The organism is Dokdonella sp., assembly GCF_019634845.1.
Lineage (GTDB): Bacteria > Pseudomonadota > Gammaproteobacteria > Xanthomonadales > Rhodanobacteraceae > Dokdonella_A.
Genome location: NZ_JAHCAQ010000020.1, coordinates 1 through 57,671, shown reverse-complemented (window position 1 = coordinate 57,671; position 57,671 = coordinate 1). Strand labels below are relative to the sequence as shown.

The following is a 57,671-nucleotide window of genomic DNA, read 5'->3' as shown; positions in this document are numbered from 1 at the left end:
CGGTGGCGCTGAAAGCGGCAAACCCGGCGATCAGGTAGCGCCCTTGCTGGTCGAGTGTGATCATCGAAGGCCGCGCGTTGCGCTCGAAACTGGCAGAATTGGCGCCGGGGAACGTGATGTCCTGGCGCTGAGGGATTGGACCGGTCGAGAATTGCGTATCGGCCGATAGCGTGTTGCTGCTGGTATTGGCGTCGAACCGGTACACGACGAACTTCGATTGCTCGGCGGCGCCATCGGGGTAGTTATAGTTGGCGACGACGACCTGGCCATCCGTGCCCGCCGGGCCGGCATGGAAGACCATCGATTCGGGGATGGTATGGGTGCCGGCAGCCGGGTACATGGTGGCTTCATTGCAATAGGACACGCATCCGCCGGTGGCGTCCATGCGGGTCAACCGTCCCAGCGTGGCATTTGTGCCGAGATCCCGCCAGCGCGCGACGTACAGGCCGCCGCCAAAGGTCGGGGCCAACGCCCTGACCCTCGATGCCGCATCGTCGTTGCTCCAGGCGCGAATGCCGCCTCGATGCGTTGCGGGCGATTCGCAAGTGCTGACGCTGGCCGCGCAGAAGCCGGAGTCTATGGCTCCTGCGCTGGTAAACTGCGCAGCCACCGCTCGCAGATTGGCGCCGGCTCCGACGCCGCCCCCCACGATCACCTTGCCATCCGCGCGCCGGGCAACGGCGTACGCGGACGCGACCCAGTTCCCACCGCCGACCACCGGTGCGATACCCCGCATGAGTCGTCCGGTCGTGTTGAAGGTGGTGTCCAGGTCGCCGTTCATGTCCACGCGGAGCACGGCAAAGTCCGTGTCGCCGCAGTTGTTGAACTGACGTTCCGCGCTACCGGCCAGATAGAACCGGCGCGAAGAGGGCGCGCTGTCGTCCAGAAACATGTCCTGGGGAACGTCGTGGTTGGAATCGCAGCCCGACGCGCCCGCGAAATTGTAGTAGCGGATGATGTTGCCCGCTGTGGAACCGAACCCTGGACAGACCTCGAAGGGCTGGTTGCCACCGACTGTCGGCGTGCGCAGGCAGATCAGGGCGAAGTCGTGGTTATTGGTGAGTTCCCTGTCCTGGGCCACGATGTAGAAGCGTTCGTAGTTGTCGCGCATCACGCCAATGGCCTTGACCAGGGTGAGTTGTGGATTGACCACCGTGACGATCTGGACGCCGTTGGCCCCAAAGTCGGGGTCGCGCTGGCCATGCGAGGTCAGGCGGGCGATGGCAATGCGTGCGTTTGCGCCGGGGCCACCCGACTGACCAACCAGGTAGATCTTGCCGTCTCTGCGCTGCGCGACGCCGACCGCTCGATCATGCGCGGTATTGCCACCGTCGATCGCCACGCGGTGGATGCCCGGCTCGCCGGGATGGTGGGCGACGTTGATGGTGGGATCCAGATCACCCTCGCGTTTGCCCAGGTTGCCGGCCTTGACCGCTGTGTCGGTTTCGTCGGTTTCCTTAGCCTTGCCGGTTTCGATGCGTTTGATTTGGTCATCGACCCAGCGCTTGGCTTCCGTCTCCTCCATCGACTCGGAATACCACGCCGTGTGGCGGGTCTCGTCGGAGGCGCCAGGGCTGCGCACCAGGTCGGCGCCCTCGGGACCACCGATGACGATGGTTGTGGGCGTGAATGCGGACGGGGCGACATGGCTGTCCGACAGCGGAGAGTCGTCGGCAAGCACGGCGGTGGTGGCCAGGCTCAGGCTGGTCAGGACCAACAGCGCCAGCGAGCCAACGCCGCCAAGCGCACGATGCCCAGGATGGGCAGGCAACAGGTATTTCATGGCAGAACTCCCTTCGTCGAATCGGCGGGAACAGCATCCCACGTGAAGTGGGTACGCAAAAAGCAGGGAAAAGCCGCCATGAATCGGGGAAACGTCAACCTGCCCTACACCCTCGTTCGCCCTCTTCTCTTTCGCATGGACCCCCGCGCCATTTGCGAACTCTGGTGACGCAGACGCGCCGTCGTAGCCGGCGGGCCAGAAATTCCTTGCGCGGTCAGCGGTTGCGGGCGAAAAAAACGAGGACGGTTCTCCGGCTCCGGGAAAAAACCTCGATGTGCGGTTTCGGCCGTCGAGGACAGCGCAGCCAGGAGCGGCCGCGGAACCGGCGCTCGCCCGCGCGCACTCCCCACGCCCAATCCCGGCGTGGCCGGCGGAACCGCCGCGGCAGCGCCCGACACCGTCGCCTCATGACCTGGGCGCAACGTCCCGAGCATGCATCGGTTACCGGCGTGCGGGCCTGCCGCGCCGCGGCAGCGCGGTTTTCGCCCGCTGACGATCAATTTGCACCTGCCATGTCTGGTTTCGGCGCTGCTTTGCGCTTTTCTCCGCAGCAACGACGCAACGCGCCTCCGGGCGCGCGTCGCACCGCCGCAAACCACTGATGTGAGGCCGAAATGCCACAAGCAACGATGTCCCGTCCGTCCCGATCCAACCGCCACGCGCGCGCACTCATGAGCCGCGCATGCGTGTCGCTCGCCCTGCTCGCAGGCGCTGCTGGCAGCGCCTGCGCTACCGACTGGAAGGAAGCGATCGACGCCACCACGCACCATGACGAACCGCTGGCGCCAGACGGCAGCGTGCTGCCGAGCGACCTCAACTTCAATCCGGCCTTCGGCAACAGCGGCATGGCCGCGTTCTCGCCGGACACCACCAACGACTACGAACAAGGCGGCTTGCGCGTGTTTCCGTTCAAGACCCTGGACGTCACGGGTGGCACCTTTCCGATCTTCTACGTGAAAGAGCGCGGCTACTACGTCGCGGGCAGGCGCAAGCATTACGACACCGGCCTCTACGACGCGCTGATCGGCAAGGTCAAACTCGATGGCACGCTGGACACCACGTTCGGCGCCGGCGGCTGGCAGGCGATCACGACACCGCCGATCACCTCGATCAACGATGCCGCTTTCGACGCGGCGACCGGCAGCATGTATTTCGTCGGCTCGTGGGCTCTGGGCAGCAACGCCGAAGACTTTGCCGTGCGCTGCCGCAACATCACCACCGGCAATCCCTGCGACGGCGTCGGCAGTCTCACCAGCATCGCGTTCAACCTCGGCGGCTCCAACCGCGATGTCGCGCAACGCGTGATCTTCGAGCCGGGCAGCGGCTCGACGCCGCCCTATCTGTACGTAGCCGGCTTTGCCGACAGTGCCAACGGCTGGCGCATCGCGGTCGTCAAGCTCAACGCCACCACCGGAGAACGCGTGACTGCGTTCGGACCCAATGGCCAACGCGTCTACATGCCGCCGGCTGGCGCCCAGACCGGCAGCGATGTCAATGTGTTCAGCATGGCATTGGCGCCGGCAACGGCTCCGGGCGGCTCGCGGCTGTACCTGGCCGGCAACGTGAAAATCAGCAGCGATGGCGTCGACTACAACGGCTATGTGCTCGCACTCGATCCGACCACCGGCAATGGCATCACCGCCTTCGGTTCCTGGCAGTACATCACCTACGAGCTGGACAATCCCGGCTACCGCAAGGATGCAGTCACCGCGATCACCGTGCAGCGCAACGGCAAGCTCGCACTCGCCGGCTGGTCCGATGGCCTCATTGCGCCCGACCAGCGCATGATCCTCGGACGGCTCAATACGGATGGCAGCAAGGATCTTGGCTTTTGCGACAACAAGGGCGTGTGTCGCCGCAACGATGCGACCGGCAGCCCAGTCGATGAGCCGACGGCGATCCTCGAGCGTCCAGACAATGGCGATCTGGTGGTCGCGCTGAAACGCAACCAGACCTCCGGCGATTACCATCCCGCACAATTTGTGCTTCAGTACGGCGCGAGCGGCAATGTGCTGCACGCGCAGCAAGTCATCGACTTCCCCGCATCGAGCGGGCAAGCCTGGTGGTCACGCCCGGCCGGCATCGCGCTAGACACCACGCCGATGGTGTTCGACACCATCCCCAACGCCAAGCGCAACCTCGTCGTGGCCGGCACACGCAAGTGGGCCATCGTCGACATCCTGCGCAACTTCGACGTGACTCTGAGTCACCTGCTCGAAAACGACAGCATTTTTGCCGACACCTTCGGCGGTGCCCACGGCGACTGAGCCGACGCGCGATGTCAGGTCGGCGCGCCGACTTGCGCTTTTCTCTTCCGACCGTGGCGCTCAGGCGCCACGGCCCCTGAACGGAGAACTCACGCCATGCTCAAAACCTTCGCCTTCGCCTTCGCCGCCCTCGCCATCGGCAGCGCCCACGCCGCCGACGACTTCGCCAAGCGCGCCACCGACGCCACGCAGCCGTTGCAACTGAACCTCGCGCCCGACGGCTCGCCGACGCCGAGCGACCTCACGCTTGATACGAACTTCAGCGCCACTGGCATGCGAGCGCTGTGGGCGCCGAATCAGGACGGCTGGTCCAACACCGAGGACGGCGTGGGCGTGTTCCCGTGGGACGGCGTGGGCACCCTGCCCGGCCCGCCGCCGGTCACGACCAATGTGCACAAGGGCTACTACGTCGTCGGCAAGCAGAAAAACACTGCTGGCGATGCGTGGCGCGTGTGGATCACGCGCGTGGACCTCGGCGGCATCACCGACACCACGTTCGGCACCAACGGCTGGATCTACGGCGGGGCGCAGGGCGAAATCGTCGACGTGATCGTCAGCAGGCCTTATGCCTTCATCCTCAGCAACATGTCTGCGGGCGCGGCCACGCGCGTGGCCTGCATCGACCTGAGCACGCCGACCGGCAACAGCTGTTTCACGGGCTTCGCCGGCTTGCTCACCTGGGGCGTCAGCGCGAGCGGTCCGCGCACCGCCGCCTATGGCCAGCGCCTGATCTACGACGCCCGCTACGGCCTGTTCGTCGCCGCGCGCATCATGAACACCACGCGCGGCCAGGAAGTAGGCGTCGCGCGCATCAGCGCCGGCAGCGGCGCGCTCATCCCTCAGTTCAACGGCGATGGCTACTACTTTGGCCTGCCCGCCTGGGCGCCGGCCAGCGGCGCGGAAGTGAAGGTGAACGCGCTGGCCGTCACGCCCTACGGCTACGCCGGCACCCCGCACCTGTACGTAGGCGGACAGATGAAGCGCGATGTGGCCGGCGATCACGACGGCTTCATTCTCGGCCTCGCGCCAGCCACTGGCGTCGTCTCCCCGGACTGGGACTGGCGCGCCTTCTACTACGAGAACGACAACACCGGCTACAAGAAGGATGCCATCACCGCGCTGGCGCCGCTGCGCAACGGCAAGGTCGCCTTCGCCGGCTGGTCGGAAACGGACGACGCCAATCTCAGGCCGATGATCATGGGCCGCGTCAACAGCAACGGTGGCTTCGACGCGAACTTCTGCAAGGGCAACTCGAACCGCGGCCCATACGGCTGCATGGTCGAACACAACATCGACGAATTCTACAAACCCGATTCGCAACCCGTCGCGCTTGCCGAGCGCGCGCAGAACCGCGACCTGGTCGTCGCGATGCGCTCGAAGAACAACGGCAGCATGCCGCCGACCAACGTAATCACGCGCATGGAGCAATACAGCGCCGACGGCAACCGCGTGCACGCGGCGCTGGACGTGGACTACGCCGGCGGTGCCGGCGTGACGCGCTGGTCGCGCCCGTTCGGCATGTGGATGGGCCATACCGGCCAATGGATCGGCGGCGTGGACGGTACCGGCGAGGAAGTGATCGCCGTGGTCGGCACGCGCCTGTATTCGGGCACCGACTTCGACGCCACGCTCATCCACCTCAAGGCCACCGACAGCATCTTCGCCGACGCGTTCGGCGGCGGCGGCGGCGATTGATCGCGGCCACGGCCGCAAGAAACTCCTGCGCCACCCCACGGAATAACAACGCGGCCATGGACGGCCTCCTTGCCGCCAGCGCATGCGCGGCGCTTTGATCAAAGTCGTATCCGTTCGCGCATCAACCGACCCGAATCGATGGCACACGCTTCATTGGCCCATCCGCCGTTGGAGCCCGTCCCTGAATTCCGCCGTTGCCGGCCATCCGCCCGGCCCCGTCTCGAAACTCGTCTGGGCCGCGGTCGCGGTCGCCGGCGCGATCTGCCTCGGCGTCGTCGCCTTGCGGCGCGGCGAGCCCGTCGACGCGATCTGGCTGCTCGCCGCGGCGCTGTCGGTGTTCGCCATCGGCTAACGCACCCGCTCCTGCGGTGAGATCGTGGGCGTGTCAGTCGCGGGTCAGCGCACGACGGTTGGCGGCGAGGCCGATGTTTCGCCTGCAGACGTGGTTTGCGGCGATACTGCGGCCATGGATGAACTTTCCGACCAAGCCCTGTACCGCAGCCTCTATGAGCAGCTGCGCACGCTCGCCCACCGCGAGCGTCGACGCAACGGGGCCTCGCCCACGCTCAACACCACTGCCTTGGTGCATGAGACGTATCTGAACCTGCGTCAGCATGGCCACGCCGCGCCGCGCGATTTCCATGCCTATGCGGCGCGGGCGATGCGCAACCTGCTGGTGGACGAGGCTCGCAAGCGCGCCCGCCCGAAACATGGCGGGGATTGGCAGCGCGACGAATTCGAATCGGCGATGGATGAGGCGCTGGCGCGCGAAACCCAGCGCACGCTCGATCTGGACGAGGCCCTCGCTGCGCTGGCGAAAGTCGATCCGCGCGCGGCGCGCGTGGTCGAGTTGCACTATTTTGCGGGAATGGAACTCGTTGATATCGCACGGCAGTTGTCACTTTCCGATCGCACCGTGCAGCGCGACTGGCGTGCGGCGAAAGCGTGGCTGAAGCGGGAACTGGAGAGCGACTGACGCCATCTTTCCGCGCCCATGTCGGGTCTGCTCACGGTTCCTCGTCAAACCCTGCAACCCCATCCAGGAGGTTGCAAGCATGTTCTTCTCCACCCGGCGCGCTTTCGCCTGCGCCATCTGCCTTTTCGCCAGCGCCGCCGCCCACGCGTTCAGCGTCGGCAACGATGCCGCCTGTACCCACACCACCATCCAGGCCGCGATCGATGCCGCCAAGGCATTGGGCGACACGGCTATCCACACCATCATCGTGGCGAACAATGCCAGCTACACCGGACAGGCCTTGGTGGCCGATGGCGTGAGCCTTTCCATCGAAGGCGGCTTTGCCAATTGCAGCGCCCCGGCGCCGAACGCGCCACCCACGGAAATCCTGGGTGCGGGCAACGGCGGATTGCCGGTCCTGGTGGTACAGAACTTCTCCACCGACCCGCCCCGCGTGGTGAAGCTCAGCAATCTGGTGCTCGCCTTCGGCGGCAGCCACGACTCCACGGGTGGCGGAATGCGGGTGCAGGGCCATGTGCAGGTCGAGTTGGCGGGGGTGCGAGTCCGCCAGAATCAGGCCGCCCAGGGCGGCGGAATTTCCGTGTTCGGGCACGACTCGACCCATCCGGCGCTGTTGCGCGTGGGCGCGAGCGCGAATCGCATCAGCGTCATCGATCAGAACCGTGCGCCGACTGGCGCAGGCGGCGGCGTGTTCGTTGGCGGCAACGCCCAGGCGCTGTTCGGTAGCAATGCGGTCGCGATTGCCGACAACCAGGCCAATTCCGGCGGTGGACTCTACGTCGCCGGTTCGGGACAGGCACAGCTGAACGTGAGCACGGGCACCGTCTTGCCGCCGGCGCCAGGGCTGGAACGCAATCAGGCCGTTGTGGGCGGCGGCGTTTTCGTGGACAACGATGGATTTCTGTCCGTGGATCCGGGTTACACCATCGCCGACAATCAGGCGTCGGCCGATGGCGGCGGCATCGCGGCCTATGGCGGTACGGCACAGGTGTACCTGTTCGCGACGAAGGTGCACGGCAATCGCGCCGACAGCGATGGCAACACGGTCGGCTGTGGTGGAGGCATCTACGCCGACAGCGGAGCGGCCATCACGATGTTCGGTGATCTCCCCGCGCCCGTCTGCTCGCCGACGGAAGCCTGCTCGCGGCTCGACGAAAACGATGCCACGCAGGGCGGCGGCATCTGCGCGACATTCGGTGCCAAGGTGCTGCTGCTAGGAACCCAGGCCAAAGGCAATGCCGCACAGGTCGGCGCGGCCGTGTATGGCAATGCGGCGGAGCGGGTGGAACTGGACTCGGTGCTGATTGCAGATTCGTATGACCGAGGCAATCTTGGTACGGTCTTCCTGGGTTCCGGCTCGCATTTCTTCGCCAACGGCCTCACCCTGGCTGCCAGCATTGGCGGCAGTTCACTGATGCGGATGGATGGGGGCAGCAGCGCCAGCCTGCTTTATTCCATTCTCCATCAGCCCGGTTATTCGGTACTGTTCAAGGATGCAGCCTCGACCGTCTCGGCGGCCTGCGTGCTTGCGCATGAGGTGTTTCCCATGAGCGGCGAGGTGCGCGTGGGCGACCCGGCCTTTGTCAATCCCGGCGCAGGCGACTTCACCCTGCAATCCATCAGCCCCGCCGTGGATGCCTGCGCGGACATCGTGGAACGGGAAACCGATGCCAGCGCCCAGCCACGCGGCATAGACTTGCCCGACGTTCCCGACTTGGATGGACCGTACGATCTGGGTGCGTTCGAGCTGCAGCTGCCTCCTTCGGAGATTTTTGCCAATGGCTTCGAATAGCGGTGATGCCTTTTCCACACGTCAACACACAGGCCACGCTGCGAACTACGCCCAATTGCGGATGCTGTTCGATGAGTGTGTTGATCTGCCGGAAGGCGAGCGCCTTGCATTCATTGAACAGCATGTCCCGGATGAAGCGATGCGGATGGAGCTGACGCTGATGCTGGCGCAGGATGAAAGCTCAACCGATCCCTTCGAAGCTGCGCCGCTGCAAAAGCTGGGTGATCTCCTGGCCGACGACTTTGCGGCCCTGCCCGATCTCATCGGCAGTCATTGCGGGTCGTTCAAGCTCGTGCGTCTCCTTGGCAGCGGCGGTCAGGGTGCGGTGTACCTGGGTGAACGCGACGATGGCGAATTCGTGCAACAGGCGGCGGTGAAACTGCTGCGCGAGGCGATCCTGGATGCAGCCGACCTGCGCCGCTTCCGGCGCGAACGCGACATCCTGGCGCGCTTCAGCCACGCAGGCGTCGCGCGACTGATCGATGCCGGGCTGGGTGAGTTCGGCCTGCCGTACCTCGCGATGGAATACGTCAATGGACAGCCGCTGGATCATTGGTGCGCACAGCGCAATGCGAGTCGTGCCGTGCGCCTCGAGCTTTTTGCGCAACTGTGCGAGGTGGCTGCCGCCGCGCACCGTCAGTTGATCGTTCATCGGGACCTCAAGCCTTCCAACGTGATGGTGGATGGGGATGGTCAGGTGAAAGTTCTGGATTTCGGCATCGCGCGCCTCATCGATGAGGACGCCGCGAACCGCACCGATGCATTGATGCTCACGCCGGGCTATGGCGCGCCGGAGCAGCGCAGCGGCGACACCCCCACGCCCGCAAGCGACGTGTTTGCGCTTGGCGTACTCCTGCGTGAACTCATCGCCGGGCAATCCCCGCCCAGCAAACCCGGTGACTCCTGGCCAGCCTGGCCCCTCGACGTTTCGCACGAACTGCGCTGGGTGTTCGAGCGATGCTGCGAAGAGGAGCCTGCACGACGCTACCGCGATGCTGCCGAACTGCTGGAAGACATCGAGAACTTCCGCGCCCAGCGTCCGCTGCGCGCGCATCCGCCATCAAACTGGTATCGCGCGCGCAAGTTCGTGGCGCGGCATCGGGGCGGCGTCAGCCTCACCGCGTTGCTGCTGCTCACAACACTCATCGGCTTCGGCATGGCGCTGTGGCAGACGCGCGTGGCGCAGCTTGAAAGCGCCCGCGCCATGAATGAGGCCCAGCGTGCACGCGCCGCGCTGGCGCGAACCAAGGCGGTACGCGATTTCGTAGTTGAAGTGTTCGAGACCGGCGGTGCAGGCCTGCCGGCCGACCAGATTCCAGACACCGCAACCTTGCTCGAAAGTGGTCGCCGCACGGCGCTGGCGGCAAGTACGAAATCGCCTGAAATCCGCGCCGACATGCTGACCTTGCTCGGCCGCATCTACCTTGGCCTGCAGCGCGAAAAACAGGCGCTGGAACTGCAGGATGAAGCCGTGACCCTGCTGGAGAGCCAAGCGCCGCGCAACGACATAGCGTATGCGAGCGCCTTGAGCCGGCGCGGCGAGTTGCAGTCGCGCCTGGGAAATCCTGAGCGTGCGTTCGCCGACTTCGATGCAGCCCTGGCCTTGCAGCAGCAACACGACCCTGACGGTCTGGGTCGGCTGGAAACCCTGCGCGCTCGCGGCGAAGCACTTGCCTTCGTCGGCCGCATCGAGCCGGCGCTCGCGGACTTCGAGCAGGCTCTGGCTCTGGTCGAACCACGTCACGACACACCGAAATCGCTGCTCGCCGAGATCCACAATAGCTTTGGCGTGGCGTTGTGGCGTAGCGACGACTGCGCGCGTGGCGAGCCTCACCTGCGTCAATCGGTGGCAATGGCGCGACAAGCCTGGGGCAACGAACACGCCGCCACGGCCGGCGCCTTGTCGGCACTGTCGCTGTGCCTGACCCATAGCGCGCAATTGCAGGAATCCGAAACGGTGTCGCGCGAGAGCCTGTCCATCCTTGAGCGGGTGTACGGCAAAAACCATCCTGCATTGGGGCAATCCAAGAACAATCTCGCCAATCTGCTGATCAAGCGTGGTCGGTTCGCCGAAGCGTTGCCCCTGCTACGCGAAAAGCTCGACGCCGACCGAGCTAGCGGCGTCGATCAGGCCGGCAGCGGACTCAACACCTGGATCAACCTCAGCAATGTCCTGCGTAATCTGGGCGATCTGGGCGGTGCGGAAGGCGCCGCCAAAACGGCACTGGGCATTAGTCGCCGTGTCGCACCCGAATCGCCGGTTGGGCGCGAGCCGGAATTGTTGTTGGCACGCGTCGCGCTGGATCGCGCCGATCCGGCGTTGGCGCAGCAGTGGGTGGATTCCTACCGTGGCTGGATGAAAACCCCGGAGGGTGCGCACGCGCTCATGCCCGGGCGCGTGGATTTTCTTGAAGCACGGATCGCCATCGCGAAGGGCGACGGGGATCGTGCCGAACGTCTGACGGCAGTCGCGTTGGAGCAATTCGACAAACTCCGATGCAACGAGGTTTCGCCATTCGCCGCCAGCGTTGCTTTGTGGTTGCAAGCTCGTGGGCGCGAAGGCGAGGCGATGGTGCTGCTTGATCGCGCCATCGCGCACTGCGAGAAGCTGGGCGAGTTGCAGCATTTCGCTGCCGGCGGGGCGTTGCTGGCACGCGCCACGCTGCGTCTTGCCGCTGGCGACCGCTCTGGTGCCAACGCAGACATGGAACAAGCCGAGTCGGTGCTGGCAAGCGCACTGCCAGCCAACCATCCGCAACGGCTCAAGCTTGCCAGCCTGCGTCAACGCTTCAACATGCAACGCTGAACAACGGATACGGACGCCATTTGACGTTTCCGGCGCTGGACCAGCGCTTCCGCCACACACGGCCTTGACGATCAAAACCGGCAAAGTTGCCGGTGCAGCCGCCACTCAGTCTGGGCCGAGCTGGCTCATGCACAACACCACGTCGGGTCTGCGCACGAAAACTCGTCAATTCCAGCGAAGGCCAGTCTTTCGCTGGTCATTGCCACGGGCCGCGCCATGCTCTCCCGCCTTGTCTGTCTTCTTGCCCCGCTGTTTCTGGCAGCGACTCCGGCACTTCACGGCGCCGAGTTCACCCTGCGCGTCGGTCCGGTCGGACCGATCGGCAGCTGCACCCATTCGACCGTGCAAGCCGCCATCAATGCCGCGTCGTCGTCGCCGGGCGACTTCACCACCATCCTGATCTCAGGCAATGCCACCTACAACGAAAATCTGGACATATCCAACAAGTTCATCCGGCTCGTGGGTGCGCAGCCCTGCGACAGCGTTGGCATTCCATGGACGCGCCCGGTGCTGAGCGGTACAGGTGGCGCGCGTCGAAGCATTCTCAATGTCAATGGCGGCTCCACGGATATTCGTCTCGAGAACCTGGAGTTCCGCAATGGCGATGAACTGCTCGATGACGAAAGCTACGGCGGAGCGCTGGATGTCACCGCGGGCCCGCATCTGATCGTGATCCAGAACGTTCTTTTCAGCGGCAATTCCGCAGGCTACGGCGGGGCTGTCAGCGTGCGTGGCCCGAACTTGCCCGATGGCAGTGGTGGAGCCACCAGTTCGCTGTACCTGCTTGACAATGTGGTCATGAGCAACAACCGCGGCGCGTACGGCGGCGGAGGTTTTTACTGCTCTCAGGCACTCGTGACGGTGCAGGGCATGTACACCACGTTCTGGCAGAACGTGGCAGGCGGTGCGGTGGAAACCGGCAGCACACCACCATCAGGTGGTGCCTATGGCGGCGGCGTACTCGGGCGGCATTGCGACCTCAAACTGGCGGCAGGCCCACTGCCCGCAATCTTTGGCAACACCGCCAGCGGCCCGGGCGGCGGTCTTGCCATGATCTACTACACCTCGCGCCTTGCCGTGGGCAATCTCACGCCCACCATGCCCACGCGCATCACGGGCAACAGCTCGGATCGCTTCGGCGGCGGCATGACGCTGGAGAAGGCCGCGCAAGCAACGCTCTACGACAGCATCGTTGCGGACAACTCCGCCAGACAGGGCGGCGGTGCGGTGGCCCTGTACGTGGAGGGCGATGAAGGCCGTTTCACCGCCACCTCCGACTTTGCCGAACAGGAAGGACGCAAACGCTGCTCGCGCACGATCGAATGCAACCTCATTGCCAACAACCTTGCCTACGACGGCAGCCAGGCCAAGCCCGGCGCCGCGATCCGCGCGTCGCGCGACGACGATGGCGGCGATCTTTCCGTTTTCCTGCGCGGCACGCGCCTGACGGGCAATGCCGGTGCCACGCTGTTCCAGTTTGTCGACGATATAACTCCGGGTTCTTCGTATTTCCTGTCGGAGGGCGCCCTCTTTGATCACAACGACGTCACCGGCATGTTGTTTGATGGCTGCCACTTCCGTTCGACCTGCCACTTCGCCGCCGTCACCATTGCCGACAACCTCATCGGAGCCACTGCCGTCATGTTTGGCAGTAACGGAACCTTGGGGAGTTTCTCGCTCCAGCGCAGCCTCGTGCATCAGCCCGGCAAGCGTGTGGTGCTGGGAAGCACCCTGGGCGATGTGGTGCGCTACAGCGTCGTCAACGATCTCAGCGGCATCAACACAGTGACCGTGGGCGGCCTGCCGGTGAACATCGTCGGCACGCCGGTGTTCGCCGATGCGAACAATGGCAAGTACTACCTTGCCGGCGGTGCAGGCCGCGATTTTGCGCCCTACACCGCAAGCGACCCGACCCGCGATCGCGGCAACCGCAACATCGACATCCCCGCCGTGCCCAACACCTTCGGCATCCAGGACGCCGGCGCCCTGGAAACCCCCGTCGCCGCACCCGTGCTTTACGACGTGAACCCGCCGGATGGCCATGTCGGCGTGCCTTACGAAAACTACACCCTGCAATCCAACGGCCAGGGCGGCGCAGTGATCTTCACCGCCACCGGCCTTCCACCCGGATTGAGCCTGAACCCGGATACTGCCGTCCTATCCGGCACGCCTCCATTGGGCAGCGAAGGAACCTATGGCGTGACCTTCCGTATCACCAATGGCCTTGGCCAGTTCAACGAAGTCATTGTCGCCATTCCAATCCACGTGAACGAGGCACCCCTGTTCGCCGACGGGTTTGATGGGTCGTGATTCCTCCCGGCCCGGAGCGGCGCGGAGGTGCCACAGTCCCGAGGAGGGGCAAGGGCGCTCTGCGCGGGAGGAAGAGATCTACGCCGGCCTGGCGCGGGCCTGAGGCGGCTTCCGGCGCAAAGCTGCGGCCCATCGTTGCCCGATCTGGTTTTCGTGAAGCCCATCACATCGACCTGTCTCCTTCCGGTGCCGAGTTGCGCTTGGATAGGGGCGATGCGGTGTGCACGCGGAACGATTGGGAGCGATGCCGTGCGGTTCATGAGCGCCTTGTTTGTGGTGGTGGGTTTGCTGGGCGGGATGTCTTGCGGTTTGCCGTTGGGGGCGCAGCCTTTGCCGAGTTTCCCAGGGGCGGAGGGATTCGGCGCCGTCGCCTCGGGTGGACGCGGTGGGCAGGTGTTGATCGTCGATACCTTGGCGGTCGATCCGGGAGGGACGCAAGGTTCGGGCAATCGCGGTTCGCTCAGCTGGGCGCTGCGGCAGCCCGGTGCACGCACGATCGTGTTCGAGGTCAGCGGGGTCATCGACGGTCCCGTGCAAGTGCGATCGGGCAACGTCACCATCGCGGGACAGACCTCACCGGGTGGGGTGATCGTGCGCGGCCTGTCCTGCGGCGTCCACTACGGCGGGGAATCCTGCGACAACCTCATCGTGCGCCACCTGCGCCTGCGTCCGGCTTGCCAGGTTACGCCGGGGCATTGCCCGCACGACGACGCATTGCGACTGGACGGCGTCAAGCGCGTGATGATCGACCACGTTTCCATGGCCAACGCCAACGACGAGGCGGTGCAGCTGAGCTGGGCCTCGGAGGTCACGATCCAGAACTCGATCCTGGCCGAAACCGAGGGCGGACACGCGATCTACGGCGGCATCCTGCTCAATTATGCCAACACCGCCTGGCCGCAGGACGGCATCAGCCTCGTGCGCAACCTGTTCTACCGCATCATGGGCCGCCTGCCCGAGATCAACTGCGAATCAAGCTCGCAGGACGATATACCGCCGCGCCTCATCGATGCCTGCCAGAGCGTGCCGCTGCGGCTGGAGGTTTCCAACAACTACTACTTCGATCCGTACTACTACGTCACCTATGCGCAATGGGTCGATGGCGATGCCGCCAACGGGCCCTATCGGGTGCAGTACAACATGGTCGGCAACCTGTTCCACGTGCGCCCGGCGTTTCCCTACGGCATGGTCGAGATCGCGATGTTGCACAACAGCCAGAACAGCCTCTACGTGAGCGACAACCGCGTCGACCGGTATCCCTCCCTGCAGGACTACGCGCTGTTCTACTGCTGCAACGACTTTGCAGCGACGCTGCCGACCGGCAATACCGACATGGGCAGCGCGACCCGGCGCAGTACGCGGCACCCGTTCCCGGCGATCGGCTATGTCCCAACGGCCAACCTGCTGTCTATCGTCGTACCGTCGGCGGGCGCCCGACCGCACGATCCGATGGATCGGCGCATCACCGCTTCCGCGCTCGGCGGCACGATTCCGAACGTTCCGCACGAGCAGCCCGTCGCCAACGACGCCCTGAACCTTGATTTCCCTCCGGCCAATCCGCCCGTACCACCGTCCGACAGCGACGAGGACGGTATGCCCGATGCCTTCGAGCTGGCCCACGGCCTCAACCCGAACGCCGCCGACAACAACGGTTCCACGCTGTCGCTGCCGCTTCTGGGCGTGGCCGGCTACACCAACCTGGAGGTTTATCTGGAACTGCTCTCGCGTGGCCGGAATACCGATCGCGTGTTCATGAATGGATTCGAGGGAGGTTGAGCCTCAATCCGGAGGTTGCTGCCGTGCGGTCCGCAGCGTCCGGCGGCTCAGTCTGCAGGGCTGGCTGCGCGGGGCGAGCGCAGGGGTTCCACCAGCGAATGAAGGATGCGGGCGTCTTCGGCATCGCGCGGTGCGTCGCTTCCTTCCATGGCGCGGAAGCGTCGGCGGAACGCGCGCAGCGCGGCGTCGGGATCATCCAGCGCGTAGCCGAAGGCCGTCATTGCCAGCCAGAAGTCAGTCTGATCTTGCTCGCGCTCGACGGACACCCGGTTAAGCGATTCACTATCGCAAACCGAGGTGCATGGCATGGGAACAAAGAAGACGGCAGGACAGAAGGCGCGGCGCGCCCGCTTCAGCGCGGAGTTCAAGCAGCAAGCGCTGCTGAGGGCGGTGAAGGACGGGGTGCCGGCGGCGGCGCAGTCCCTGGGCGCACGACCAACGCATGACGCGACCGCCGCGACCGCCGCGACCGCAGGGCCGGGCCTTGGACGTTGCGCCTGCCGACGCGGCGGATTATCGTCGGCCACTCACGCCGCGCCGAGCGCCCGCCGCAATCGGGCAGCCGGCGTTCCATCGCGGCGCCCCCGGGCCTGCCCTCGGCATCGGCACCGCGCCGGCAGCGCGATCCGGGGTCAGGTCATTACCGTCACCAGTTTCGGAGGTCATTCATCATGCGCACATATTGGATCGCGGTCCTCGCCGCGCTGGCACTGCTGGGCGGTTGCGATTCCGGCCAGCAGAATGCCGCCACGGCGGCCAACGGCAAGCCCGCGATCGCGCCCGGCTCGACGATCTCGGCCTCGGTGCTGCTGCATGATCCGGCGGTGCTCGGCCCGGGTGCCAAGCTGCGTACCAAGCTCATCGATTCGGCCTTGCCGGACGCGCCGCTGGCCGAGAAGACCATCGACGTGAGCGGCAACCCGCCGTACAACTTCAGCCTCGACTTCGATCCGGCGCGCGTCGAAGCAGGGCGCAGCTATGAGGTCAGGGCGCTGCTCATCGACGGCGACCGCGTGTACAAGGCAGGGCTCGCCACGCCCGTGCTCACCCACGGCGCCGGCACCAATGTACAGATCATGCTGACCGCCGAGGCGACGCCGGCCGAAGCGCTCAAGGCCGAGTTCGCCAAGCTGCAGGGCCGCATCGGCGGCATGAAGTCGGTCAATGGCAACTACACCACCGACGCGGCCTCGATTGCCTGGGATGCGTTTGCCGAGACCAACGTGGTGCGCTTCGTGCGCGTCAATACGCTGTTCGACGCGGGTGGTCGCGAGGCCGTCCACTACGCGTTCAGCAAGGATGGCAAGCTCATGTTCGTCCAGCAGAAGGGCGGTGCCTCACTGGGCTGGAACGACGCCGGCGAGCTCATCGTCAACGAGAAGCGCGGCGGCGGCCAACTGGCGCAGGGTGAAATCGATGCGCTGCGCGACGCCGGCCAGCGCGCACTGCACATGGCGCAGGAACGCTACGACGCCAGCCGCAAAAAGTAAGCCGCGCCACGTCAGGCGAGCTTGTCCGCCGCGCGGCGATTCATCCGCACGAGGCGAAAAAAGGGGCGCGCCACCACGATGGCGGCGCGCCCCGGCATGGGACCGCAAGCCGGCTGTGCCAGCGTGTCAGCCGGCGGTCACGGCGTGTAGGTGCCCTTGAGACTCACGCCCGAGTAGGCCTTGTAGGCGCGCACGTTCACGTAGTACGTGCCCGAGGTCGGGGCATTGAACGTGCACGTTTCGCTGTTGCCACTGAGGTACGGACGGCAGTTGTAGGTCGACGTGGTCGGGGCCGCGCCGAGCCGCACGTACATGTCGGCATCGCCGGTACCGCCCGAGATCGTGAACACGAGCTTGGTCTTGCCCGCCGGCACCACCAGCGTGTAGTTCGCCGACACGCCGCCGGCCGCCACGCTCGGCAGGCTCACCGCCACGCCGTTGCTGAGCGTGGTGCCGCCGCCACCACCACCACCGCTGCCCGGGCAGGCCACGCCAACGGCCGAGAACGCCGCGGTCACGTCGGCCTTGGTCAGGCCCAGGTCGGTCGCCGCCGTTTCCACGCCGCAGGCGCCGCTGTTGAACGTGCTGCTCGGGGTCCAGTACAGCGCGTTGGCACGCGCAAACGCCTTGAACGCCGACACCGTGTTCCAGCCGCTCTTCTTGGCCAGCGTGCAGAAGGCCTTGTTGTAGACGCCCGAGGAGTAGTGCACGTCGAGCGAGCTCGTGTACTGCGAGGCATTGTCGATCGAGCCGCCATCCTGCGGCGGGTTGCACATGTAGCGCAGCGCCCCGGTCGCCTTGAAGATCTCGGGGCCGACGAGGAAGTCGTTGCTGCCCTTCCAGTAGTACTCGGTGGCCTCGCCGCCCATGTCGGAGAAGGCCTCGTTCATGCCGCCGGACTGGCCCGAGTAGGTCAGGTTGGAGTGTTGCTCGGTGAAGCCGTGCGAAACCTCGTGGCCGGCCACGTCGGCGCTGACCAGCGGATAGAACGTCGAGGCGCCGTCGCCGAAGTTCATCGTGGTGCCGTTCCAGAACGCGTTCTCGTAGTTCTTGCTGTAGTGCGTGCGCATCACGAGCTGGAAGGTCAGCGCCTTCATGCCCATGTACGACTGGTACATGTTCTGGATCACGCCGCCGAGGTAGTGGGCATCGTTGAGCGGCGAGTAGGCGCCGTTGATCGACTTCACTGTGTTGCGCGGGCAGGTGTAGGAGAACGCGGTGGTGGTGCTGCCGGTGCCGCCATTGAGGTTCACCGTCTTGACGTTGGTATTGTTCATCGTGCAAGTGGTGCCACTCTGGGTGACGTCGAGGTAGCCATAGCGACCGCCCGAGCCCCACTCGTACTGACCCGTCTTGGCATTGCCGCCGGGGCCGGTGCCGACCGCCGAGGTGGTGAGGCCATCCCACTGCCTGAGCACGTTGCCGGTGTCCGCGTCGAGGATCACGAAGGGCCGCGTCGGTGCACCACCGTCGATGCGGTCGGCGAACAACGACACCACGTAGACGAGGCGCGCCGTGCCGGCGTCATCGACGAAGATCATCTGCCGCGCTTCCTCGCGCTCGGTGACCATGCGCTTGCCGCCCAAGGTCAGCGCCTTGGCGCTGGCCAGCGCCTTGCCGGCGCTGAGTCGACCCTGCAGCGAACCGACGTCGGCAGTCAGGCCATCGACCTGGCGACCAAACAGCGAGCGCACTTGGCCGTCCTTGCCCTCGGACACGACGACGTGCTCACCCCACACCGGGATCCCACGGAAGGTCTGCTGGTAACGGTAGTGGCGCACGCCGTCGGCTTCATCGACGCGGTCGAGCTCGACCAGCGCGTTGCCGGCATCGAGGCCGAGCATTTCGGCGTGGCGCTCGGCGGGCTGCGCGGCAACGCCCAGCGTGCGGGTGGCGGCGGCATAGGCGCGGTTGACCGCTTGCACATCGAGCTCGTGCAGGTCGTGCACCGAGGCCGCCGAAGCGGTGGCAGCACATACAGCAAGGTACAGCGCAGACACGACAACGCAAACGCGCGCCGACGCAGGGCGACGGATCGTGATCATCGAACAAGCTCCCCGAATGATGGATGGTGGCGACAATTCGCAACATCGGGCAGCAGTCGCGCGCAGCACAGGTATCGCGCCGCAAGCCCTCCACTTGCGCGCCATCGACACCGCGCGCTCCCCCCGATTGCACGCTGCCGGAGCTCTCCCAAGACGGCAGCTGCGGCGCGCACGCTAGCACCGGCATCGAGACAAGTAATGACGCGTTGCGACACGCCGGCGACACGCCGGGCGCACGAAAAAAAGGCGACCCGTCCTGGGGAAACGGGTCGCCTTCGGGCGAGCTGGCTGGCGGGCTCCCTGGGGTGGAGACCGCCCGCATCTGTCGCACGCGGACCTTAGCGCCGACAGGCTGTCGGCAAGCTGACAGGCCAACCCCAAGGCCGCCTTGGCCAGTTGATGCCGACGCCGCAAATGGCCCGCTGCCGGCGCTGCGCGCCACGCCGCCTCAGCGATCAGCGAACGTGATGCGGGCGCGCGTGCCGCGACCGTCGCCGCCGGCTTCGAGCACGAAGCGCGCATCGTGCACGCGCGCGATTTCGTCGACGATCGCCAGGCCCAGGCCACAGCCGTCACCGGGCGAGCCCGGCAGGCGCGCAAAGCGCGCGCGCACCTCGTCGCGGCGGTGCGGGGCGATGCCGGGACCATCGTCCTCGACCTCGAGCCAGCGGCCGCTGGCGTCAGCGCCGCTGCGCACGGTGGCGTGACCGCCGCGCGGGGTGTAGGCGAGCGCGTTGTCGACGAGATTGGCGAGCAGCTCGCGCAACAGCCACGGGTTGCCGCGCACGATCGCCGGGGCCACCTCGGCGCCGAGGTCGATGCCGCGGCCGAGCGAACGATCCAGCTCGTGCGCAACCACCTCCTGCGCCAGCTGCGCGAGATCGACGCGGGTGAAGTCTTCGCCCGTGATCGCGGTGCGCTCGGAGCGCGCCAGCGCCAGCAACTGGTTGGCCGTGTGCGCCAGCCGCACGCAGGCATCGTGCAGGCTGCGCAGGCGCAGCCGCAACGACTCCGCCATCGGCTCGCGCTCGAGCGTGTCGAGCTGGGCGATGATGCCCGCCAGCGGCGTGCGCACCTGATGTGCGGCATCGGCGATGAACTGCTGCTGCGCGCGCGCCGCCTCGCGCACGGTTGCGAACAGCGCATTGAGCGTGTGCACGAGCGGGCGCACTTCGGCTGGCACCGGCGCGGCCCGCAGCGGTGCCAGATCGAGCGCCGAACGCTGTGCGATCTGTTCGCCGAGTGCGCGCAGCGGGCGCACGCCATAACGCACGCCGAGCCATACCAGCAACAAGGTGCCGAGCAGTTGCACCAGATCGGTGATCACGCTGCTGGCGAGCAGGTGGCGCAAGGCGGCGCTGCGCTTGTGGAGGGTCTCGGCCACCGCGATCGTGACTCGGGCCCGCCCCACCGGCAACGCCAGTTCGACGATCCGGATCGGTTCGCCGCCGAGCCGGGCGTCACGAAACACCGTATCGCCGCTGGTGGGCGGCAGTACCGCGAGGTCGGCGTCACCGCTGACGAGTTCGCCGCCGGCGGTACGCACTGCATAGTGGATGTCATCCTGGCTGTCGGCGCGCAGCACGGCGATCGCCTGCGGCGGCAGGTCGGCGTCGACGCGGCCATCGTCATTGGCATCGTGCAGGTGGGCCCCGATCGCCAGCGCCATCTCGCGCAGCGCGCGATCGTAGCCGCCGTGGATCGCCGCCGCGCCGCTGCGATAGTCGACGAACAGGCCGATGCCGAGCAGCAGACCCAGTGGCAGCAGCAGCAAGCCGAGCAGGCGGCGGCTGACCGAGGAGGCGCGGGGTTCAGCCGGCATCGACATCGAGGCGGTAGCCGAGACCGCGCACGGTGCGCAGCGGCACCTCGGCGCCGAGCTTGTTGCGCAGGCGCGAAACGTAGACCTCGATGGCATTGGCGCCGATGTCGGCATCCCAGCTCGCGATCGCCTGCAGCAGTCGGTCCTTGGCCACCACGCGGCCGGTGTTGAGCGCCAGACATTCGAGTACGGCCCATTCGCGCCGGGTCAGGGCAATGTCGCCGTCGCGGCCGCAGGCGCGACGCGCGCCAAAGTCGAGCACGCAGGCACCGAACCGCAGCTGCATCGCAGCGACCGAATGACTGCGTCGCAGCAGCGCGCGGCAGCGCGCCACGAGTTCGGCCAGCGCGAACGGCTTGACCATGTAGTCGTCGGCGCCCTGGTCGAGCGCGCCGACGCGGTCGGCCATGCCATCGCGCGCGGTGAGCATGAGCACCGGCAGGGCCGCATGCTGGCGGCGCAGTTGCGCCAGCAGGGCCAGGCCATCGGCGCCGGGCAGGCCGATGTCGATCACGGCCAGGTTGAAGTTCTCGGCATCGACCGCGGCCAGTGCCTGTTCGGCTGATCCGACGCAATCGACCGCATGGCCAGCGTCCTGCAGGCCGCGCCGGATCGCGTCGGCGACGAGGGTGTCGTCTTCCACCACGAGGATGCGCATGTCACGCGGCCTGGTCGGGTTTGCCTCAGGCCACGTCGCGATGGCCGCGGCGCAGATGCACGAGCAGCAGCGACACCGCCGCCGGCGTCACGCCGGCGATGCGGCGCGCCTCGCCGATGCTTTGCGGGCGCGTGGCCTTGAACTTGGCCAGCACCTCGGCCGATAGACCGCGCACGCGCTCGAAGTCGAAACCGGGTGGGATCGCGGTGTCGTCGTGCTGGCGATTGCGGGCGATCTCGTCGGCTTGGCGCTGCAGGTAGCCGGCGTACTTGATGCCGACCTCGACCTGCTCGGCGACCGCCGGATCGGTCAGCCCCGGGCCGCAACCGTCGACCGCGACGAGAGCCTGATAACCGATGCCGGGACGACGCAGCAGGTCGCGCAGGCTGGTTTCGCGCGACAGTTCCACGCCCAGTTGCGTGGCCAGCGCGCGGCCGAGCGCATTGGCCGGTGCCGCCCACAACCCCGCCAGGCGTTGCTCCTCGCCGGCGATCGCCTCGCGCTTGCGGCGCACGGCGTCATGGCGCTGCTGGTCGACGCAGCCGAGCTCGAAGCCGCGCCCGCTCAGGCGCAGGTCGGCATTGTCCTCGCGCAACTGCAGCCGGTACTCGGCGCGCGAGGTGAACATGCGGTAGGGCTCACTGGTGCCGTTGGTGACGAGGTCGTCGATCAGCACGCCGATGTAGGCCTCGTCACGGCGTGGCGTCCACGGCGCCTGCCCGCGCGTGGCGCGCGCGGCGTTGAGTCCGGCGATGAGTCCCTGTGCCGCCGCTTCCTCGTAGCCGGTGGTGCCATTGATCTGGCCGGCGAAATACAGGCCGGCGATGGCCTTGGTCTCGAGCGAGGCACTGAGCGCACGCGGGTCGAAGTAGTCGTACTCGATCGCGTAACCGGGTCGCGTCAGGTGCGCGTGTTCAAGCCCGCGGATCGAGCGCACGAGGGCCACCTGCACATCGAAGGGCAGCGACGTCGAGATGCCGTTGGGGTACACCTCGTGGGTGTCGAGGCCCTCGGGTTCGAGGAACACCTGATGCGAGACCTTGTCGGCGAAGCGCACCACCTTGTCCTCGATCGACGGGCAGTAGCGCGGTCCGACACCTTCGATGACGCCGCCGTAGAGCGGCGAGCGGTCGAGTGAGGCACGGATCAGGTCGTGGCTGCGCTCGTTGGTGTGGGTGATCCAGCAACTCACCTGGCGCGGGTGGTCGGCCGCCGAGCCGAGGAACGAGAATACCGGCGCCGGATCGTCGCCCGGCTGCTCCTCGAGCAGGCTCCAGTCGATGCTGCGGCCGTCGATGCGCGGGGGTGTGCCCGTCTTGAGCCGGCCGACCGGCAGTTCGAGCTCGCGCAGCATCTGCGCCAGGCGCATGGCCGGTGCATCGCCGGCCCGCCCGCCGGGCTGCTGGCTCAGGCCCACGTGGATCTTGCCGGCAAGGAAGGTGCCGACCGTCAGCACCACGCAGCGCGCGCCGAACTCGAGCCCCGACTGGGTGACCACGCCGGTGACGCGGCCGGCCTCGACCCGCAGCGCGTCGACGCCCTGCTGGAACAGGACAAGGCCCGTCTGTGTCTCGACCCGACGCCGAATGGCCGCTTTGTACAAAACACGGTCGGCCTGACAGCGCGTGGCGCGCACGGCCGGCCCCTTGGAGGCATTGAGCGTGCGCCACTGGATGCCGGCACGGTCGGCGGCCCAGGCCATGACACCGCCCAGCGCATCGATTTCGCGCACGAGGTGCCCCTTGCCGATGCCGCCGATGGCCGGATTGCAGCTCATCTGGCCGATCGTCTCGATATTGTGGGTCAGCAGCAGCGTGCGCGCGCCCGTGCGCGCGCTGGCCAGCGCGGCCTCGGTGCCGGCATGGCCGCCGCCGACGACGATCACGTCAAACTGGTTCATCGTGTCTGTCCCACCGCACCCGGGCAGGGCGCGGCGTCGATTCTAGAACGCGTGCCCGAGCGTTGGCACGTTTCCTGCTGCTGGATTCATACACTCCCACCGACGCACGGCGTTTGCGAGCACGCTGCTGCCGGAATTCAGGGGCCGGCTTGCGTCGGTGGGAGCACCTTTCCCTTGCACGCGCGCGCAGCCATCGCTGCGCTGCCGACGCATGACCGAATCCATCGCGATCTGGCCGGAAAAGAAGGCTGGCGCCCGGCGGTCGTAGGAACAGGGGGAATCCAAGAGGACCGTGTGCCGGGCGCCAGTGAAAGACGTCGGCGTCGTTGCGCGCCGACCAAAGCTTCTCATCCCACGCCCCATAGCTTAACCAAGCGCCGGGCACTTGTCTTTACGCTTTTCTGTGACGGAGATCGCGCCAGGCCAACCCGGCAGCGGCAGCGAGGGGCCGGGGCGAGGCGGCGCCACGCGCGGTGACAGCAGCGGCGTCGGGCGGGCAAATTGGCCGCAGCGCGTCAACTTGCGACGATTCCGCGTCGCCCGATGCGCCCGGTGTGGGCGCCGTCACACTTGGCACGCGAGTTGCATCACCTCGAGTGTCGAATCAATCGGTGCTCAGGGAGCCGACCATGCAACTCGCCAGCAACGTCATTCCAACCTCGGCCTTCCAGCGCTACGAGCTCATGGTTGAGCTGGGCCGCCTGGAAATGGTTCTCGACAACGTGCGCGCCGGCCCCAACGCCGTGCAGATGGACACGCTCACGGCACTCGAGTCGCGTTGCGCGCGCATCCAGGAAGCACTGAGCCGCCTGCCGGCCTGACAGCACCAGATCCACCGTGTGGAACAGGGGAAAGGGCCGCGCTTGACGCGGCCTTTTTTTTGCAGCGTCGCGGCCAGCGCTCAGGCGAGCAGGCGCTCGAGGATGTCGCACAGATCAGCCGACAGACCCGACTTCGCGCGCAAGGTCGCCAGTTCCTGCTGCATCAGCGCGCGACGACCGGGCTCGTAGCGGCGCCAGGCGCCGAACGCCGTGGCCAGCCGCGCGGCAACCTGCGGCGTGAGCGCGTCGACGCGGGCGATCGCGGCCGCGACAAAGCGATAGCCGGCGCCGTCGGCACGGTGGAACACGCGCTGGTTGCGCTGCGCGAGCGTACCGACCAGCGCGTAAACCTTGTTCGGATTGCTCCAGTGGAACGCCGCATGGCTGGTGAGCTCGGTCACGCGCGCGAGCGCAGCGGGCGTGGTCTGTGCCGCCTGCAGGGCGAACCACTTGTCGAGCACGAGCGCGTTGTTGGCATGGCGACTGGCGAATTCGTCGGCCAGCGCAGCGCCGCGCACCGGGTCGGCGTGCAGCAGGGCGGCAAGTGCGGCGAGGCGATCGGTGAGGTTGTCGGCTTGCGCATACTGGCTGGCCGCGAGTGCGGCGTGGGCCGGATCGGCCCGCACCAGCAGGGCCAGGCAGGCGTTGCGCAGGCGGCGCTGCGCCGCTGCCGCGGTGGCGGGCGACCAGGCCGTGGTGGCGTTGTGCTGATGGCGCGCGCGGAGCCTGGCGTGCAGTTGCTGTGCGAGCGCGCTTTCGAGTGCGCTGCGGGCCGCGTGCACGGCCTCGGGGTCGATGTCGGCGAGTTCGCCACTGAGCGAATGTGCATCGGGCAGGCTCAGCAGTTCGGCCATGAGCGCAGCATCGAGCTCGCGCTCGTCGAGCGCGGCGGCGAGCGCACTGCACCAGGACTGCAGCGTGGCCGGGTCGGGCGAGCCGCTGGCAAGCGTCTGCGCAAACAGGCGCCGCGCGATCGCGTCACCGGCGAACCAGCGGTTGAAGCCATCGGAGTCATGACGCAGTTGCGCCACCCGCTGATCGGGCGTGGCGTCGAGGTCGAGACGCACGGGGGCCGAGTAGCCGCGCAACAACGACGGCACGGGTTCGGCCGGCACGTCGAGGAAGCACCAGCTCGCCTGCGCGGTATCGAGCAGCAGCACGCGCTCGCTGGCACCGGCGCTGGCCTCGCCAGCCAGTCGCAGTGGTAGCGCTCCGGTCGTGGCATCGATCAGGGCGAGCGCCACCGGAATCGGCAGTGGCTGCTTGTCGGGCTGGTTCGGCGTCGGCGGTGTCGACTGACGCAGGTGCAGCGTGTAGCTGCGCGCGGCCGCATCGTAGTGGCCGCGGGCCTGCACGGTTGGCGTGCCGGCCTGCGCATACCAGGCCAGCCAAGGGCCGAGATCGACGGCATTGGCCTCGCCGAGGGCGGCCAGGAAATCCTCGACCGTGACCGCGGTGCCGTCGTGGCGCGAAAAATACCGGTCCAGGCCGCGCCGGAAACCGTCGCGGCCCAGTTGCGTGGCGAGCATGCGCACGATCTCGGCGCCCTTCTCGTACACGGTCGCGGTGTAGAAATTGTTGATCTCGCTGTAGCGGTCGGGGCGTACCGGATGCGCCAGCGGACCGGCGTCCTCGGCGAACTGGGCGCGCCACAGCAGGCGCACGTCGTCGATGCGGCGCAGCGTGCGCGAGGCGGTGTCGGCCTCGAACTCCTGCTCGCGATACACGGTCAGCCCTTCCTTGAGGCTGAGCTGGAACCAGTCGCGGCAGGTGACGCGATTGCCGCTCCAGTTGTGGAAATACTCATGGCCGACTACGGCCAGCACATGGCGAAAGTCGTCGTCGGTGGCGGCGTCGGCACTGGCCAGCAGGTATTTGGCGTTGAAGATGTTGAGGCCCTTGTTCTCCATCGCGCCCATTGCGAAATCATGGGTGGCGACGATGTGGAACACGTCGAGGTCGTAGCAGCGGCCGAAGCGCTGTTCGTCCCATCGCATGGCCTGCTTGAGGCATTGCATGGCCCAGCCGCAGCCGTCGATGACGTCGGCCTGGGCATGGATGAGGAGGCGCACCCGCCGACCTTCGGCGGTCACGAACGAATCCTCGATGTTGTCGAGCGCGCCGGCAACGAGGGCGAACAGGTAGCTCGGCTTGGGGTGTGGATCGATGAAGCGCGCCTGGTGACGGCCATCGCCGAGATCGCCCTGCTCGACGCAATTGCCATTGGCGAGCAGCAGCGGGAAGCGCGCCCGGTCGGCGCGCAGGGTCACCTCGTAACGGGCCAGTACGTCGGGGCGGTCGAGGAACGGCGTGATGTGGCGAAAGCCCTCGGCCTCGCATTGGGTGATGAGAAAGCCGTGTTCGCCGGCGCCGCTCGTGTACAGACCTTGCAGCGTCGTGTTGGTCGCCGGTGCGATGCGCACGCGCGTGGCGAGCCGCACGCGGCCCTGCACGCCGGGCACGCGCAGCACGCCGTCGGCATGGCTGAATTCGTCACGCCCGAGCGCGCGCTCGTCGACGCGCACTTCGAGCAGGTCCATGTCGCACGCATCCAGGCACAGTACCGCGCCGGCCACCTGCTGCTCGAGGTCGAGCCGGGCGCTGACGATGGTGGCGGCCGGGTCGAGGTCGAACTCGAGCGCGACCGCGTCGATGCGCCACTCGGGCGCGCGATGGTCGCGCAGGTAACGGGTCGGCTTGGCGCCGCTGGAACTGGACATGGCGGGCTCGCTGGTGACGCAACGGGAAGCTGCGCACCCTAACCCAAGCCCGGCGCGTCGCCCACGCACGAAAGTCATGTCGCCGGCCGCGCTGCACTGGCGTGGCGGCGCGGCGCCTCGCTATCGTGCCCTCCCGCTGCCTGCGCCGCCTGTCCCCATGTCCCAAGCCGTCACCGTGCCCGATTTCGCCGCTGTCGAGGCGGCCGCCGCGCGCATCGCGCCGTACGTCCAGCGCACGCCCGTGCTGCGCTCGCGCAGCCTCGACGCCCTCGCCGGGGCGCAGCTGTGGTTCAAATGCGAGAACCTGCAACGCGCCGGAGCCTTCAAGTTCCGCGGCGCCAGCAATGCGGTGTGGGCACTCGACGCCGCAGTGGCGGCGCGCGGCGTGGTGACGCACTCCTCGGGCAATCATGGCGCGGCGCTGGCGCTGGCCGCGCGTGCACGCGGCATCGCCGCCCACATCATCGTGCCCGAGGGCGCGGTCGCGGCCAAGCTCGCCGCGATCGAGGTCAGCGGCGCCACCGTGCATCGCTGCGCACCGACGCTGGCTGCGCGCGAGGCGGCTTGCGAAGCGGTGCGCGCGCAGACCGGCGCCACGCTCGTGCACCCCTACACCGATCCGCAGGTCATTGCCGGTCAGGGGACGGCCGCGCTCGAGCTGCTGCGCGAGGTCGGTCCGCTCGACGTGCTGGTGGTGCCGATCGGCGGCGGTGGACTGGCCGCCGGCACTGCGCTGGCGGCACATGGCATCGATCCGCGCATCGAGGTTTGCGCTGCCGAACCGAGCGGTGCCGACGATGCGGCGCAGTCGCTGCGGCGCGGCGAGCGCATCGACGCGCTCACGCCGCATACCGTGTGCGATGGCCTGCGCGCGCTGATCGGGGCGATCGACTTCGAGTTGTTGCGCGCGCACCGGGTGCAGGTCACCACGGTCGACGATGCGGCGACCCTGGCGGCGATGCGACTGGTGTGGGAGCGTCTCAAGCTCGTCGTCGAACCCTCCTCGGCGATCGCGCTCGCTGCGGTGCTGGCGCGCCGCGACCACTATGCCGGGCGACGCGTCGGCATCATCCTCAGCGGTGGCAATGTCGATCTGCAGGCGCTGTTCGCTGGCTACGATTGACGCGTGCGGCGCAGGTTGACGAGCGCGAGCGCGGCGACGATGAGGCTGATGCCGATGCTCTCGTACACGCTCGGCCGCTCGCCGAGCGCGAGCCAGGCAAAGCCGATGCCGAGCACCGGGATCGCCAGCGCCGACAGCCCGGCCACATTGGCGGGCAGCTGCGCCACGATGAACGACCACATCGCCCAGCCCAGGCCCGAGGCGAGCAGCACGTTGTAGGCCAGCGCGGCGATGAAGCCTGGCGTCCAGGCCACCGCCCGCTCGGGGACCAGCAGTGCGCAGGCGATGATGGCGAGCGTGCCGAGCAGCATCTGCCACGCGGTCAGCGACAAGGCGCCGACCTGCGTGCGCTCGAACAGGCGCTTGCTGAGCACGACGCCGACCGCCCAGCAGGCACCGCCGCCGAGTGCGAGTGCGCTGCTGATCGCACCGGTGCCTGCGCCGTGCCACGGTTCGAGCACGAGCAGCAGGCCGAGCGCGGCGATGCCCAGACCGAGCCACAGGCGGCGCGTCGGCCACTGGCCGAACGCGAGCCAGTTCATCAGCACCACCCAGAATGGCATCGTGTAGGCGAGCAGCGCGGTGCGGCCGGCGCCACCGGCCAGCAGCGCGGCCTGCACCAGCAACTGGAAGCCCGTGGTCTGCGCCAGACCGATCCACAACGTCGGCCACAACGGCGGCGGCCGCAGCGGGCGGCGGCGCAGCACGAGCAGGGCGAACAGTACGAGCGTGCCCAGACCGTAACGCCAGGCCGAGAACGTGATCGGCCCGGCCCAGGCCAGCGCCTGCTTCATCACGATCCAGTTGTAGCTCCAGATCAGGCTGAGCGCGCCCAGCGCGAGCAACGCCGGACGGCGCGAAATGGCGCTGGCGATCATGGGCGGGCTGGGACGAGCGGGCGGGCGCGTATCATAGCGGTCGGCGCCACCGGCGCGGAACGATCCGACATGAGCACGCTGATCCGCTGTCCCTGGGCCGACGGCAGCCCCGACTTGCGCGACTACCACGACAATGAGTGGGGCGTGCCGCTGCACGGCGATCGTGAACTGTTCGAATTGCTGTGCCTGGAAGGCGCGCAGGCGGGGCTGTCGTGGCGCACCGTGCTCGCCAGGCGCGCCCACTATCGCGCCGTGTTCGCCAACTTCGACATCGCCCGTTGCGCGCGCCTCGACGCAGCCGACGTCGAGCGTCTGCTGCGCGATCCGGGCCTCATCCGCAATCGCGCCAAGCTCAGCGCGATCGGCGCCAATGCGCGCGCCGCGCTGGCGCTGATCGCCGAACTCGGTTCGCTCGATGCCTACCTGTGGTCGTTCGTCGATGGTCGGCCGCAGCGCAACCGCTGGCGCGACGCCGCCCAGGTTCCAGCCAGCACGCCGATTTCGCAGCAGATGAGCAAGGCACTGCGTCGTCGCGGCTTCGGCTTCGTCGGCCCCACCATCTGTTATGCCTTCATGCAGGCGGCCGGCATGGTCGATGACCATCTGGTCGCCTGCCACCGCCACCACGCCGAGCGCCCATCCCGATGATCGTCACCTCCGCCAGCGATTTCCGCGCCGAGTATTCGCCGCAAAAGTACCCGCCACGCCATGCCGCAACCGCGCGCGGCGCCTTCCTCGTGGCGCCTGCCAGCACCGAGCTTGCGATCGAGTCGGGGCAGGACAACGCCTACATGGCCAGCGACACGACGATCGACCTGGCCCGCGCGCGCGCGCAGCACGACGCGCTGGCGCTTGCGCTCGGTCCCGACGTGCCGGTCGCGCTGTTCGCCGGCAGGCCCGATTGCCCCGACGGCATGTTCCCCAACAACGTGTTTGCGACCGTGCGGGATCGCCTCATCATCGGTCGCATGCGGCATGCGGTGCGCCAGCGCGAGGCGCGGCGCGATGACATCCGGCGCTGGTTCCGCGACGTGCTCGACTATGCCGAACTGGACCTGTCGCAGCGCGACTGCGTGGCCGAGCTGACTGGCGCGCTTGTCATCGACCGTGCGCGCGGCATCGGCTATTGCGGCCTGTCCGAGCGCTGCGACCTGGCTGGCGCCCGCGCGATGCACGCGGCCTTCGGCCTGCGCCTGAGCTTTGCCTTCCCGCTGGCCCGCGGCGAATACCACACCAATGTCGTGCTCGCGGTGCTGGCCGGCCGCGCCGCGCTGCTCGCGCCCAGCGGCTTTGCCGATCCGGCCGACGCCGAGGCGATCGCGGCCGTGTACGGCAATGGCGCGGTGTTGCTCGACGAGGCGCAGAAGGCTGCATTCGCGGCCAATGCGATCGCGCTCGCGCCGCAGCGTGTGTGGATGAGCCAGCGCGCCGCCGCGGCGCTCGCGCCCGCGCAATACCTGGCGCTCGCGCGCCACGGTTTTGCGGTCGGCGCGGTGCCGCTCGACGAGATCGAGAAAGCGGGCGGCAGCCTGCGCTGCTGCGTGGCCGAGATCTTCTAGCGCGGGCGCGGTCGATTCCGCAATGGTCGCAGCGCCCGGTGCGCGGTTTGATCAGGGCCTGGCTGCGGTGGAGGGTCTGGCGCCGCAGCGGACGCGGGCACCGACTGCTGCGTCGCACAATACCTCGGCGCCGCTACCAACGAGCATTGAACAAAAGGCGTGCTAGTCTGCCCGGCGATCCCGTGCGCCAGCTGCGCTGCAACGGGGGATCGTTGCCAAAGGGGAACGATGACGCCGCGATGGGAATCGACGCGGCGCATCGCTGGATCCAGTCCATTCTTGGGGGTTTCATGCAAAAGCCAATCACCACGGCCATCCTGGCCGCGATCGTCGGTGCCGGCGGTACGCTCGCACCGATGCATGGGTCACACGCATCCGCGCCGCCGGCGCACGACTACAAGGTCTTCGCGCCCAAGTCGGTGGCGCCGGCCGGCGCCGAGCTCGTCGAGAGCTATGGCCGCTTCGGCCTGTACCGCGTCGATGGTTCCACGCGCGACGCCATGCAGGCGCTGTCGCCCGACGCGCAGGCCGATCCCGAGGCCGACATGCTGCTGTTCACGGCCCATCCATTCGACACCCAGCGCAGCCAGTTGCAGGCGCCGGCACCGTTCTCGATGCACGCGACCAGCGGCCCGCAGCTGCAGGTGGTGCAGTTCGTCGGCCCGGTCAAGCAGGAATGGCTCGATGCATTGTCCGCGCGCGGCATCAAGCCCGTGCAGTACGTGGCCAACAACGGCTACATCGTATGGACCGACGCCGCCGCGCAGGCGCGCCTGACCGACCTGCGCAGCCGCGCGTCCTGGCTGCAGTTCGCGGCGCCGCTGTACGGCTTCCTCAAGGTTGACCCGACCGTGTCGGCGCACATGACCAAGCCCGGCGCCGCCAACGAGCAGATCGATATCGTCGTGCAGGTGTATCGCCATGCCGACGCCAAGCAGACGCGCGACTGGGTCGAGAGCCTGGCCATCATCCCGCCGCAGCAGCTTGGTCCGCTCGGTCCCGGCAAGCCCGACAACACCTGGGCGCCAGTGGTCGATCGTTATGACAACTTGCGCCTGACCGTGAAGGTGGCCGATCTCGCGGCGATCGCCGACCGTCCCGACGTCACCTACGTCGGTGCGTTCTCGCCGCGCCGCATGATGGACGAGAAGCAGGACATCATCATGACGGGCGACTTCACGCCCGGCGCCGCCTCGATCGATTACCTGCAGTTCCTGCTCGATCGCGGCTTCAGCCAGAATCCGGCCGACTACCCGATCGTCGACATCACCGACAGCACGATCAACGAAGGCGGCACCGGGGTCACCGTGCTCAACACGACCGACCCGAAGCTGCGCGTGGCCGGCAGTCCGTCCGGCGCGGTGCGCGTGGTGGCGTTCAAGAATTGCTCGTCGACGGCCAGCACGTCGGTCGGCGCGATCGATGGTCATGGGTCGCTCAACGCCGGCATCGTGATCGGCTACGACCAGACCACGGGCTCGCCCTACCAGGACAGCGACGGCCACCAGCTCGGTCTCGGCATCAATCCGTTCGGTCGCGTCGGTTCCACCGCGATCTTCGTGCCGGGCTACAGCATTGCCGCGTGCGGCAATACTGACGCTGGCGTGATCCTCGCCAACTGGCAGTCGGGCGCGCGCATCAGCACCAACTCCTGGGGCGCCACCACGCCGCCGACGACCTATGATGACTCCGATCAGGCCTATGACATCGGCACGCGTGACGCCGATCCGGGCACGTCCGGCAACCAGCAGCTGATCTATCTGTTTGCGGCCGCCAACAGTGGCCCCAATGCAGCAACGGTGTCCTCGCCCGGCGCCGGCAAGAACGTGATCACGGTCGGTGCCTCCGAGAACGTGCGGCAAGGCTGGACCGACGGCTGCGGGGTCGGCAATTCCGGCGCCGACAACGCCAACGACGTGATCAACTTCTCCAGTCGCGGTCCGGCACCGGGCCAGCGCGCCAAACCCGAAGTGATCGGCCCCGGCACCCACATCCAGTCCGGCGCGAGCAACTACTCCGGGTACAACGGGAATGGCGTCTGCGACAAGTACCACCCGACCGGACAGACCATCTTCGCGGCATCGTCGGGTACGAGCCACTCGACGCCCGCGATGGCCGGCATCGCCTCGCTGGCCTACTACTGGATCGAGCACGGCGGCGTCGGTGCGGCGGCCGGCACGGTCGACATGATCGGCGGCAACCGCGCGCCGAGCCCGGCCGGCATGAAGGCCTGGCTGATGGCATTCCCGAAGTACCTGACTGGCGTCAGCGCCAATGACACGCTGCCGTCCAACGCGCAGGGCTACGGCATGCCGAACATGACCGACATGTTCGACACCACGCCCAAGGTCATGCTCGACCAGAGCGAGATCTTCGACAACACCGGCGAGACGCGCAGCTACACCTGGGGCATCGTCGACAGCACCAAGCCGGTGCGCATCGCGATGGCCTACACCGATGCGTTCGGCGCGCTCGGCACGAGTCCGCAGGTCAACAACCTCGATCTCAAGGTCGAGGTCAATGGCCAGACCTACCTCGGCAACCGCTTCACCGGTGCGTACAGCGTGACCGGCGGTGCCGCCGACACCAAGAACAACTACGAAGCGGTGTTCCTGCCCGCCGGCACCACGGGTGACGTCACGATCACGGTGACCGCGACCAACATCGCTGGCGATGGCGTTCCCAACACCGGTGATGCCACCGACCAGGATTTCGCGCTGGTGTGCAGCAACTGCTCGCAGGCGCCATCGTTCACGCTCAACGCGACGCCGATGGCGGCCGAGATGTGCGTGGGAAGCGAGTTCTCGGCCTCGCTCGCGGTCGGTTCGATCCAGGGCTATGCCGATCCGGTCGCGCTGGCGCTGAGCAACGTGCCAGCCAGCGCCACCGGGGTGGTGGCGCCCGACACGGTGACGCCGCCAAGTACCGCGCTCGTTGGCGTCGGCGACTCGGCGGCAGTGGCCGCCGGCAGCTACACGATGACGCTGACGGGAACCTCGGGTGTGCTGGTCAAGTCGATCGACTTCGACCTGACCTACGCCAGCATGGTGCCGCTGGGACCGACGCTCGATGCGCCGGCCGACGGCACGCCCAACCTGAGCCAGACGCCGGTGTTGAGCTGGTTGCCGAGCGCGCAGGCTTCGAGTTACCTCGTCGAGGTGGCCAGTGATCCGAACTTTGCCACCATCGTTGCCAGCGCGATCGTCAGCGACACGAGCTGGGTGGTGACACCCGCGCTCAACTCCAACACCCAGTACTGGTGGCGGGTGTCGGCTGGCAATGCCTGTGGCGACAGCAGCAGCGCCGATGGTGACCGCATCTTCGGCGATGGCTTCGATGGCGTGCCGCTGCCGCCGCTGGCGCAGGTCAACTCGTTCATCACCCAGGCCCTGCCCGGTGATTGCTCGATCGGCAGTACCGAGCAGGTGCTGTGGAGCGATGACCTGGAAGGTGCCACCACGGGCTGGTCGCATAGCGGCACGCAGGATTCGTGGGCGATCGGCAGCGCCGCGCATGGCGGCACCAAGGCCTGGCAGGCCAACAACTTCGCCTCGGTTTCCGATCAGCGCCTGGTTTCGCCGAGCGTGACCCTGCCGGCCAGCCTGACCGGCCTCAACCTCACGTTCTGGAACCAGCAGTCGATGGAATCGCGCACCGGTGGTTGTTTCGATGGCGCGATCCTCGAGATCTCCACCGATGCCGGTGCGACCTGGACCCAGGTGCCGGGCGCGTCGATGCTGACCGATCCCTACGATGGCCCGATCTCGACGAGCTACAGCAACCCGCTCGGCGGCAAGGATGCGTGGTGCGGCAATCCGCAGGCCTACCTGCGTTCGGTGGTCAACCTGCAGGCCTATGCAGGTCAGACCGTGCAGTTCCGCTTCCGCATGGCCAATGACTCGTCGGTCGGCCGCCCGAACCCGGGCTGGGCGCTCGACGATCTCAAGGTTGCCGGTTGCCAGGCGAACTGAGCCACATCCGCGGTGGCGCCGCTTGCGGCGCCACCGTTCCATTGCGCAGCCCCGCCTCGAGCGGGGCTTTTTTTTCGGCGCGGATTCAGCCCGAATTCAATGCCTGCTGCCGAGACTGGCGGCGATGCAGCACTCCCTCGCACCCATCACCGAGCGTCGCGCATGCGCCGACCGTGTGCGTCGCCGGCCGCGCGTGCTTGCGCGCTGCTGCGCGCTGGCTTGGCTCGGCGCCTGCTTGCTGGCACTCTCGAGCGTGCATGCGCGCGAAATCGACGTGCAGGAGGCGATCGCCCAGGCCCAGCAGCAGACCCAGGGCAAGGTCCTCTCGGCACAGACGCTGCGCCTGGGCAAGCGCAAGATCTACCGCATCAAGATCTTGACGCCCGACGGCCAGGTGCGCATCGTCCAGATCGCGGCGGAACAGTGATTCGGCCCGCCGCTTCAGCACAAAGGAACAGACATGCGGGTATTGCTGGTTGAAGACGAAGCGCCGTTGCGCGAAACCCTCGCCGCGCGCCTCAAGCGCGACGGCTTTGCGGTCGATGCCGCCGGCGATGGCGAGGAAGGCCTGTACCTGGGCCGCGAAGTGCCGTTCGACGTCGCGATCATCGACCTGGGCCTGCCCAAGCTGTCGGGCATGGATCTGGTCAAGGCCCTGCGCGAGGCCGGTCAGCGCTATCCGATCCTCATCCTGACCGCGCGCTCGTCGTGGCAGGACAAGGTGCAGGCGCTCAAGTACGGCGCCGACGACTATCTGGTCAAGCCGTTCCATGTCGAGGAACTGCTGGCCCGCCTCAACGCGCTGGTGCGCCGCGCCAGCGGTTGGTCGCGGCCGACGCTCGAATGTGGCCCGGTCGTGCTCGACACCACGGCGCAGACCGTGCGCGTCAACGGCGGCAACGTCGACCTGACCAGCTACGAGTACAAGGTGCTCGAATACCTCATGTTGCATGCCGGCGAGCTGGTGTCCAAGGCCGACCTCACCGAACACATCTACCAGCAGGACTTCGATCGCGATTCCAACGTGCTCGAGGTATTCATCGGTCGTCTGCGCCGCAAGCTCGATCCGGACAACGCGATCAAGCCGATCGAGACCGTACGCGGTCGCGGCTATCGCTTCGCCCTCGAGCGCAGCCAGACCAGCGCCGACGACGCCAGCGCGAGCGGCTGAGGTCGCGCGCGTGGCGCGGCCGCTGTCGCTGCAGGCGCGCTCGCTGGCTGCGGCCGGCTGCGTGCTGGCCGCCTTTCTCGCGCTGGCGTTCCTCGCCCTCGACAATGCGTTCTACAGCGCCGCGCAGAGCGCGCTGCACGAGCGCCTGCAGGGCTACATGTACGCCTATCTGGCCGCCGCCGATACCTCGCGCAGCGGCGCGTTGATTCCGCCCGAGATCGGCCCCGATCCACGCTTCGACCGCCCCACCGCCAGCGGCCTGTACGCGGCGATCCTCGGTGACAGGATCGCCGGCTCCAAGGCCCAGCAATGGCGTTCGCCTTCCGCAGTTGATCGCGAGCTGCCGTTCGACGAGCCATTGGCGCGCGGCCAGTCGCGTTTCGAGGGTCCGCTGCCGAGTGCGGTCGGCACGCTGTACGTGCTCGCGCAAGGCGTGGACTGGCTCACCGAGGCCAAGACCGAGCTGCACTTGACGATCTACGTGGCCGAGGACAGCACCGCGCTCGACCAGCAGGTGGTGACGTTCCGCCGCACGCTGCTGTTCTGGCTCGGCATCCTTGGCACCGCACTGCTGCTGTTGCTGCTGTTGGTGCAGCGCTGGAGCCTGGCACCACTGCGCCGCGTGGCGATCGACCTGGCCGAGGTCGAGCGCGGCGCGCAGGAGCGGCTGGGCGGCGCCTATCCACGCGAGCTCAGCGGGTTGACGACGAGCATCGACAACTTCATCGAGGGCGAGCGCGAGCGCCTCAAGCGCTATCGCAACACATTGGCCGATCTCGCCCACAGCCTCAAGACGCCACTGGCGGTGATGCGCAGCCAGCTCGAGAACGAGAGCGACAATCGCACCCTGCGCTGGACGGTGCTCGAACAAGTTGGCCGCATGGATGAAATCGTCGCCTACCAGCTGTCACGCGCGGCCACCTCGGGCCACCAGACCTTTGCCACGCCGTTGCCGATCGAGCCGTTCGCCGAGGAAATCGTGCGCAGCCTCGAGAAGGTGTACGCCGCCAAGGGCGTGCTGTGCGAATTCGAACTGGCCGCGGCGGCGCGCTTCCACGGCGACCAGGGCGACCTCATGGAACTGCTCGGCAACCTGCTCGAAAACGCATTCAAGTGGGCGCGGCGCCGTGTCGTGCTCACCGCCGAGCCGATCGCCGGCGACCAGCGACCCGGCCTGCTGCTGCGCATCGAGGACGATGGCCCCGGCATCGCTGCCGACCAGGTCGAGCACCTGTTGCAGCGGGGCGTGCGCGGCGACGAGCGCGTGCAGGGGCATGGCATCGGTCTGTCGATCGTGCAGGACATCGTCAAGGCCTACCGCGGTGAGCTGCAGGTCGACCGCGCGCCGCAGCTTGGCGGCGCGCGCTTCAGTGTCACGCTGCCGGCGCGCTGACGCTCAGGCGGCGGCCAGCGCCTCGATTTCGGCGACCAGGCGCGCACGCACGCTGTCGCGGGCGTAGTGCTCGAGCACATAGCCGCGCGCGCGGCGGGCCTGGTCGGCGCGCGCGGTCTCATCCAGCGCCATGGCCGTGTCGATTGCGGCGTGGAGCTGCGCCACGTCGTTGAACACGTAACCACTGCCGCTGTCGTGCACATGGTCGGCCAGCACCTCGCAGGCGCCGTTGACGATCGCGGGGGTGCCCTGCGCCATCGCCTCGAGCAGCACGATGCTGAGGCTCTCATTGGGTGATGGCTGCACGAATGCAACAGCGCCGGCCATCAGCGCGAACTTGCGCGCCTCGTCGACGAAGCCGAGATAGCGCACGCCTTCGCCCGACTTGACGCCGAGCGTGTCGGCGCCGGTCAACACGAGTTCGAGAGCGGTGCCTCGCGCGCGGCGGTAGGCGCGGAACGCATCGATGAGCATCGCGCAGCCCTTGTGGCTGTCGATGCGGCCGCAGTAGAGCAGGTAGGGCGCGGCTTCGCGCGCGGGCGTGACCGGCGCGGTGGCCACCGTCATCGCGACAATGTTGCCGGCATCGACGCCCCACAGGCGTGCCGCAAGGCGGCGTTCCGCAGGCGTGTTCCACAGGATGCGCGGCACGCGGGCGCCAAGCTCGGCCACCACGCGCAGGTAGGCGGGCGGCTCGTCATGCAGGGTCGGCACGATGCCCCAGCGGCGGTGCCCGAGCACGCGCGAGCCATCATGCGTGGTGGGGTAGAGGTAGGTGAGAAAGATCACCGCCGCGTAATCGTCGCCGTGCTGTGCCAGATGGGCGACAAGGTCGTGGCTGACCGGACCCTGCGCGCGGATGAACTCGTCCTGCAGCGCCTCCGGCCAGCGCACGCGCTGCGCCGCCGCGGCGCCGGCGCTGGCCGCGAACTCGGCCAGCAAGCGGCGGTGCAGATCGTGGAAATAGCCGGTGCGACCACGCGCGACGCGGAAGCGGCGGATCAACACACCGTCGCGCCATTCCTCGCCCGCGGGCAGGTCGTTGGCCCAGTTCACATAGTCGCTGGCCGTCGTGGTGAGGACTTCGACCGCGCAAGAATCGGCCAACAGGGTCGCGTACTGCCAGGCGTGCGCCTCGGCACCGCCGACCAGCGATTCATGGCAGCGCGGCACGACGATCGCGATGCGCTTCACAGGACCCCTCCCAGCAGCGCGAAGAAGCGCTCGCGCATCACCGCGGTGGCGAACACGGCATCGAAGCGCCGCCGCGCGAGGTCGCGCAAGCCGTTGCGGCAATGTGCATCCTCGCGCAGACGGGCGAGGCTCGCCGCATACAGCCAGGGGTCGGTCTCGTCCCATACGATGGCGCCGTCGCCGGCCGTTTCCGGGATGGCACTTGAGCCATGCGCAACGACCGGTATGCCGAGCGCCATCGCCTCGATCAGCGGCACGCAGAAACCCTCATGCTCGCTCAGCGTGATGAAGGCGTGGCTGGCCAGGTAGGCCGCCTTGAGCTGGGCTTCGCTGACCGATTCGAGCCACTGCACGCGGTCGCCGAGTCGATGTTCGGCGACGCGCGCGTGGATGCGGTCGGTGTAGCCACGCAGGCTCGGGTCGCTCTTGCCGACGATGAGCAGGCGCGCCGGGTCGCCCCAGCCGTCGACGAAGGCGGCGAATGCGTCGACGAGCGCGACGTGGCCTTTGTTGGGTGCCACGCGCCCGACCATGAGCACGTTGTGGCTGCCGTCGCCCAGTTGGTCGAGCAGGCCGAGGTCGGCCTCGGCATCGAGCAGGTGTTCGACGCGGTGGAATGGCGCGAGCACGGCGCCACGCTCGGCGGGCGCGCCATGCGCAACGAGCTCGTCGAGGTTGTATTGCGACGCGCCGAGGTAGAGCTCGGCGCCACACTGCGCGACGGCGGCGATCTGCGCGCGACCGGCCGCGCAGGCGGCCTCGTGTTCGGGTGAATAGGGCGCAAAGAACCGCGCCGGCGTGATGTTGTGGTAACGCACCACACGATAGCCGCGCACGCGCCGCAGCAGGTCGAGCGCCGGCTGCCAGCCCACCGAAAAATGATAGATCACGAGGTCGTCGGGGCCGCCCGCGAATGCCGCCAGGCCCGCGATCGGGTAGTGGGGCTCGTCGACGCCGACGGCGGTGCCGCAGAAAACGCGGGTGTCGATGCCGCGTTCGCGCAGCAGGCGCGCCATCATCAGCGCATCGTTGCCGACCGCGTCCTTGCCGGCCAGCACCGGAAGCAGGATCGCCGCCTTCATGTGAATGCGTGCTCCGCCAGAATCTGCTGCAGCCGCCGCGCGAGTGATGCCGGCGCGTATTGGGCCGCGTAACGGGCCTGGCCACGGGCGCGCAGCTGTGCGTGCAGGGCATCGTCGGCGTGCAGGCGTGCAATGCTCGCGCCGATCAGCCAGGCATCGGCATCTTCGGGCCACAGCAGGCCGGCATCGCCAAGCGTCGAGGGCATCGCCGCGGTGGCCAGTGCCACCACGGGCGTGCCCAGCGCCATTGCTTCGACCAGTGGCACGCAGAATCCTTCGTGCCGGCTCAGCATCACGAGCATGCGCGAGCGCTCGAACGCGGCGCGCAGTTCGGTGCCGTTGGCATCCTGCAGCCAGCTCACATGGGCCTGCATGCCGCGCATGGCGATGCGTTCCTGCAGCGCCTCGCCATAACGGGCGAGATTGGGATCGAGCTTGCCGATCAGCAGCAGATGGGCGTTGGGCAAGTCCATCGCCACGCTCGCCGCCAGCGCGTCGATGAGCTCCAGGTAATTCTTGTTCGGCGCGATGCGGCCGACCATCAGCAGCAGCGGCGCGCCGTCGGGGATGCGACGCACGTCGGGGGCCAGCCCCGCCAGTTGCTCGACCTCGTGGAACGGCGCCAGCACCGCGCAACGCTGCGCCGGCACGCCACGGGTGGTGAAGTCCTCGAGGTTGTACGGCGAGTCACCCAGGTACAGATCGCAGCCGAGCGCGGCGAATGCATCGAGCTGGGCGCGTCCCTCTTGGCAGGCCGCGACGTAGCCAGGCGACCAATCGGCGAAAAAATCCGGCGGCGTGATGTTGTGGTAACGCACGATGCGGCGCGCACGCAGCCGGCGCAGCAGCGCCAGCGCGAAATCCCAACCGACGCAGTAGTGGTAGATGACGCAGTCGTCGGCGCTGCGCAGCCAGCCTTCGATGCGATGCGGGTCCAGCACGGGCTCGGCGATGCCGCGCGCATGCGGCGCGAACAGGCTCACCTCGTGACCGGCCGCGCGCAGCGCCGCGCACATGCCCAGCGCATCGTTGCTGACCGCATCATGGGGTGCCAGGCCCGGCGCGAGCATCGCAAAGCGCATGGCTGGCCTCAGCGCTTGTGCACGAGGACGGCCACACGCGCCTGCGCGGCGAGCGTGCGCGGCTCGCCGAAGCCGGCCGCCTGCAGCCAGGCTGCTGCCGTTCGCGCATCGTTCACCAGCGCGGCGGGCGCCGCGCCGGTCTCGACGCGCAGCAGCAGCGGCGCACCGTCGGCCATCGCGCGACGTGCCTCGTCGAACAGGCGCGCTGCGGTCACGGCATCGCCCAGCAACGTGGCCGACAGGCTCAACGCAATGACGCTGGCGTCGGCGCAGCGCGCCAGCACGGCCGCCGGGTCGCCCAGCGCGACGTGGATGCCGCGCGCCTGGGCGCGGGCGACAAGGACGGCATTGGCATCCACCGCCGCCACCGCCAGGCCCTGTCCGATCAGTGCCGCCGGCCAGGCACCATCGCCACTGCCCAGGTCCATGACCAGCGCGCCAGCCGGCAAGTGCTGCGCCAGTGTCGCGGCCCAGTCGCGATGCGCCTGGGCCGGCGATTCCTGCGCGGCTTCGTGTGCGACCAGCGCCGCCACCAGTTCATCGGCGCGCCGCTGTTCGCGCGTTGCCGCGGCCTCGAGCTCGACCATGCCCTCGCGCAGGCTGGTCAGCCAGTGGTGGGTGGTGTGCACGTAGTGGCGCAACGGTTCGATTGCGGCGCTCACGTCGGCCCGTTCGCGCGCCGCCGCCTGCAGGTCCGTGCGCAGCTCGGCGCCTGCACGTTCCACGGCATCGACGCGTGCCGCAAGCTGTCGCGCCTGCTCGTCGCGATGCGGTGCCTGCGCCACCAAGCCACGCTGTGCCACCTCGAGCTGCTCGAGTTGGCGCTGCAGCGTCGCCTGGGCCATGGCCAGGAGCGATGCGCGTTCGCAGAGCGCAGCCTGCAGCAAGCGCTGGTCACGCAGCATCGCTGGCAGCTTGAGCAGCGCCAGCAGCCAGCCCACCGGATAGCCCACGAGGGGCAGGCGGGACAGTTTGGCCAACACATAACGCAGCCGGAGGCGACGCACGCGCGCGCCAATGTGGCGACCCTCGGCCGACCAGCGCAGGTTGCCGAGTATCTCGGTCTTGTCGGCGCCGGTCATGAGCAGATGCAGTTGAAGGCCCGCGCCGCCTTCGTCAGGGTTGCGCTTGAGCAAGGCGCGGTACGCGTTGTCGACGAAGGCGCCATGATCGAGCCCCGTGAGCTCGGATACGTCGTAATCGAGACGTTCGCGCTCGATGCCGTCGCTCGCCGCCGCCTGTGCGCGCGGCGCTGGATCCACGCGCGGCAACGGCGCACGCGCGCGCGCCGCGGCCGCAGCGCTACGGATTTCGGCCTTGATCGACTCAAGGTCGGGAGTGGCTGGATCGGGTTTCACAACGTTGGCTTCCTTGAGCGGCGGGCGATCCCGTCGCGCATGACGCGACATCCGCCCCTCCCGTGCCCGGCACCGCGTCTGCTTCGGCATCGCGCAGCGCCGCGCCGAGCGGGATGATGCCATAGCTGCGCGCAGTGCCGACATCGATCAACGCATAGTCCGGCGCGTGGTGACCATCGAGGCGGGGCGCGGCCCGGCGCCAGCGCTGCCGGCCCGCGCGCAGGGCGGCATCGAAATCGACCGCGCCGAGCAGGGTCGTTTCGAGATGGACCATCGTCGTGCCGCCTGGCACCTGATAGCCGACGAAGGCATGGCCCGGCACCAGCACGATCTGTGCGCGCAAGCCCATGCGCTCGAGCAGCGATGCGACCAGCACGCTGCCGTCGATGCAGTTGGCGCGCCGCTCGCGCAACACCTGGCTGGCCGAGCGCACGCGCTGGCTCCACACCGCTGGGCCGCGCGCCAGTGCCGGATCGGTGGCGTCGTAGCGCACGCCGCGCGCGGCCAGCGCGGCCCAGGCGCCACGTAAACGGCGCTGCGCCGGCGGCGCGCCATCGCTGTCGCCAGCGCGGCCCGCCGCGAGCCGGTCGGCGTCGGCCAGCAGCAGGTCGATTGCCGGATCGAGTGGATCGACGTAGGCCGCGAACGCCCACGACAGGTCGACCCGCACGGCGCCGTCACGGATGTAGTAGGCCGCTTCGTCGAGTGGGTGCAGGCGTACCTCGAGTTGGCGCTGCAGCACCTGATCGCCAGCGTCGAGCGTGACCTGCAGGCGCTGCCGTCGCACCGTGTCGACCTCGCGCAGGGCGCTCGCATCCCACACCAGGCGTGGTCGCAGGATGACCTCGCCGCCGGTCGCCGTGGCGACGGCCACGGCGGGCGCGCGCAGGCCCGGCGTCGTGAGCCGCGCACGCAGCTCGGTCCCGGCCCTTGCGCCGTTGACGACCACTGCGACGAGACCGTCGCCGCCGCCCGCCCGTGCCGACCAGTGCAGGGCCGGATACAGCTCGCCGACCGGCGTGACCTCGACCTGCCATTCCAGGGCCTGCGCCAGCGGCGCCGCCAGCAGGGCCAGCAGCAGGCTCAGGATCAGGCGGTGGCGGCGCCCGGCTAGGGCGGTTGCGCGAGGAAGCATCGGCGCACTATCGTTGCCGGCCACGACCGATGTCCAGTCCACCCTGCAGGGGAATTTCGCCATGCGCAGCCAAGTTCTTGCGGCCCTGATCGCCTGCACGCTCGCTGCGTGCGCTCCCTCCGCTCCCGAAGCGAGCGCGCCGCCGGCCGCTGCGCCCGCACCGGCCAAGCCCGCTGCGACCGCCGCCCCCGCCGCGCCAGCCAAGGAAGTCCCCGAAGGCGATTGCGGCGACCAGTCGAAGCTGCCCGCCGAGCAGCGCGTCGCCAACACCGCACGCTGGACCACCGCCAGCGAGCAGAACAACTTCGGTTTCGATGTGTTCCGCGGCGATGCCGAAGCGGGTCCGTTCACCAAGCTCACGGCCGAATCGATCCTCGGCGCCGGCACCTCGGACGAAACCCACAAGTACGAATACCGCGACGACAGCATCGATCCGTGCAAGGACTACTGGTACTACATCGAGGGCATTTCCACCAGCGGCGCGCACGAGCGCTTCTCGCCGGTATTCCATGCCCCGGCCAAGGTGCGCCCGCGTGGCGCAGCGCCTGCTGCAGCCGCACCGGCCGGGCCGGCGGCACCGACTCCGCCAGCCGTAGACGCGCAGCGTTGATCGTTGCGGCGCACGGCGCCGTCCGCGCGATGGTGGTGGCGTGAGGCTGCGCGTGCGCCATCGCGGCGCGGCGCTGGCTTTCGTCGCGCTGTTCGCGCTGAGCCAGGCGCTGCTGTGGTACGCCTATTACGGCCACGGCGCCAAGGCCCTGGTCGGCGACGAGCAGGGTTACCAGAACACGGCGCTGGCGATCCTGGCCGGTGGGGCGTGGATGCCGAGCTCGATCTGGCCGCCGCTGCAGCCGTTGCTGCTGGCGGCGCTGTATGCCGTGTTCGGGCCGCAGCTCTTGGTGGTGCAGATCGCGCAGACACTGCTGCTGGTCGGCTGCGGCTGGCTGCTGCGCGGCCTGTGGCGGGATCTGGGCGGCAGCGTGGCGGCCGCCAACTGGGCCGCCGCGCTGTTCCTGCTCAGTCCGCAGATCGCCGCCTACGCCCACTGGCTGTGGCCCGAGATCCCGCACCTGCTGTTGCTGCTGGCCGCGTTGCGCCTGCTGGCGCGCGCGCGCGGGCAGTTGCAGGCCGCTGACGCATCGGCGCGCGCCAGCGTCACCGCCCTGCTGGCCGGCCTCGGCGTGGGCCTGGCGCTGCTGGCCAAGAGCCTGCTCAGCGTGTTCTGGCCGTTGTTCCTGCTCATGTTCGTGCAGCGCGCGCGGCCCAGCGCCGGCTGGCGGGCCGGCGCGGCCTTCGTCTGCGGCATCGGCCTCGTCACCGCCCCGGCGCTCGTGCACGGCTGGCGCCAGTACGGCACGCCGATGATCGCCGACAGCTCGGTCTACAACCTGTGGGTCGGCCTCACCGATCGCTGGCGCAGCGACTACGTGCAGGACATGGGCGGGGTCGAGCTGCCGGCCTTCCTCGCCAGTGGCGCCACGCCGCAGCAGCGCAATGCCGTGTATCGCGACAAGGTGCGCGGCTATGTCGAAGCGCACGGCCTCGGCACGGTGTTGACGGCGCAGCTTGGCCGGCAGTATTTCCGCCTGTTCAACGCCAAGACGCTGCTGGTGTCGCAGTTGCCGGGGCCGGCCTGCGCCGGCCAGCTGTCGGTCTACCACAGTCCAGCCTGGCTCACGCGCAGCCTGACCTGGCTGAGCGAGGCCAGCCATGCGCTGATCCTCGGCGCGGCGGCGTTCGGCCTGGCCTGCTGGCGGCGCCGCATCGGCATGCTCGAGCGGGTGGTCGCGCTGCTGATCGCCTGCCAGTTGGCGCTGTTTGCGTTCATCCATGTCAAGGCGCGCTTCCTGCTGCCGATGCTGCCTTTCCTGTGCGGCCTGGCCGGCGATGCGCTCGCGCGTGGCGTGGCGCCGCGCCGCGCCGTGGCTGCGTTCGCGCCTACCGCGCCGCGCCTGCTCACAGCTACGGCACTGGCCGCCGCGTTGCTGTTCCTTGCCTTCGCACCGGTCGCGCTCGACCATCCGTGCACACCGTGATCCAGGCGGGCGGCGCGCGGAATCGGTTATTCTGGGCGACGTTTTCGCCATGTCCTGCCGATGCGCCGCCACCTCGTTGAACTCGTCCTGTTCAGTACCTATGCCGAGCTGCGCGCCGAAACCGCGCGCAGCTATCTCGGCCTGCTGTGGTGGATCCTCGATCCGGCCATGATGATGGCTGCGTTCTGGCTCGTGTTCGACGTGATCCTCAAGACCGGCGGACCCGACTACATCCCGTTCCTGCTCGTTGGCATCACACTGTGGCAGTGGATGAAGTCGTGCATCACGCATGGCGGTTACGCGATCTGGTCGAACCTGCCGATGGTGCGCCAGGTGCCGCTGCCGCCGCTGGTGTTTCCGTTGGTGGCGATGCTGTCGGACACGGTCAAGTTCTGCTTCATCTTCGTGCTGCTGGTCGCGATTCTGTGGGCACTGGGCTATCCACCCAACGACAAGTACTGGGCGTTGCCGATCCTGTTCCTCGCGGTGTTCCTCGCCGGCGCCGGAGTCGGCTTCGTGGTGTCGGCAGTGGTGCCGCTGGTGCCCGACCTGCGCTTCGTGATCGAACAGGTGCTGACCGTGGTGATGTTCCTGTCGGGCGTGGTGTTCCCGCTCAGCCAGGTGCCCGACAGTCTCAAGTGGCTCATGGCGATCAATCCGGTGGCCGTGGTCATGGACGATGCGCGCGCGATCCTCATGCACAACCAGTTGCCCAACTGGGTCGGCCTGGCCAAGATCTACGCGATCTCGATCGTGCTGTGCGCGGCCGGCGTGCTGTTCGTGCGCTGGATGGCGCCGCGTTTCCCCAAGCTGGCCAACTGACATGAGCGACATCATCGTCGAGCTCGAACACGTCGGCATCGCGTTCCATGCGCAACGCAGCATGGGCGGCGGCCGGTTCTGGGCGCTGGAGGATGTCAGCCTGCAGCTGCGGCGCGGCGAACGCCTGGGCGTGGTCGGTCGCAACGGAGCCGGCAAGAGCACGCTGCTGCGCGTCCTGGCCGGCATCCTCGTGCCCGATCGCGGCCAGGTGCGGCGGCGCAACGTGTCGTGCCAGCTGATGTCGCTGTCGCTCGGCTTCGTGCCGTATCTGTCGGGGCGCGACAACGCGATCCTGTCGGGACTGCTGCTCGGTTTGCGTCGGCGTGAGATCACCGCGCGCCTGCCCGCGATCCGCGAGTTCTCCGAACTCGGCGATTTCTTCGAGCAGCCGATTTCAACCTACTCGGCCGGCATGAACATGCGCCTGGCGTTCTCGGTGGCAATGCAGGCCGAGCCCGACGTGTTGCTCATCGACGAGGTGCTCGCGGTGGGTGATGCCGAATTCCAGCGCAAGTCGGGCGCTGCGCTGCGGGCGCGCATGGGCGAGGGCCAGACGGTCGTGCTGGTGAGCCACAGCGAGGACCAGATCGCGCAGCGTTGCGATCGCGTGCTGTGGATCGAACATGGTCGCAGCGTGCTCGAGGGCGAGCGCGACGCCGTGCTGGCCGCCTATCGGCAGGCCGCGCAGCCCGCGCCGGCGGCGGCATGAACGCCGACGCGCAAGCCACCTTCGGCGGGCCGCGACTGCTGGCGTTGGCGCGGCGCCTGCGACTGTCGCCGGCCGAGCTCGTCGTGCTGCTCGCGCGTCTGGCGCAGGCACCAGACGCGCGGCTCGACGGTGCGCGCCTGGCCGGCGAGCTTGCGCGCGTGCGCGGCGCAGCGGCGGCGACCGCGCGCGGCGCGGCCCTGCTGCGTCTGGAACCCACGACCTACGCACTCGACGAACTCGATCGCCTGCTCACCTTGACCTGGTCGGCCGAAGCGGCGGCGCGGGGCTGAGCATGCGCGACGCCGCGCTCATCGTGCTGGCCTGGAACCAGTGGCCGACGACGCGGGCCTGCCTCGACTCGTTGCTGGCCAGCGACCTGTTCGCGGCACGTGTCATCGTCGTCGACAACGGCAGCAGCGACGAGACTGCGACCGCGCTGCAGGCCTATGCCGGGCGCGTGCAGGTCGTCAGCCTCGGCGAGAACCGGGGCTTCGTGCGCGGCATGAACGCCGGCATTGCCGCGGCGGGGCCCGATGCCGACGTGGTGCTGCTCAACAACGATCTCGTGTTCACGCAGGCCGACTGGCTCGGACGCCTGCGCGATGCGGCCTACGTCGCGCCCGATGTCGGCATCGTCGGCTGTCGCCTGCTTGGACCCGAGGCGGAAGGGCGCCTGTACCACGCGGGTGGATTCATCGAGGCCGACGGACTGTGGGGCCAGCAGACCGAGGCCGGTCGGGTCGAGCGCGAGGTCGGCCAGTACCGGCGCGTGCGGCGCGTGCAGCAGGTCGCGTTCGCACTGGCCTACATCCGCCGCGATTGCCTCGACCGCATCGGCGGTCTCGACGAGGCCTTCCACAGTTATTTCGAGGACACCGACTATTGCCTGCGGGCGGCCGAGCTCGGCATCGCCACGCTCAATGCCGGCACGGTGACGTTGCGTCACGACCAACACGCCTCCACGCGCGACGATGGCGGTTTCCGCCAGCGGCTGTGGACCGCGAGCCGCGCCACCTTCGCCGCGCGCTGGCTCGGTCGCCTGTACGCGCACTACCGCGGCAACGTGCTGTGGCAGGGCGTCACGCGCGGCGATGCGGCGTACGCGCAGTGGACCCGCCTGCTGCTGCGCCGGCTCGATGCGCGTGGCCTGCGCGCGAGTTACGCCGGCGTCGCCGACGAGATCCTCGATGCTCAGGATTTCCGGCTTGAGCTCGCCGCCGGCCTGCGCTGGCAGCCACCGGCCGACATCGCGCTGGTCTGCGCCGGCGGCGACCATTTCGCTCGTGCGGCCGGACGCCGGCGCGTGGCGCTGGCCTGCGGCGAGTGGGACCGCGTGCCATCGGCATGGTGCGACGGCAGCCGCGCGCTCGATCTGCTGCTGGTGCCCGATGCGTTCCAGCGCGAGGCCTTCGTGGCTGCCGGCGTGCGCACGCCGATCGAGCTGCTGCCGCTGGGCGTGGACGCCGACTATTGCCATCCGCAGGTGCCGGGCCTGCGCGATCCGCGTGGCCGCTGCGTGTTCCTCGCCGTGGTCGAGGATGCGCTGCGCGACGCACCGGAGCTGCTGATCGAATCGTTCCGCGCCGCGTTCGACGCCGCGGCCGAGGTCGTCCTGCTGCTGCATGTGCGTGGTCCGGCGCAGGCCACGCTGGCCGCGCTGCTGGCGCAGCAGGTTGGCGAGGACGCGCGCATCCGCGTGTTGCGTGATTGGCAGTGGCCCTGGCACCAGCGCGCGCAGTTCCTGTGCAGTGGCGATGTCTACGTCGCCGCGCGACGCGGCGCCGGCCACGATCCGATGGTGGCCGAGGCACTGGCCTGCGGCCTGACCCTCGTCGCCACCGCCTACGGCAGCAACGGAGTGCTCGCGCGTGCGCACGGCATCGCCGTGGCGGCGCGCCGCGCCATCGATCCGCGCCACGGCCTGGGCTGGGCCGAGCCCGAGCGCGACGCGCTGGTCGCCGCCTTGCGCGCGGCGCGGCTGCAGTGTCGCAACCCCGGCGAGCGCGCCGAGGCCGGTGCGGCGTTCGCACACGAACACGACATCGAAGTCAGCGCCGATGCGCTGGCCGCGCGCCTGACCGCGCTCGCGCCGTTGCCGCCACCGCCGCCACCGCCGGCGCCGCACCGACCGCTGCAGCTCGCCCGCCCGGCGAGCGGCCAGCTCGTCGTGCTCGGCATGCATCGCTCGGGCACGTCGAGCGTGGCCGGCTTGCTGGCCCGCCTCGGCGTCCACGTCGGTCCGACCGAGGACCTCCTTGTCGGCCCCGACAACCCCAAGGGTCACTACGAATCGGGCCGTCTGCATGGCGCCTGCCTGACGCGGCTGGCGCAGGCCGGTGGCGACTGGCGCACACCGCCCGCACAGGCTCCCGCGGCCGCCGTCGATGCGTTTCGGCGCAGCGTGGGCGCCCTCATCGCCGAGTTCGATGCGCAGCGACCATGGCTCATCAAGGAACCACGGCTGTGCCTCGTTGCGCGCGAACTGTTGCCGCTGCTGACGCGCCCGCTGTTCGTGCACGTGGTGCGCGAGCCGGACGCCGTCGTCGCCTCGCTGGTGCGGCGCGATGCGATGCCGCCCGCACAGGCCTGGGCGCTGTGGGAGCAGTACACGCGCGCCGCGTTCGCGGCGAGCCTGGGCTGGCCGCGCCTGCTCGTCGACTACGATGCGCTGTGCGCGCAGCCGCTGGTGGTGGCGCGCGGGCTGCTCGACGAGCTGGCCGCGTGCGGCGTCGGCGGGCTCCGCTGGCCCGGCGACGAGGTGGTGCGGAGCTGGATCGAGGCACCGACGCATCGGCCGCAGGCCGTGGGCGCGGCGACACCCGCGCAGCGCGCACTGCAGGCCGCGATCGCCGACCGCAGCATCCTCGCCGCAACCGCGGGGGCGCCATGATGTTGGGCTGGCTGCGCCGCCGGTCGCGGGTGAGCCTGCAACCGCCGCTGCTCGCAGCCGACTGGGACGGCCGCCGACTGCTGCTGCGCGCGCAACCCGGCACGCAGTCGCTCGCACTCGACCTCGACGGCGCCTGGTTCGCGACCGCCGATTGTGATGCCGAGGGGCGTGCCGGGTTCGACTTCGAGTTCGCACCCAACGGTCGCCTCGGCATCGCCGCGCAACCGCGTCTGGGACGCGCCGGCGCGCTGCTCAGCAGCGCAGCCCTGCAGCTAATGCCGGGCCACGCCGGTCATCGCGCCGCGGCGGCGCCCAGCGCGGCGCCACGGCGCAGCGTCGGCGGCGCCCAGCCGATGCCGTTCGGCACCGACGCGGCGGCGCCCGCAGTGACGATCGTGGTGCCGGTGTACAACGCCGCGGCCCTCGTCGAGCGCTGCCTGGTCAGCATCCTTGCCCACACCACCGGCAAGGCGCGCCTCATCGTGATCGACGACGCGAGCGACGATCCCGCCATCGCCCCGTTGCTCGCACGCGTGGCGCGCCTGCCTGGCGTGCAGGTGCTGCGCAACGAGCACAATTGCGGCTTCACGAGCAGCGCCAATCGCGGCATCGAGGCCGCCGGCGATGCCGATGTCGTGTTGCTCAATGCCGATACCGAGGTCGGTCCGAACTGGCTGCAGGGCCTGCGCCGCGCGGCCTGCAGCGATCCACTCGTTGCCACCGTGACCGCGGTGTCCGACAACGCCGGCGCGTTCTCGGTACCCGAGCTCGAGCAGGCCAATGGCTGGCCCCAGGCCTGGCGTTTCATCGATGCCGCGCGTGCACTGTGGCAGGAGGCCGGCCTGGCCTACCCGCAGCTGCCGACCGGCAACGGCTTCTGCATGTACATCCGGCGCAGCGTGATCGCCGCGATCGGCGCGCTCGATGCGGCGGCGTTCCCGCAGGGCTACGGCGAGGAGAACGATTTCTGCCAGCGCGCCGCACGACACGGCCTGCGCCACCTGATCGCCGGCAACGTCTATGTGCGCCATGAGCGCAGCGCGAGCTTCGGCAGCGAGCGGCGCGCTGCGCTCGGTCGCGCCGGCATGGCGGTGCTGCGCCAGCGCTGGCCCGACTACGAACGCGATGTCGGCCGCCAGTTGCATTCCTTCGCGCGGCGCGTGCTCGACTGGCGCGTGCGACGCGCCTTCGCGCAGGTGTCCGCGCCGCGGCCGCGCCTGCTGTGGGTCGGCGCCGGTGCGCCCGACTGGCCCGACGCCGAGGTCTGGAATCTCGTCGCCAACGGCAGCGAGAACGAGCTGTTGCGCGCCGGCGAGGTGGTCGCCGCCTGCACCTGGCAGGCGCACGATCCCGAGCCTTCGTACCGGGCGCTGTGGGATTGGCTGCAGGTGTTCGCGATCGAGCGCCTGCTGGTGGCGCGCGAGGGCGACAGCGCGGTCGAGATCCTGTGCCGCCTGCTCGACCTGCCGATCGTCACCGTGGCGCAGCCGTTTGCGTCGACCGCCGCCGCTGCGTTGGCCGGCACCGATCGCGATTTGCGTTGCTTCGGGGAGTTGCCATGAGCTGGCAGTTGCGCCACGCGCTCATCACCGGTCTGAGCGGTCAGGATGGCGCCCTGCTGGCGGCGCAGTTGCTGGCGCGCGGCATCGCCGTCAGCGGCACCCACCGGCCGGGTCGGGCGCTCGACGATTGGCGCCTGCGCGAGCTCGGCATCGCTCGCCACCGGCACCTGCGCAGCGTCGCGCTCGATCCGACCGCTGCCGACGCCTGCGCGGCCATCGTGCGCGACCTGCAACCCGACGCGCTGTTCCACCTGGCCGGGCAATCGCGCGTGGCCGAATCGTTCCGCGAGCCGCAGGCCAGCATCGCGGCCAATGGCGGCAGCACGCTCAACCTGCTCGAGGCGCTGCGTCGGCATGCGCCACGCTGCCGCTTCGTGCTCGCCTCGAGCGCCGAAATTTTCGGCGCACCGGCACAGGCACCGCAGGACGAATCCACCCCGCTCGCGGCGCGCTCGCCCTATGGCGTGTCCAAGCTGCTGGCGCACAGCGCGGTCGGTGCCTGGCGCGCCAGCTACGGCCTGCACGCCTCCAGTGCGATCCTGTTCAACCACGAATCCGCGCTGCGCGATCCCGCCTTCGTCACGCGCAAGATCTCGCTGGCGGTGGCCGCCATCGCGCGTGGCAGCGCGCACGAGGTCGTGCTCGGCAATCTCGATGCGCGCCGCGATTTCGGCCATGCGCCCGACTGCGTGGCCGCGATGGCTGCAATGGTCGAGCGCGCGCAGGGTGATGACTACGTGCTGGCCACCGGCCACGCCGCCAGCATCCGCGAGTTTGCCGACGCGGCCTTTGCCGCCATCGGCGTTGCGCTGCAGTGGCACGGTGCCGGTGCCGACGAGGTCGGTATCGATCGCGCCAGCGGCGCCGTGCGCGTGCGCGTCGATGCCGACCTGTTGCGGCCGTTCGATGCGCCGCTGCTGGTCGGCAATGCGGCCAAGGCACGACGCGAGCTCGGCTTCGTGTCGAGCCGCGACCTGGCGGGGCTCGCCCGCACGATGGTCGAGGCCGACCTCGCGCGGCTGGCGCCGGATCGCGCCCCATGCGCGTGATCTTCAACGTCGATGCGATCAGCGCGCCGCTGACCGGCATCGGCCGCTATGCGCTCGAACTGGCTCGCGGCCTGGCCGTGCATCGCCAGGTCGAGGCGCTGCGCCTGTATTCGGCCTACCACTGGGTCGATGATCCCGCCCATGCGCTGCGCGCCAATCGCACGATCGCGGCCGTGCGGCGCCGCGTGCCGTTCAAGAGCGCGGCGCTGGAGCTGTATGCGCAGCTGCGCGCGGGCCTGTTCCGGCTGCACGCGCGCCAGCTGCGCGGCTGGGTGTTGCATACGCCCAACTACGTGCTGCTGCCGTTCGACGGACCGGCCTTCACCACCGTGCACGACCTGTCGTGGCTGAGCTATCCGCAGGCGCATCCGCGCGAGCGCGTGCGCTTCCTCGAGCGCCATCTGCCGCGTTCACTCGAACAGGCCGCCTGCGTACTGACCGATTCGCAGTTCATCGCCAGCGAGATCGAGGCCCGGCTCGGGGTGTCGCCGGCGCGGTTGCGCGTGGTGCCGCTCGGCGTCAATGCGAGTTACCGGCCACGGACCACCGGGGAATTGGCTGCGGTACTGCAGCGTCATCGCCTCGCCCAGCAGCGCTACCTGCTCGTGGTGGCGACGCAGGAACCGCGCAAGAACCTTGCCCGTCTCGTGCGGGCCTACGCGGGCTTGCCGGCGGCGCTGCGCGCGCAGCATCGACTCGTCATCGCCGGCGGCCGCGGCTGGCTCAACCGCGAGCTCGAACAGGCGATCGCACCGCTCGAGGCGCGCGACGAGGCGCGCCGGCTCGGCTATGTCGACGAAGCCGAGCTGCCGCTGCTGTATGCGGGCGCCCATGCGTTCGCGTTTCCATCACTGTACGAGGGTTTCGGCCTGCCGGTGCTCGAGGCCATGGCCAGCGGGATTCCCGTGCTCACCTCGCGCGGTTCATCGCTCGACGAAGTGGCACGCGACGCCGACGGCGCGATCGCGCTCGGCATCGATCCGCTCGACGAGGCCGCCATTGGCGATGGCCTGCGGCGTCTGCTCGCCGACGACGCCTGGCGCGCCCAGGCGCGCACGCGCGGGATCGCGCAGGCCGGGCGCTTCACCTGGTCGCGCTGCGTCGAGGCGACCGTGGCCGCCTATCGCGAGTTTGGCGCTGCGGCGGGCCCCGGGGACGCCTAGCGGCGACCGAAGAACTGCGAACCGAGCTTGAGCACGTCGGACAGGCCGAACTGGCCGTCGCCGTCCTGATCGAACACTGCGCCCATCAGGCCACCTTGGGCACCGCGGCCCAGTCCCTGCAACTCGCGGCCCAGCATGCTGCCGAGACCGCCGGCATCAATGCCCTGGCCCTGCGCGCGGTTGCCGAGCATGCCCATGACGAGCGGAGCGAGCATCGCCAGCAGTGCGCCCGCGTTGGCAGTGCCGATGCCGCTGCTGCGGCCGATCTGCTGCGCGGCCTGGTCCTGCCGGTTGCCGAAGATGTGGCCGAGAATGGCGCCACCCTGGCCACCGCCACCGAGCACGCTGCCGAGGATCGTGCCGAAGTCGGCACCGCCATGGGCGTCGAGCGCGCTGCGCAGCGCACTGGCGCCGGACTCGGTCGAGGCGTTGCGGGCCAGGCCACCGACCACCACCGGCACGGCCTGCGTGATGGCCGCCTGTGCCTGGGCCGGGTCGAGGCCGAGCTGGCTGGCAATGGCCTGGATGCGGTTCGCATCGAGCTGGCCGAGGATCTCGCTGGTGAAGTCGCTCATCGCTGGAATCTCCGCGCAAAGGTGCAAGCGGCGCGCGGCGCGCGTCGGTGCGGCAGCATAGCGGCGCTGCGGTGAATCTTCGTGACTCGTTGCATTTGTACACACTCGCGGGCAGCCTCGGGCCTATAGTGACCTTCCCGCCGCCATCGATCCGCATCGTGATCGCCGACGACCCCGCCATGCAGGCCCTGCGGCAGCGCTACGCCGCCGCCCTCGCCGACAAGCGCAGTGCGCTGCTGGCGCATTGGCGCGCCTGGCGTGTGGCGCAGTGCGACGATGCGCCTCTGCACGAACTGGCGGTGCAGGCCCACCGCCTGGCCGGTTCGGCCGGCTGCTACGGCTATGCCACGGTCGGTGCGCGCGCCGGCGAGCTCGACGCGCTGGCCAGCGGCGCACTGGCCGGTGCCGCCGGCGTCGACCTGCCCGGGCTCGACCGCGCCATGTCCTTGCTGCTGAACGCGATCGACAGCGCGATCGACGAGGGTGCCCGCAGCGCGTGAGCGTCATGGGCGTGACGCACCCGCCCGATTGCCCGAGAATATGCCGTTTGCGATGCGCCCCACGCGCATCATGCGGAGGCTGCGGATGGCTGTGCAAAAGGCAATTTCCCTGATCGGCGCACCCACCGACATCGGCGCCGGCGCGCGTGGCGCGGCGATGGGTCCGGAGGCGCTGCGTGTCGCCGGCCTCGGCACCGCGCTGGCGGCACGTGGCCTGGACGTGATCGATCGCGGCAACCTGCAGGGACCGGTCAATCCGTGGCTGCCGCCGCATGAGGGCTATCGTCACCTGGCCGAGGTGGTGACCTGGAACCGCGCCGTGATGGCGGCGGTCGCGCAGGAGCTCGACCAGCAGCGCATGCCGATCCTGCTCGGCGGCGACCATTGCCTGGCGATCGGTTCGATCACCGCGGTCGCGCGCCATTGCCGCGCCAACGGCAGGCGCCTGACCGTGCTCTGGCTCGATGCGCACGCCGACTTCAACACGGCCGGAATCACGCCGTCGGGCAACGTGCATGGCATGCCGGTGGCCTGCCTGTGCGGGTTTGGCCCCGCCGGCCTGACCGAATTGGGCGGCAGTGCGCCGCAGCTCGCGCCTGGGCAGTTGCGCCAGATCGGCATCCGCTCGGTCGATCAGGCCGAAAAGCGCCTCGTGCACGATGTCGGGCTCGACATCTACGACATGCGCTACATCGACGAGGTCGGCATGCGGCGCGTGATGGAAGAGGCGCTGACCGGCCTCGGTGCCAATGACCATCTGCACGTGAGCTTCGACGTCGACTTCCTCGACCCGTCGATCGCGCCAGGGGTCGGCACCACGGTCGCCGGCGGCCCGACCTATCGCGAAGCGCAGTTGTGCATGGAGATGATCGCCGACAGCGGGCGCATGGGTTCGCTCGACATCATGGAACTCAATCCCGCGCTCGACACGCGCAACCAGACCGCGCTGCTCGCGGTGGATCTGGTCGAAAGCCTGTTCGGCAAGTCCACCCTGATGCGCGACTGAGGTGGCCGCTCAACGCGGGCCCTGGCCGAACAGCGTGCGGCGAGCGTCCGCGCTCAATGGCGCGCCGGCCTGCGCTGCGAACTCGGCGCCGCGCGCATAGGCGCGCACGCTGGCCGGGCGCTGCGCGATCGCGTCGTGCCAGCGCCGCAGATTGGCGAACGGACGCAGATCGAGCGGCGCCTTGCGGTAGGGATCGATCCACGGATGGCAGGCCATGTCGGCGATCGTGTACTCGTCGCCGGCAATGAATTCGCGGCCGGCCAGGCGCCGGTCGAGCACCGCGCACAGGCGCAGCGCCTCGCGCGTGTAGCGCTCGATCGCATAGGCGATCGGCTCGGGTGCGTACACGCTGAAGTGCCCGTACTGGCCCGTCATCGGACCCAGTCCGCCGACCTGCCAGAACAGCCATTCGTTGACCACGGTGTGCGTGCGCACGTCGCTGGGCAGGAACTGGCGCGTCTTGTTGGCCAAGTACAGCAGGATCGCGCCCGACTCGAACACGCTGATCGGTTCGCCGCCGTCGGCCGGTGCGTGGTCGACGATGGCCGGCATCTTGTTGTTGGGCGAGATCGCGAGGAAGTCGGCCGCAAACTGCTCACCCTTGCCGATGTCGAGCGGGCGCAACGTGTAGTCGAGCGCGGCTTCCTCGAGGAACAGCGTGATCTTGTGGCCATTGGGCGTGGGCCAGTAGTGGAGATCGATCATCGGCGAGGCTCCGGCGGCGACGGTATCGTGCAGCCTACGGCAGCGCCCGTCGCCACGCCAACGACGGTGCGGGTCAGACCAGCTTGCTCGCGCGCCGCGCCAGCAGTGCATCGGGCGCGCCGAAGCTGTCGGGCCGGGCCTGATGCCAGAAGCGCTGGAACACCGCATGCTCGGGCACATGCCCGCCGAGCAACTCACCCGGTTCGAGGTAGCGGTACAAGCTCGCCAGCGGCCTCACCTGCTCGGCCGAGACACGGCGGATCACGTGTTCGGGACCGAGCTCGCTCGGATGCCCGAGCCCGGCGGCCTGCAGCAGGTCGCGCAAGGCATGCACGGTGTTGCGGTGGAAATTGGCCACGCGCTCGGCCTTGTCGGGCACGTCGAGCTGGCGCCAGCGACGCGCATCCTGCGTCGTGATGCCGGTCGGGCAGCGATCGGTGTGGCACAGCCGGGCCTGGATGCAGCCCAGCGCAAACATGAACCCGCGCGCGGCGTTGCACCAGTCGGCACCGAGCGCGAGCGTGCGGGCCAGGTCCACCGCGGTGATGATCTTGCCAGCGGCACCGATGCGGATCTGTTCGCGCAGGCCCAGCCCGACCAGCGTGTTGTGAACCAGCATGAGTCCCTCGCGCAGTGGCACGCCGACATGGTCGAAGAACTCGACCGGCGCGGCACCGGTGCCGCCCTCGCCGCCGTCGACCACGATGAAGTCGGGGCGGATGCCGGTGCTGCCCATCGCCTTGGCGATGCCGAACCACTCCCAAGGGTGACCGATCGCGAGCTTGAACCCGACCGGCTTGCCGCCCGACAGCTCGCGCAGGCGGGCGATGAAGCGCAACAGGCCTTCGGGTGTATCGAACGTGGAGTGGCGCGCCGGCGAGATGCAGTCCTCGCCGATCGGCACACCGCGCGTGGCCGCGATCTCGGCACTGACCTTGGCCGCCGGCAGCACGCCGCCGTGACCGGGTTTGGCGCCCTGCGAGAGCTTGACCTCGATCATCTTGACCTGGTCGAGCGCGGCCTTGTCGACGAATTTGGCTTCACTGAACACGCCGGCGCGCTCGCAGGCGCCGAAATAGCCCGAGCCCAGTTCCCACACGATGTCACCGCCATTTTCGCAGTGGTACGGCGACAGCGAGCCTTCGCCGGTGTCGTGGTAGAAGCCGCCGCGCCGCGCGCCCTCGTTGAGCGCGCGAACCGCGTTGGGCGACAGCGCGCCGAAGCTCATCGCCGAGATGTTGAACACGCTGGCCGAATATGGTCGCGTGCACTGGGCGCCGCCGACGTCGATGCGAAAGTCGGCGTTGTCGATGATGCTCGGCCTGATCGAGTGATTGATCCACTCGTAGCGCTCGGCATACATGTCGAGCTCGCTGCCGAAACCACGCACGTCGGAGATGTTCTTGGCGCGCTGGTACACCACCGCGCGCTGCACGTGCGAGAACGGCACCTCCTCCGTATCGGACTCGACCACGTACTGGCGCAGCATCGGGCGGAAGTATTCGAAGAAGAAGCGGATGTGGGCGCTGATCGGGTAGTTGCGCCGCAGGGTCGAGCGCCGCTGCAGCAGGTCGGTCACGCCAACCAGCACCAGGGCGCCGCTCACCAGCGCCAGCACGCGCAGCGGCCAGCCCTCCTGCCAACCCAGCAGCGCCAACGCGCAGGCCACCAGGCAGATCACGAACACGAGATGGCGCGAGGACAGGCCGTTCATCGACAGCTCCCTGAAAGCGATGGCAATGCCACGAGCATAGCCCGCTTGGGCGGCTGCCGCCGGGATACACTTTTGGCATGGACCCACGCGAGCCACCCGCCCCGCGCCGCGGCAGCAAGAGCAAGCGCAGCGG

General features: G+C 68.6%; 44 protein-coding genes (1 of these 44 running past the window's edge). 28 read left to right on the top strand and 16 right to left on the bottom strand.

Features of this window, described 5'->3' with window-relative positions; all coding sequences use genetic code 11:
• Positions 1-1,783: the 5' portion of a hypothetical protein gene (locus KF903_RS13360; protein ID WP_291215768.1), read on the bottom strand. Its footprint begins 65 nt before the window's first position; the window shows 1,783 of its 1,848 coding nt (coding positions 1-1,783); the start codon lies at positions 1,781-1,783; the stop codon falls past the left edge of the window.
• A gap of 671 nt (positions 1,784-2,454) precedes the next feature.
• On the opposite strand from KF903_RS13360, the gene KF903_RS13355 reads away from it, so the two are divergent.
• The 8 genes from KF903_RS13355 (at position 2,455) to KF903_RS13320 (ending at position 15,405) form a co-directional block, all read left to right on the top strand.
• Positions 2,455-4,050 (top strand): hypothetical protein, encoded by a 1,596-nt coding sequence (locus tag KF903_RS13355; protein ID WP_291215766.1) that lies wholly within the window; start codon positions 2,455-2,457, stop codon positions 4,048-4,050.
• Positions 4,051-4,146: 96 nt separating this feature from the next.
• The gene (locus KF903_RS13350; protein WP_291215765.1) at positions 4,147-5,745 is read left to right on the top strand and encodes a hypothetical protein; all 1,599 of its coding nucleotides are present in this window, start codon (positions 4,147-4,149) and stop codon (positions 5,743-5,745) included.
• An 82-nt stretch (positions 5,746-5,827) separates the two neighbouring features.
• Positions 5,828-6,097 carry a hypothetical protein gene (locus KF903_RS13345; protein WP_291215771.1) on the top strand — a complete coding sequence of 90 codons (270 nt, stop codon included), beginning with the start codon at positions 5,828-5,830 and terminating at the stop codon, positions 6,095-6,097.
• Positions 6,098-6,211: 114 nt separating this feature from the next.
• Positions 6,212-6,721: an ECF-type sigma factor gene (locus KF903_RS13340; protein WP_291215762.1), complete on the top strand. Its 510-nt coding sequence runs from the start codon at positions 6,212-6,214 to the stop codon at positions 6,719-6,721.
• Between the two features lie 79 nt (positions 6,722-6,800).
• Positions 6,801-8,513, top strand: coding sequence for a hypothetical protein (locus tag KF903_RS13335; RefSeq protein ID WP_291215760.1), 1,713 nt, complete (start codon positions 6,801-6,803; stop codon positions 8,511-8,513).
• A complete protein-coding gene (locus tag KF903_RS13330; RefSeq protein WP_291215758.1) occupies positions 8,500-11,319 on the top strand; it encodes a serine/threonine-protein kinase in 2,820 nt (939 codons plus the stop codon). The genes KF903_RS13335 and KF903_RS13330 overlap by 14 nt, the downstream gene beginning before the upstream one ends.
• 216 nt (positions 11,320-11,535) lie before the next feature.
• Entirely contained in the window at positions 11,536-13,629 is a 2,094-nt protein-coding gene (locus KF903_RS13325) for an Ig domain-containing protein (RefSeq protein ID WP_291215755.1), read from the top strand.
• A gap of 135 nt (positions 13,630-13,764) precedes the next feature.
• The gene (locus tag KF903_RS13320; protein WP_291215752.1) at positions 13,765-15,405 is read left to right on the top strand and encodes a hypothetical protein; all 1,641 of its coding nucleotides are present in this window, start codon (positions 13,765-13,767) and stop codon (positions 15,403-15,405) included.
• Between the two features lie 47 nt (positions 15,406-15,452).
• Here the strand turns inward: KF903_RS13320 and KF903_RS13315 are convergent, their stop codons facing one another.
• The gene (locus KF903_RS13315; RefSeq protein WP_291215749.1) at positions 15,453-15,773 is read right to left on the bottom strand and encodes a hypothetical protein; all 321 of its coding nucleotides are present in this window, start codon (positions 15,771-15,773) and stop codon (positions 15,453-15,455) included.
• 303 nt (positions 15,774-16,076) lie between these two features.
• On the opposite strand from KF903_RS13315, the gene KF903_RS13310 reads away from it, so the two are divergent.
• Entirely contained in the window at positions 16,077-16,895 is an 819-nt protein-coding gene (locus KF903_RS13310; RefSeq protein ID WP_291215747.1) for a YbaY family lipoprotein, read from the top strand.
• 137 nt (positions 16,896-17,032) lie between these two features.
• Here the strand turns inward: KF903_RS13310 and KF903_RS13305 are convergent, their stop codons facing one another.
• From KF903_RS13305 to mnmG, 4 genes are all read right to left on the bottom strand, one after another.
• The gene (locus tag KF903_RS13305; RefSeq protein WP_291215745.1) at positions 17,033-18,844 is read right to left on the bottom strand and encodes a M4 family metallopeptidase; all 1,812 of its coding nucleotides are present in this window, start codon (positions 18,842-18,844) and stop codon (positions 17,033-17,035) included.
• A 544-nt stretch (positions 18,845-19,388) separates the two neighbouring features.
• The gene (locus tag KF903_RS13300; RefSeq protein ID WP_291215742.1) at positions 19,389-20,762 is read right to left on the bottom strand and encodes a sensor histidine kinase; all 1,374 of its coding nucleotides are present in this window, start codon (positions 20,760-20,762) and stop codon (positions 19,389-19,391) included.
• Positions 20,752-21,420: a response regulator transcription factor gene (locus KF903_RS13295; RefSeq protein WP_291215739.1), complete on the bottom strand. Its 669-nt coding sequence runs from the start codon at positions 21,418-21,420 to the stop codon at positions 20,752-20,754. Before KF903_RS13295 ends, KF903_RS13300 begins: the two co-directional genes overlap by 11 nt.
• A gap of 25 nt (positions 21,421-21,445) precedes the next feature.
• Positions 21,446-23,320, bottom strand: coding sequence for a tRNA uridine-5-carboxymethylaminomethyl(34) synthesis enzyme MnmG (mnmG, locus tag KF903_RS13290; RefSeq protein WP_291215737.1), 1,875 nt, complete (start codon positions 23,318-23,320; stop codon positions 21,446-21,448).
• Between the two features lie 629 nt (positions 23,321-23,949).
• On the opposite strand from mnmG, the gene KF903_RS13285 reads away from it, so the two are divergent.
• The gene (locus KF903_RS13285; RefSeq protein ID WP_291215734.1) at positions 23,950-24,141 is read left to right on the top strand and encodes a hypothetical protein; all 192 of its coding nucleotides are present in this window, start codon (positions 23,950-23,952) and stop codon (positions 24,139-24,141) included.
• Between the two features lie 80 nt (positions 24,142-24,221).
• Here KF903_RS13285 and pepN read toward each other — a convergent pair whose 3' ends face one another.
• Positions 24,222-26,861: an aminopeptidase N gene (pepN, locus tag KF903_RS13280; protein WP_291215731.1), complete on the bottom strand. Its 2,640-nt coding sequence runs from the start codon at positions 26,859-26,861 to the stop codon at positions 24,222-24,224.
• 157 nt (positions 26,862-27,018) lie between these two features.
• Here pepN and KF903_RS13275 point away from each other — a divergent pair, with 157 nt between their 5' ends.
• On the top strand, positions 27,019-27,984 hold the full coding sequence (locus tag KF903_RS13275) for a pyridoxal-phosphate dependent enzyme (protein WP_291215728.1): 966 nt from the start codon (positions 27,019-27,021) through the stop codon (positions 27,982-27,984).
• On the opposite strand, the gene KF903_RS13270 is transcribed toward KF903_RS13275, so the two are convergent.
• Positions 27,975-28,862 carry a DMT family transporter gene (locus KF903_RS13270; RefSeq protein ID WP_291215726.1) on the bottom strand — a complete coding sequence of 296 codons (888 nt, stop codon included), beginning with the start codon at positions 28,860-28,862 and terminating at the stop codon, positions 27,975-27,977. The genes KF903_RS13275 and KF903_RS13270 overlap by 10 nt on opposite strands.
• A 69-nt stretch (positions 28,863-28,931) precedes the next feature.
• On the opposite strand from KF903_RS13270, the gene KF903_RS13265 reads away from it, so the two are divergent.
• The 6 genes from KF903_RS13265 to KF903_RS13240 all read left to right on the top strand — a co-directional run bounded on the left by KF903_RS13265 (position 28,932) and on the right by KF903_RS13240 (position 36,956).
• Entirely contained in the window at positions 28,932-29,510 is a 579-nt protein-coding gene (locus KF903_RS13265) for a DNA-3-methyladenine glycosylase I (protein ID WP_291215724.1), read from the top strand.
• Positions 29,507-30,421 (top strand): arginine deiminase-related protein, encoded by a 915-nt coding sequence (locus KF903_RS13260; protein WP_291215722.1) that lies wholly within the window; start codon positions 29,507-29,509, stop codon positions 30,419-30,421. The genes KF903_RS13265 and KF903_RS13260 overlap by 4 nt, the downstream gene beginning before the upstream one ends.
• 290 nt (positions 30,422-30,711) lie before the next feature.
• The gene (locus KF903_RS13255) at positions 30,712-34,392 is read left to right on the top strand and encodes a S8 family serine peptidase (protein WP_291215719.1); all 3,681 of its coding nucleotides are present in this window, start codon (positions 30,712-30,714) and stop codon (positions 34,390-34,392) included.
• A 22-nt stretch (positions 34,393-34,414) separates the two neighbouring features.
• Entirely contained in the window at positions 34,415-34,819 is a 405-nt protein-coding gene (locus KF903_RS13250; RefSeq protein ID WP_291215717.1) for a hypothetical protein, read from the top strand.
• Between the two features lie 33 nt (positions 34,820-34,852).
• Complete coding sequence (locus KF903_RS13245; protein ID WP_291215715.1) at positions 34,853-35,563, top strand: response regulator transcription factor; 711 nt, start codon at positions 34,853-34,855, stop codon at positions 35,561-35,563.
• Positions 35,564-35,573: 10 nt separating this feature from the next.
• Complete coding sequence (locus KF903_RS13240) at positions 35,574-36,956, top strand: sensor histidine kinase (protein WP_291215713.1); 1,383 nt, start codon at positions 35,574-35,576, stop codon at positions 36,954-36,956.
• A gap of 3 nt (positions 36,957-36,959) precedes the next feature.
• Here KF903_RS13240 and KF903_RS13235 read toward each other — a convergent pair whose 3' ends face one another.
• Genes KF903_RS13235 through KF903_RS13215 form a run of 5 tightly spaced genes read right to left on the bottom strand, consistent with a single transcriptional unit; the run spans position 36,960 to position 42,807 of the window.
• Positions 36,960-38,150 (bottom strand): glycosyltransferase family 4 protein, encoded by a 1,191-nt coding sequence (locus KF903_RS13235; protein WP_291215710.1) that lies wholly within the window; start codon positions 38,148-38,150, stop codon positions 36,960-36,962.
• Positions 38,147-39,232 carry a glycosyltransferase gene (locus KF903_RS13230; RefSeq protein ID WP_291215707.1) on the bottom strand — a complete coding sequence of 362 codons (1,086 nt, stop codon included), beginning with the start codon at positions 39,230-39,232 and terminating at the stop codon, positions 38,147-38,149. Before KF903_RS13230 ends, KF903_RS13235 begins: the two co-directional genes overlap by 4 nt.
• Positions 39,229-40,314 (bottom strand): glycosyltransferase family 4 protein, encoded by a 1,086-nt coding sequence (locus KF903_RS13225; RefSeq protein WP_291215705.1) that lies wholly within the window; start codon positions 40,312-40,314, stop codon positions 39,229-39,231. Before KF903_RS13225 ends, KF903_RS13230 begins: the two co-directional genes overlap by 4 nt.
• An 8-nt stretch (positions 40,315-40,322) precedes the next feature.
• Positions 40,323-41,672, bottom strand: coding sequence for a hypothetical protein (locus tag KF903_RS13220; protein ID WP_291215702.1), 1,350 nt, complete (start codon positions 41,670-41,672; stop codon positions 40,323-40,325).
• Positions 41,641-42,807 (bottom strand): transglutaminase family protein, encoded by a 1,167-nt coding sequence (locus KF903_RS13215; protein ID WP_291215699.1) that lies wholly within the window; start codon positions 42,805-42,807, stop codon positions 41,641-41,643. Before KF903_RS13215 ends, KF903_RS13220 begins: the two co-directional genes overlap by 32 nt.
• Positions 42,808-42,868: 61 nt before the next feature.
• Between KF903_RS13215 and KF903_RS13210 the strand changes: the two genes are divergently transcribed.
• The 9 genes from KF903_RS13210 to KF903_RS13170 are packed head-to-tail and all read left to right on the top strand — an operon-like array spanning position 42,869 to position 53,038.
• On the top strand, positions 42,869-43,417 hold the full coding sequence (locus KF903_RS13210) for a hypothetical protein (protein WP_291215697.1): 549 nt from the start codon (positions 42,869-42,871) through the stop codon (positions 43,415-43,417).
• Between the two features lie 40 nt (positions 43,418-43,457).
• A complete protein-coding gene (locus KF903_RS13205) occupies positions 43,458-44,843 on the top strand; it encodes a hypothetical protein (protein ID WP_291215694.1) in 1,386 nt (461 codons plus the stop codon).
• Positions 44,844-44,903: 60 nt separating this feature from the next.
• The gene (locus KF903_RS13200; RefSeq protein ID WP_291215690.1) at positions 44,904-45,665 is read left to right on the top strand and encodes an ABC transporter permease; all 762 of its coding nucleotides are present in this window, start codon (positions 44,904-44,906) and stop codon (positions 45,663-45,665) included.
• 1 nt (position 45,666) lies between these two features.
• Positions 45,667-46,374 (top strand): ATP-binding cassette domain-containing protein, encoded by a 708-nt coding sequence (locus KF903_RS13195; RefSeq protein WP_291215687.1) that lies wholly within the window; start codon positions 45,667-45,669, stop codon positions 46,372-46,374.
• Entirely contained in the window at positions 46,371-46,664 is a 294-nt protein-coding gene (locus tag KF903_RS13190) for a hypothetical protein (protein WP_291215685.1), read from the top strand. The genes KF903_RS13195 and KF903_RS13190 overlap by 4 nt, the downstream gene beginning before the upstream one ends.
• Before the next feature lie 2 nt (positions 46,665-46,666).
• Entirely contained in the window at positions 46,667-49,264 is a 2,598-nt protein-coding gene (locus KF903_RS13185; protein WP_291215683.1) for a glycosyltransferase, read from the top strand.
• The gene (locus KF903_RS13180) at positions 49,261-50,826 is read left to right on the top strand and encodes a glycosyltransferase family 2 protein (protein ID WP_291215681.1); all 1,566 of its coding nucleotides are present in this window, start codon (positions 49,261-49,263) and stop codon (positions 50,824-50,826) included. Before KF903_RS13185 ends, KF903_RS13180 begins: the two co-directional genes overlap by 4 nt.
• Positions 50,823-51,875, top strand: coding sequence for a GDP-mannose 4,6-dehydratase (locus tag KF903_RS13175; protein WP_291215679.1), 1,053 nt, complete (start codon positions 50,823-50,825; stop codon positions 51,873-51,875). The genes KF903_RS13180 and KF903_RS13175 overlap by 4 nt, the downstream gene beginning before the upstream one ends.
• Positions 51,866-53,038, top strand: coding sequence for a glycosyltransferase family 1 protein (locus tag KF903_RS13170; protein ID WP_291215677.1), 1,173 nt, complete (start codon positions 51,866-51,868; stop codon positions 53,036-53,038). Before KF903_RS13175 ends, KF903_RS13170 begins: the two co-directional genes overlap by 10 nt.
• Here the strand turns inward: KF903_RS13170 and KF903_RS13165 are convergent.
• Positions 53,035-53,613 (bottom strand): DUF937 domain-containing protein, encoded by a 579-nt coding sequence (locus KF903_RS13165; protein ID WP_291215675.1) that lies wholly within the window; start codon positions 53,611-53,613, stop codon positions 53,035-53,037. The genes KF903_RS13170 and KF903_RS13165 overlap by 4 nt on opposite strands.
• A gap of 71 nt (positions 53,614-53,684) precedes the next feature.
• Here KF903_RS13165 and KF903_RS13160 point away from each other — a divergent pair, with 71 nt between their 5' ends.
• Both KF903_RS13160 and rocF read left to right on the top strand, forming a co-directional pair.
• Positions 53,685-54,113 (top strand): Hpt domain-containing protein, encoded by a 429-nt coding sequence (locus KF903_RS13160; RefSeq protein WP_291215673.1) that lies wholly within the window; start codon positions 53,685-53,687, stop codon positions 54,111-54,113.
• Positions 54,114-54,198: 85 nt separating this feature from the next.
• Positions 54,199-55,119, top strand: coding sequence for an arginase (gene rocF, locus KF903_RS13155; protein ID WP_291215671.1), 921 nt, complete (start codon positions 54,199-54,201; stop codon positions 55,117-55,119).
• Between the two features lie 9 nt (positions 55,120-55,128).
• On the opposite strand, the gene KF903_RS13150 is transcribed toward rocF, so the two are convergent.
• Both KF903_RS13150 and KF903_RS13145 read right to left on the bottom strand, forming a co-directional pair.
• Positions 55,129-55,824, bottom strand: a complete 696-nt coding sequence (locus KF903_RS13150; RefSeq protein ID WP_291215669.1) for a glutathione binding-like protein — start codon at positions 55,822-55,824, stop codon at positions 55,129-55,131.
• A 73-nt stretch (positions 55,825-55,897) separates the two neighbouring features.
• Positions 55,898-57,538, bottom strand: coding sequence for an FMN-binding glutamate synthase family protein (locus KF903_RS13145; RefSeq protein WP_291215667.1), 1,641 nt, complete (start codon positions 57,536-57,538; stop codon positions 55,898-55,900).
• Positions 57,539-57,671: the final 133 nt, after the last annotated feature.

What these genes read in the sequence shown, in the direction of transcription:
- KF903_RS13355 (WP_291215766.1), top strand. Translation starts at nt 2,455, where the DNA reads ATGAGCCGCGCATGCGTGTCGCTCGCCCTGCTCGCAGGCGCTGCTGGC.
- KF903_RS13350 (WP_291215765.1), top strand. Translation starts at nt 4,147, where the DNA reads ATGCTCAAAACCTTCGCCTTCGCCTTCGCCGCCCTCGCCATCGGCAGC.
- KF903_RS13345 (WP_291215771.1), top strand. Translation starts at nt 5,828, where the DNA reads ATGCGCGGCGCTTTGATCAAAGTCGTATCCGTTCGCGCATCAACCGAC.
- KF903_RS13340 (WP_291215762.1), top strand. Translation starts at nt 6,212, where the DNA reads ATGGATGAACTTTCCGACCAAGCCCTGTACCGCAGCCTCTATGAGCAG.
- KF903_RS13335 (WP_291215760.1), top strand. Translation starts at nt 6,801, where the DNA reads ATGTTCTTCTCCACCCGGCGCGCTTTCGCCTGCGCCATCTGCCTTTTC.
- KF903_RS13330 (WP_291215758.1), top strand. Translation starts at nt 8,500, where the DNA reads ATGGCTTCGAATAGCGGTGATGCCTTTTCCACACGTCAACACACAGGC.
- KF903_RS13325 (WP_291215755.1), top strand. Translation starts at nt 11,536, where the DNA reads ATGCTCTCCCGCCTTGTCTGTCTTCTTGCCCCGCTGTTTCTGGCAGCG.
- KF903_RS13310 (WP_291215747.1), top strand. Translation starts at nt 16,077, where the DNA reads ATGCGCACATATTGGATCGCGGTCCTCGCCGCGCTGGCACTGCTGGGC.
- KF903_RS13300 (WP_291215742.1), bottom strand. Translation starts at nt 20,762, where the DNA reads ATGCCGGCTGAACCCCGCGCCTCCTCGGTCAGCCGCCGCCTGCTCGGC.
- KF903_RS13295 (WP_291215739.1), bottom strand. Translation starts at nt 21,420, where the DNA reads ATGCGCATCCTCGTGGTGGAAGACGACACCCTCGTCGCCGACGCGATC.
- mnmG (WP_291215737.1), bottom strand. Translation starts at nt 23,320, where the DNA reads ATGAACCAGTTTGACGTGATCGTCGTCGGCGGCGGCCATGCCGGCACC.
- KF903_RS13285 (WP_291215734.1), top strand. Translation starts at nt 23,950, where the DNA reads ATGCAACTCGCCAGCAACGTCATTCCAACCTCGGCCTTCCAGCGCTAC.
- pepN (WP_291215731.1), bottom strand. Translation starts at nt 26,861, where the DNA reads ATGTCCAGTTCCAGCGGCGCCAAGCCGACCCGTTACCTGCGCGACCAT.
- KF903_RS13275 (WP_291215728.1), top strand. Translation starts at nt 27,019, where the DNA reads ATGTCCCAAGCCGTCACCGTGCCCGATTTCGCCGCTGTCGAGGCGGCC.
- KF903_RS13270 (WP_291215726.1), bottom strand. Translation starts at nt 28,862, where the DNA reads ATGATCGCCAGCGCCATTTCGCGCCGTCCGGCGTTGCTCGCGCTGGGC.
- KF903_RS13265 (WP_291215724.1), top strand. Translation starts at nt 28,932, where the DNA reads ATGAGCACGCTGATCCGCTGTCCCTGGGCCGACGGCAGCCCCGACTTG.
- KF903_RS13260 (WP_291215722.1), top strand. Translation starts at nt 29,507, where the DNA reads ATGATCGTCACCTCCGCCAGCGATTTCCGCGCCGAGTATTCGCCGCAA.
- KF903_RS13255 (WP_291215719.1), top strand. Translation starts at nt 30,712, where the DNA reads ATGCAAAAGCCAATCACCACGGCCATCCTGGCCGCGATCGTCGGTGCC.
- KF903_RS13245 (WP_291215715.1), top strand. Translation starts at nt 34,853, where the DNA reads ATGCGGGTATTGCTGGTTGAAGACGAAGCGCCGTTGCGCGAAACCCTC.
- KF903_RS13230 (WP_291215707.1), bottom strand. Translation starts at nt 39,232, where the DNA reads ATGAAGGCGGCGATCCTGCTTCCGGTGCTGGCCGGCAAGGACGCGGTC.
- KF903_RS13225 (WP_291215705.1), bottom strand. Translation starts at nt 40,314, where the DNA reads ATGCGCTTTGCGATGCTCGCGCCGGGCCTGGCACCCCATGATGCGGTC.
- KF903_RS13215 (WP_291215699.1), bottom strand. Translation starts at nt 42,807, where the DNA reads ATGCTTCCTCGCGCAACCGCCCTAGCCGGGCGCCGCCACCGCCTGATC.
- KF903_RS13210 (WP_291215697.1), top strand. Translation starts at nt 42,869, where the DNA reads ATGCGCAGCCAAGTTCTTGCGGCCCTGATCGCCTGCACGCTCGCTGCG.
- KF903_RS13200 (WP_291215690.1), top strand. Translation starts at nt 44,904, where the DNA reads ATGCGCCGCCACCTCGTTGAACTCGTCCTGTTCAGTACCTATGCCGAG.
- KF903_RS13195 (WP_291215687.1), top strand. Translation starts at nt 45,667, where the DNA reads ATGAGCGACATCATCGTCGAGCTCGAACACGTCGGCATCGCGTTCCAT.
- KF903_RS13190 (WP_291215685.1), top strand. Translation starts at nt 46,371, where the DNA reads ATGAACGCCGACGCGCAAGCCACCTTCGGCGGGCCGCGACTGCTGGCG.
- KF903_RS13185 (WP_291215683.1), top strand. Translation starts at nt 46,667, where the DNA reads ATGCGCGACGCCGCGCTCATCGTGCTGGCCTGGAACCAGTGGCCGACG.
- KF903_RS13180 (WP_291215681.1), top strand. Translation starts at nt 49,261, where the DNA reads ATGATGTTGGGCTGGCTGCGCCGCCGGTCGCGGGTGAGCCTGCAACCG.
- KF903_RS13175 (WP_291215679.1), top strand. Translation starts at nt 50,823, where the DNA reads ATGAGCTGGCAGTTGCGCCACGCGCTCATCACCGGTCTGAGCGGTCAG.
- KF903_RS13170 (WP_291215677.1), top strand. Translation starts at nt 51,866, where the DNA reads ATGCGCGTGATCTTCAACGTCGATGCGATCAGCGCGCCGCTGACCGGC.
- KF903_RS13165 (WP_291215675.1), bottom strand. Translation starts at nt 53,613, where the DNA reads ATGAGCGACTTCACCAGCGAGATCCTCGGCCAGCTCGATGCGAACCGC.
- rocF (WP_291215671.1), top strand. Translation starts at nt 54,199, where the DNA reads ATGGCTGTGCAAAAGGCAATTTCCCTGATCGGCGCACCCACCGACATC.
- KF903_RS13150 (WP_291215669.1), bottom strand. Translation starts at nt 55,824, where the DNA reads ATGATCGATCTCCACTACTGGCCCACGCCCAATGGCCACAAGATCACG.
- KF903_RS13145 (WP_291215667.1), bottom strand. Translation starts at nt 57,538, where the DNA reads ATGAACGGCCTGTCCTCGCGCCATCTCGTGTTCGTGATCTGCCTGGTG.